Source organism: Mesorhizobium sp. M7A.F.Ca.MR.245.00.0.0, from assembly GCF_003997415.1.
Lineage (GTDB): Bacteria > Pseudomonadota > Alphaproteobacteria > Rhizobiales > Rhizobiaceae > Mesorhizobium.
The window spans coordinates 1-57,671 of record NZ_RZTE01000003.1; the positions used below are offsets into that span (position 1 = coordinate 1).

43 protein-coding genes and 1 pseudogene (1 of these 44 running past the window's edge) are annotated in these 57,671 nt (G+C 60.7%); 16 read left to right on the plus strand and 28 right to left on the minus strand.

What is annotated here, in order from left to right:
* Positions 1-289 precede the first annotated feature (289 nt).
* Positions 290-1,342, plus strand: a complete 1,053-nt coding sequence (locus EOB80_RS05070) for a RelA/SpoT domain-containing protein (protein WP_206516792.1) — start codon at positions 290-292, stop codon at positions 1,340-1,342.
* Here the strand turns inward: EOB80_RS05070 and EOB80_RS35030 are convergent.
* Positions 1,326-1,555 (minus strand): annotated as a pseudogene (locus EOB80_RS35030) (hypothetical protein); the annotation flags it as partial. The gene EOB80_RS05070 and the pseudogene EOB80_RS35030 overlap by 17 nt on opposite strands.
* 157 nt (positions 1,556-1,712) lie before the next feature.
* Entirely contained in the window at positions 1,713-4,619 is a 2,907-nt protein-coding gene (locus EOB80_RS05080) for a trifunctional glycosyltransferase/class I SAM-dependent methyltransferase/polysaccharide deacetylase (protein ID WP_127326873.1), read from the minus strand.
* Positions 4,620-5,522: 903 nt separating this feature from the next.
* Between EOB80_RS05080 and EOB80_RS05085 the strand changes: the two genes are divergently transcribed.
* Genes EOB80_RS05085 through EOB80_RS05100 form a run of 4 tightly spaced genes read left to right on the plus strand, consistent with a single transcriptional unit; the run spans position 5,523 to position 10,873 of the window.
* Positions 5,523-6,197, plus strand: a complete 675-nt coding sequence (locus tag EOB80_RS05085) for a hypothetical protein (protein ID WP_031212622.1) — start codon at positions 5,523-5,525, stop codon at positions 6,195-6,197.
* A 7-nt stretch (positions 6,198-6,204) separates the two neighbouring features.
* Complete coding sequence (locus tag EOB80_RS05090) at positions 6,205-9,291, plus strand: OmpA family protein (RefSeq protein ID WP_127326874.1); 3,087 nt, start codon at positions 6,205-6,207, stop codon at positions 9,289-9,291.
* Positions 9,292-9,304: 13 nt separating this feature from the next.
* Positions 9,305-9,799, plus strand: coding sequence for a Rab family GTPase (locus EOB80_RS05095; protein ID WP_023809564.1), 495 nt, complete (start codon positions 9,305-9,307; stop codon positions 9,797-9,799).
* Between the two features lie 3 nt (positions 9,800-9,802).
* A complete protein-coding gene (locus EOB80_RS05100; RefSeq protein WP_127319614.1) occupies positions 9,803-10,873 on the plus strand; it encodes an adenylate/guanylate cyclase domain-containing protein in 1,071 nt (356 codons plus the stop codon).
* A gap of 65 nt (positions 10,874-10,938) precedes the next feature.
* Here the strand turns inward: EOB80_RS05100 and EOB80_RS05105 are convergent, their stop codons facing one another.
* Positions 10,939-11,631 (minus strand): redoxin domain-containing protein, encoded by a 693-nt coding sequence (locus EOB80_RS05105; protein ID WP_127319629.1) that lies wholly within the window; start codon positions 11,629-11,631, stop codon positions 10,939-10,941.
* Between the two features lie 19 nt (positions 11,632-11,650).
* A complete protein-coding gene (locus EOB80_RS05110; protein ID WP_127326875.1) occupies positions 11,651-14,947 on the minus strand; it encodes an adenylate/guanylate cyclase domain-containing protein in 3,297 nt (1,098 codons plus the stop codon).
* Between the two features lie 535 nt (positions 14,948-15,482).
* On the opposite strand from EOB80_RS05110, the gene EOB80_RS35820 reads away from it, so the two are divergent.
* Positions 15,483-15,611, plus strand: coding sequence for a hypothetical protein (locus tag EOB80_RS35820; protein ID WP_281035284.1), 129 nt, complete (start codon positions 15,483-15,485; stop codon positions 15,609-15,611).
* A gap of 22 nt (positions 15,612-15,633) precedes the next feature.
* Here EOB80_RS35820 and EOB80_RS05115 read toward each other — a convergent pair whose 3' ends face one another.
* From EOB80_RS05115 to EOB80_RS05125, 3 genes are all read right to left on the minus strand, one after another.
* Positions 15,634-17,013, minus strand: a complete 1,380-nt coding sequence (locus EOB80_RS05115; RefSeq protein WP_127326876.1) for a hypothetical protein — start codon at positions 17,011-17,013, stop codon at positions 15,634-15,636.
* Entirely contained in the window at positions 17,013-17,537 is a 525-nt protein-coding gene (locus EOB80_RS05120; protein WP_127326877.1) for a GNAT family N-acetyltransferase, read from the minus strand. Before EOB80_RS05120 ends, EOB80_RS05115 begins: the two co-directional genes overlap by 1 nt.
* A 74-nt stretch (positions 17,538-17,611) precedes the next feature.
* Positions 17,612-18,451 (minus strand): hypothetical protein, encoded by an 840-nt coding sequence (locus EOB80_RS05125; protein WP_245466246.1) that lies wholly within the window; start codon positions 18,449-18,451, stop codon positions 17,612-17,614.
* Between the two features lie 187 nt (positions 18,452-18,638).
* Here EOB80_RS05125 and EOB80_RS05130 point away from each other — a divergent pair, with 187 nt between their 5' ends.
* Positions 18,639-20,054: an adenylate/guanylate cyclase domain-containing protein gene (locus EOB80_RS05130; protein WP_127326879.1), complete on the plus strand. Its 1,416-nt coding sequence runs from the start codon at positions 18,639-18,641 to the stop codon at positions 20,052-20,054.
* Between the two features lie 127 nt (positions 20,055-20,181).
* Here EOB80_RS05130 and EOB80_RS05135 read toward each other — a convergent pair whose 3' ends face one another.
* The 7 genes from EOB80_RS05135 to EOB80_RS05170 all read right to left on the minus strand — a co-directional run bounded on the left by EOB80_RS05135 (position 20,182) and on the right by EOB80_RS05170 (position 30,018).
* The gene (locus tag EOB80_RS05135; RefSeq protein ID WP_023809557.1) at positions 20,182-20,661 is read right to left on the minus strand and encodes a class I SAM-dependent methyltransferase; all 480 of its coding nucleotides are present in this window, start codon (positions 20,659-20,661) and stop codon (positions 20,182-20,184) included.
* A gap of 207 nt (positions 20,662-20,868) precedes the next feature.
* Positions 20,869-22,050, minus strand: coding sequence for an ABC transporter permease (locus tag EOB80_RS05140; RefSeq protein WP_127319624.1), 1,182 nt, complete (start codon positions 22,048-22,050; stop codon positions 20,869-20,871).
* Positions 22,047-23,045, minus strand: a complete 999-nt coding sequence (locus tag EOB80_RS05145; RefSeq protein WP_127326880.1) for an ABC transporter permease — start codon at positions 23,043-23,045, stop codon at positions 22,047-22,049. Before EOB80_RS05145 ends, EOB80_RS05140 begins: the two co-directional genes overlap by 4 nt.
* A 2-nt stretch (positions 23,046-23,047) precedes the next feature.
* Positions 23,048-24,946, minus strand: a complete 1,899-nt coding sequence (locus tag EOB80_RS05150) for an ABC transporter substrate-binding protein (protein WP_127326881.1) — start codon at positions 24,944-24,946, stop codon at positions 23,048-23,050.
* Complete coding sequence (locus tag EOB80_RS05155; RefSeq protein ID WP_127320273.1) at positions 24,943-26,838, minus strand: ABC transporter ATP-binding protein; 1,896 nt, start codon at positions 26,836-26,838, stop codon at positions 24,943-24,945. The genes EOB80_RS05150 and EOB80_RS05155 overlap by 4 nt, the downstream gene beginning before the upstream one ends.
* A 157-nt stretch (positions 26,839-26,995) precedes the next feature.
* Positions 26,996-28,330: an adenylate/guanylate cyclase domain-containing protein gene (locus tag EOB80_RS05160; protein ID WP_127320275.1), complete on the minus strand. Its 1,335-nt coding sequence runs from the start codon at positions 28,328-28,330 to the stop codon at positions 26,996-26,998.
* A 524-nt stretch (positions 28,331-28,854) separates the two neighbouring features.
* A complete protein-coding gene (locus EOB80_RS05170; RefSeq protein WP_245463554.1) occupies positions 28,855-30,018 on the minus strand; it encodes a DUF3095 domain-containing protein in 1,164 nt (387 codons plus the stop codon).
* Positions 30,019-30,110: 92 nt separating this feature from the next.
* Here EOB80_RS05170 and EOB80_RS05175 point away from each other — a divergent pair, with 92 nt between their 5' ends.
* Both EOB80_RS05175 and EOB80_RS05180 read left to right on the plus strand, forming a co-directional pair.
* Positions 30,111-31,199 carry a glycosyltransferase family 4 protein gene (locus EOB80_RS05175; RefSeq protein WP_127326882.1) on the plus strand — a complete coding sequence of 363 codons (1,089 nt, stop codon included), beginning with the start codon at positions 30,111-30,113 and terminating at the stop codon, positions 31,197-31,199.
* On the plus strand, positions 31,196-31,957 hold the full coding sequence (locus EOB80_RS05180) for a polysaccharide deacetylase family protein (protein WP_127326883.1): 762 nt from the start codon (positions 31,196-31,198) through the stop codon (positions 31,955-31,957). The genes EOB80_RS05175 and EOB80_RS05180 overlap by 4 nt, the downstream gene beginning before the upstream one ends.
* A 1-nt stretch (position 31,958) precedes the next feature.
* On the opposite strand, the gene EOB80_RS05185 is transcribed toward EOB80_RS05180, so the two are convergent.
* From EOB80_RS05185 to EOB80_RS05195, 3 genes are read right to left on the minus strand one after another with little or no spacing between them, the layout of a single operon-like run.
* Complete coding sequence (locus EOB80_RS05185; RefSeq protein ID WP_127320283.1) at positions 31,959-32,813, minus strand: MBL fold metallo-hydrolase; 855 nt, start codon at positions 32,811-32,813, stop codon at positions 31,959-31,961.
* 23 nt (positions 32,814-32,836) lie between these two features.
* On the minus strand, positions 32,837-33,283 hold the full coding sequence (locus EOB80_RS05190) for a cyclic nucleotide-binding domain-containing protein (RefSeq protein WP_127292062.1): 447 nt from the start codon (positions 33,281-33,283) through the stop codon (positions 32,837-32,839).
* 34 nt (positions 33,284-33,317) lie between these two features.
* Positions 33,318-36,032 carry an ABC transporter ATP-binding protein gene (locus EOB80_RS05195; RefSeq protein WP_127326884.1) on the minus strand — a complete coding sequence of 905 codons (2,715 nt, stop codon included), beginning with the start codon at positions 36,030-36,032 and terminating at the stop codon, positions 33,318-33,320.
* 230 nt (positions 36,033-36,262) lie between these two features.
* Here EOB80_RS05195 and EOB80_RS05200 point away from each other — a divergent pair, with 230 nt between their 5' ends.
* Entirely contained in the window at positions 36,263-36,937 is a 675-nt protein-coding gene (locus tag EOB80_RS05200; protein ID WP_164762521.1) for a class I SAM-dependent methyltransferase, read from the plus strand.
* 37 nt (positions 36,938-36,974) lie between these two features.
* Here the strand turns inward: EOB80_RS05200 and EOB80_RS05205 are convergent, their stop codons facing one another.
* The 11 genes from EOB80_RS05205 to EOB80_RS05255 all read right to left on the minus strand — a co-directional run bounded on the left by EOB80_RS05205 (position 36,975) and on the right by EOB80_RS05255 (position 50,734).
* Positions 36,975-38,126, minus strand: coding sequence for a glycosyltransferase family protein (locus EOB80_RS05205; RefSeq protein ID WP_127326886.1), 1,152 nt, complete (start codon positions 38,124-38,126; stop codon positions 36,975-36,977).
* Positions 38,123-39,367: a glycosyltransferase gene (locus EOB80_RS05210; RefSeq protein WP_127326887.1), complete on the minus strand. Its 1,245-nt coding sequence runs from the start codon at positions 39,365-39,367 to the stop codon at positions 38,123-38,125. The genes EOB80_RS05205 and EOB80_RS05210 overlap by 4 nt, the downstream gene beginning before the upstream one ends.
* Position 39,368: 1 nt before the next feature.
* The gene (locus EOB80_RS05215; protein ID WP_127321995.1) at positions 39,369-40,583 is read right to left on the minus strand and encodes a glycosyltransferase family protein; all 1,215 of its coding nucleotides are present in this window, start codon (positions 40,581-40,583) and stop codon (positions 39,369-39,371) included.
* Between the two features lie 1,055 nt (positions 40,584-41,638).
* A complete protein-coding gene (locus EOB80_RS05220; protein WP_127326888.1) occupies positions 41,639-42,739 on the minus strand; it encodes a class II histone deacetylase in 1,101 nt (366 codons plus the stop codon).
* A gap of 9 nt (positions 42,740-42,748) precedes the next feature.
* Positions 42,749-44,332 (minus strand): GMC family oxidoreductase N-terminal domain-containing protein, encoded by a 1,584-nt coding sequence (locus EOB80_RS05225; RefSeq protein WP_127326889.1) that lies wholly within the window; start codon positions 44,330-44,332, stop codon positions 42,749-42,751.
* A gap of 10 nt (positions 44,333-44,342) precedes the next feature.
* On the minus strand, positions 44,343-45,410 hold the full coding sequence (locus EOB80_RS05230) for a branched-chain amino acid ABC transporter permease (protein WP_245466247.1): 1,068 nt from the start codon (positions 45,408-45,410) through the stop codon (positions 44,343-44,345).
* Between the two features lie 25 nt (positions 45,411-45,435).
* Positions 45,436-46,323, minus strand: coding sequence for a branched-chain amino acid ABC transporter permease (locus EOB80_RS05235; protein WP_127326891.1), 888 nt, complete (start codon positions 46,321-46,323; stop codon positions 45,436-45,438).
* A gap of 4 nt (positions 46,324-46,327) precedes the next feature.
* Positions 46,328-47,056, minus strand: a complete 729-nt coding sequence (locus EOB80_RS05240; RefSeq protein ID WP_127326892.1) for an ABC transporter ATP-binding protein — start codon at positions 47,054-47,056, stop codon at positions 46,328-46,330.
* Positions 47,053-47,877, minus strand: a complete 825-nt coding sequence (locus EOB80_RS05245) for an ABC transporter ATP-binding protein (RefSeq protein ID WP_127326893.1) — start codon at positions 47,875-47,877, stop codon at positions 47,053-47,055. Before EOB80_RS05245 ends, EOB80_RS05240 begins: the two co-directional genes overlap by 4 nt.
* 70 nt (positions 47,878-47,947) lie before the next feature.
* Positions 47,948-49,246: an ABC transporter substrate-binding protein gene (locus tag EOB80_RS05250; RefSeq protein WP_127326894.1), complete on the minus strand. Its 1,299-nt coding sequence runs from the start codon at positions 49,244-49,246 to the stop codon at positions 47,948-47,950.
* 54 nt (positions 49,247-49,300) lie between these two features.
* Entirely contained in the window at positions 49,301-50,734 is a 1,434-nt protein-coding gene (locus EOB80_RS05255) for an amidase (RefSeq protein WP_127326895.1), read from the minus strand.
* A 131-nt stretch (positions 50,735-50,865) separates the two neighbouring features.
* On the opposite strand from EOB80_RS05255, the gene EOB80_RS05260 reads away from it, so the two are divergent.
* The 6 genes from EOB80_RS05260 to EOB80_RS05285 all read left to right on the plus strand — a co-directional run.
* Entirely contained in the window at positions 50,866-51,834 is a 969-nt protein-coding gene (locus EOB80_RS05260) for a LysR family transcriptional regulator (protein ID WP_127326896.1), read from the plus strand.
* Positions 51,835-52,328: 494 nt separating this feature from the next.
* The gene (gene coxB, locus EOB80_RS05265) at positions 52,329-53,306 is read left to right on the plus strand and encodes a cytochrome c oxidase subunit II (RefSeq protein WP_245466248.1); all 978 of its coding nucleotides are present in this window, start codon (positions 52,329-52,331) and stop codon (positions 53,304-53,306) included.
* Positions 53,303-55,831: a cytochrome c oxidase subunit I gene (gene ctaD, locus EOB80_RS05270; protein ID WP_127326898.1), complete on the plus strand. Its 2,529-nt coding sequence runs from the start codon at positions 53,303-53,305 to the stop codon at positions 55,829-55,831. The genes coxB and ctaD overlap by 4 nt, the downstream gene beginning before the upstream one ends.
* A gap of 7 nt (positions 55,832-55,838) precedes the next feature.
* Positions 55,839-56,213, plus strand: a complete 375-nt coding sequence (locus EOB80_RS05275; protein ID WP_127326899.1) for a hypothetical protein — start codon at positions 55,839-55,841, stop codon at positions 56,211-56,213.
* The gene (locus tag EOB80_RS05280) at positions 56,210-56,830 is read left to right on the plus strand and encodes a cytochrome c oxidase assembly protein (RefSeq protein ID WP_245466249.1); all 621 of its coding nucleotides are present in this window, start codon (positions 56,210-56,212) and stop codon (positions 56,828-56,830) included. Before EOB80_RS05275 ends, EOB80_RS05280 begins: the two co-directional genes overlap by 4 nt.
* A gap of 32 nt (positions 56,831-56,862) precedes the next feature.
* Positions 56,863-57,671 carry the 5' portion of a c-type cytochrome gene (locus tag EOB80_RS05285; protein ID WP_245466250.1) on the plus strand. 241 nt of this gene lie beyond the right edge of the window, so the window shows 809 of its 1,050 coding nt (coding positions 1-809); the start codon lies at positions 56,863-56,865; the stop codon falls past the right edge of the window.

A 57,671-nucleotide genomic window follows, 5' to 3' on the forward strand; every position in this document is an offset into this window, starting at 1 on the left:
CGGTGGCGATGGTTCGGTGTCGGCGGCGGCGATGGCTGTAGTGGAAAGCCGCCTGAGCGTGGCGGCATGTACGTCCGCGTCATGTCCAGGGGCGCGATCTAGGCAGATACGGCCGAGACGGTATCTCGCTCGCGGAGATCCGATGTCGCGCGCTATGGTACTTCGCTTACCCAAACGGATATGACTCTTGGGATCTGATTCCCCTGCGATAGTCCCGCCAGTCCAGAATGAGGCGGGCTACCATGACTTCTTGGCTCCAATGACTGAGTACCCGCGCCTTGCCTACAGCATGAAAGCCGTTCGCAAGGCAGGCGACCGGCTGGCACAACCTATTCAGTTCGGACGAGACATCACTGTCGGCCAGTATGTGGACGCACTCGAAATCTTCTCAATCGCCAATAGCTGGCGCGACTCGCACTTTCTGCCGATGCGCAGCGTTCGGTTCTCTGTCCGTCATCACATAAGAGCCCTGCGACTGGAGGGCGACATGGCATCCCGGCCAAAGCGCATGGCATCCATTCGTCGGAAGCTTCGAGAGTCCACCACCAATTTGGACACCATGAACGACATCGGCGGTTGCCGGGCGATCATGGCCGATATCAAAGGTGTTCGCTCGCTTCTCGCATCGATGCGAGACAAGTTCCCCCATGAGATCCACTCTAGGGAGTTTAACTATATCGATGAGCCGAAGCCGGACGGGTATCGAAGTCACCATGTTGTTTTCAAATACCGATCCCGAGATGCCGACACCGAGGCTTTCGACGGACGACGCATCGAGTTGCAAGTTCGTACCAAGCTTCAGCACTCATGGGCAACTGCGGTTGAGGCTGTCGGGCTATTCCGGGGCCAGGATTTGAAGCACGGAGAGGGCGACCAAGATTGGCTTCGCCTTTTCCAGCTTATGTCGGCGGAATTCGCGCACGTTGAGCAGTGCCCCGTTCATGTAAGTGTTCCGGATCACAATGACCGGGTTCGAGAATTGCGGGATCTCAACAAGCGTATAGATGCGATCGGCATACTAAAAAAAATCAAGAACACTACCCGATTCCCAGAAAATTTTATACGGCAAGCGGAAAAAACGCGATACTATTTGCTTCAATATGGGAAAGATAATAAACTGACTGTCGATCATTTCAGGGTAATTACATCAGGCGCGCGAAAATTGAAAGAGATCGAGCAAAAAATCGAGCTAAGGGGCAGTGAGGTGAAGGCTGTCTTGGTCGAGGTGGATAAGAAAGAAAAGCTTGCTGAAATGTATCCGAACTACTTCGGAGACGTTTACTTATTCGCTCGTAATCTGAAATCCATCTGCTCGGGAAAAGCGGCTACCGAATACAGTTAGCTGCACTGGGTCGGCTTAAGCGGCGTCGCTTCCGTATGAAGTAACCCGAGCGTTTGCCGACGATACCATCAAGGCTGCGACCGGCCCACGCATCGTCGTTCATGCCAGGGGCTGCGCGTGAATTATGGCGGAAGCCATATTCGGAGAGGTAGCGGTGCAGATGCTTTCTGCGCAGGGCTGATAGGTGCCACGCATGCCACGCTTGAATATGCTGATGCGCCGGGTATTTTGGCAGTGTTTACTCAGCCGCCGGGGCAGGTCATTCCGATCTCGGGGTGACATCGAGCGATCGCGGCAGTCTGGCGAGTGCGGAGCGTTTCGTCGATCTTGCGTACGTGAGCGGGACCGATGACCGTGACAAATTCACCGTTTAATCGAGCATGGCCTCGACGGTGGCGACAAAGTCGTCGAGCGAGCGATCCCCGCGAATCTCGATGCGTGGAAGGTCGATGGGATCGCAATTAAGGTCCGCCGGCCCGTGTCTGCTGCCGAAGCCGATCCGATAGCCGGACTCCTTGGCCAGTCTGCCGAGCCGTCGGTCGGTGACAGAGAAGGGTGCCGCGAACGCCGAGGTTGGCCGACCGGTCCAATGTTCGATGAACATACGAGAGCGCAGCAGTTCGGCGGCCAAGTCAGAACTCGACAGACCATCGATCGCGCGATGCGTCGCGAGATGGCTTCCGAAGAGCGCACCTTCGGCGGCGAGCCGCCGCACCGTCCTGGCATCCATAAGCTGCGTCGGCGGACCGTTTTCGGAATCCCACTGCGCGCTTTCACCCACCAGGTCAGTCACCAGGAACACTTCCGCGGTCAGGTCGTTCGCGCGCAAGGTTGGCCAGGCATGGTCGGCAAAATTCTGGAAGCCGTCATCGAAGGTGATGAGCACTGGGCGGCCAGCGAAAGGCTGACGGTTGGCGATGGACCGTTCCAGTTGCTCGGACGTGGTCGCGTGAAAGCCATTGGCGCGCAGCCATGCCATCTGGCTGGCGAATGCGGCGGGCGTTAGCCGAAAACGGGCGAGGGCGGCCGGACCTTCTTCGGCGACGCTGTGGTACATGAGGACAGGGATACGTGGCCGCCGCTCGCTGCGCGCGACGTCGCGGCGCAAGGCCCGCGCCCCGCCCCAGACGATATTTCGGGCGACCCCGAGTCCGATAGGCGCGCGGATCGGCGCATGATCAATCCTCGGTTCCGTCACCACATCGTCCGGTGACAGGCGGCGGAATCGGTCTATGCGATAGAGCTCGGTCTGGATCGACTGCTCGAGGACGAGACCTTCGGTCGCTGCGAGCGCCTCTGAGATCGCTTGTGCCCCGAATGTGTTCCAGTCGAAGCCCGTCCTTTCAACATTGTCACGCAGCACGAATGCGTGGGCGCTGATGAAACTGCCGCCAGGCGCCAACGCCTCTGCGAATTTTTTGGCAATGCGCCGCAACTCGGCGAGATCATCCAGATAGTAGAGCACTTCCGAACAGAAGATCAGATCCATCTCACCCGGCAGCGTGTCGGCGGAGAAATCCAGTACGCCGAATTCAATATTCGGCTGATCGCTGCATCGCGCGCGGGCCCGTCCGACGGCTATGGCGGAGATGTCGGTTGCGGTCAGATGGCCCACTCGCGGCGCCAGCTGCCGCGTGAAGTGGCCCTCCGCGCAGGCCAGCTCAAGCGCCCGTCCGATGGGACCGGCAGGCAGAATCTCGAGCTGCCGCTCATATTTTTCCTGCTCATAGGACGAACCGTAGTTCCAGGGATCCTCGGTCGCGAAATAGCCATTCCAGAACGACGTGCGATCCTTGTCGTGCCTGTGCCGTGCGCGGCGCGGCGCCGCGGGAGGCTCCGCTGGTTCGGCGCTCGACCGGACCAATTCCCGCGCTTGCGCAGCCAATCGCGCGAGTTTGCCGAAGTGGCTGTCCGGATCAGGCCCGCGTTCGGCTGTGCCTGACAATGCCCCGGCTGGAAGCGTGTTCGGAGTGTTGGCGCCAGCCTCCTTTTGCGGTGCGAAATACCGGATCAGTTCAATCCAATGATCCCTTGTCACTGTCCCGAGCACGCCGAATTGTACGACGGCCTCGATGTGGCCATCCATCATCAGGTAGGCATAGATTTGGTCGATTCCTTCCGGCAGTTCGGTCGAGGTCGGATTTCGAGCGTCGACGCGGATTCCAAGTGTTCGCGCCAGCCTGCGCGGCGCGCCAAGATCGTCGGCGTCGAGAAGCATTTGCTCAAGCTGATACTGGATGCGGCGAGCCGCCGCGGGATTGGCCCAGACCTTGCCAAGTTCGGTAATCAACTCGGTGATGGCGCCGCCGAACCTTCCCCACCTGGCAGCCAGTTGCGCCGGCACAGACAGGCTTCCCACCGCAAGGCCGTTGACGGCTACCTTGGCGATCTCACTCGCCCACTTGCGTCCGGCCGGAAGCGCGCGCAGGGACTGCGGGTTGATCGAGCCCGACCCGCCGCCGCAATCCGACGCGGCGTTCCAAAATGCGAACCACGCGAGTGCTTCGGAAGCGGTGCGGCCATCCGTCGAGTTCGCTCCGTTGGCGTGGATAGTCAACGGGTGTTTGACTCTGGAGTCGGCAGAGAAGCCACGGGCGATCACGATTTCCGCGTCGGCCAGCATCTGAGATGAATTGCGGGTGAGCGAGTTGGAGCTAGCCCGGTAAAAGGCGAGCGGCTCGTCGACCATTACCCAATTCCTGCCGAGACGGGCGAGGCGCTGCCACAGATCCCAGTCGTCGCATGTGCGCAGCGACACATCGAAACCGCCTAACTCGACGATTGTCTCCCGGTCGACCAGCAGCGCGTGAGTGGCGATGGCACACCGGCGGGCAAATGTTTCAAAGGGCTGGATCGCAACCTCTGACGAGATGCTCAACGGAATAAGTTCGCCATCGGGCATCACGCACTGAGAGCCGCAATAGGCGGCCACTGAACCGGGCGCGGCCTCCAGTGCGGCTAGCATTTTCGCGAGGAAGCTGGCGTCTACCCAATCGTGTGCATCCAGAAACATGAGCCAGTGGCCGCGCGCCGCCGAAATCCCGCTATTGCGCGCGCCGGCGGGGCCATGCGCGCAAGAACTCAACGTCCGAAATCGGGCATCTTGCTCCACATAACCGGCAATGATCGCGGGGGTGCGGTCCGTGGAGGCGTCGTCGACGATGATTGCCTCCCAATCCACGATTTCCTGATCGAGGAGGCAATCGAGTGCGCGCGCCAGCGTTACCTCTGCGTTGTGCGCAGGAACCACGATTGAAACCAATGGATTATGCGCCATGCCGTCTTACCCACGCCTGGTTCGAAGGTACAAGAGTCCCAAGACATAGCCGGCGATTTCCCGCCAAAGGAAACGGTCATCGATGATGCTGCGTCCAAACAGTCTCCCGTGAACTCTTCCGAGCCGTCGCGCCGCCATTTGGCTGCAGGGCGAGCTTGCTCCTGTCCTGCTAGCGACGTTAGAAGCCTGGCGCAGCATTTCATCCGTGCCGCCGAGATCGGGCGCCGGCTGTCGCAGATGCACGTCAAAACCAAGCATGCCGCATACTCATGTCGATCCCTGAAATCGGCACCATGACCACAAGCTGCGGTCCCTGGCACTTGGCTATGGCAAACTGGCGTCCTTTGCAATCGACGACGCAACAATGCAAGCCCACTGAAGCTTTGGTTGAATGACTGCCAGCTATTGGGGCCTATTGCTCTCTCCTATCGACCGAAACACCGCGATTCCGGGCTGCATTCTCGATCGGCGATTCCTCGTGTGAAAAGAAGATGCTCCTTCTACTGTTGAGCTCGCGCCGGAAGCTGATGGTGGCAGTATATAGCGGAGCGAGAGGCAATATGCTGCCCGCTGGAATAGCTATTTTAGCAATTTCTAATAAAAACTTGTTACTTAAATCTGCCTAAATAGATATACATAATACCATTGTATCACTCAGCTTCATAGTAGATTTCGCCCGATAGCCAATTAGGTTAAATGGCTATGGTTGCTATCACAGAGAGGGGTGAGAGCAACACCTAGCGGTACTGGTGCTTTTTCTGCCAGTGCAAGAGGTGTAAAAAGAGCACCCAAATTGGCTTGCGCCAAGAAGATTCCGGCTTGCGGGTCGCGGATTTTGCTGGCATCTTCATCTGTTTATGGGTCTCTGCACTGTGGCAGGTGTTCAAATAGAGGGGTATAAGGATGGCCAAGGAATCTTCGAGTACTTCGAGTGCCGTTTCCTCCGCAAACAAGGCGGACGCAAATTTGATTGGTAATGCAGACGGAAGCGGGCTGAACTTCATGGCGGCCCAGGTTCGCGAAAACGGGGGCGCCGGCGACGCCGTAGGTGTCGACAAGATACGCGATCTGCTGTTCGGCAACCAGATGCAGGACTATGACCGCCGTTTTTCCAAGCTTGAAGAACGGGTGTTGCAACGCTTCAAGGATGTCGAATCCGAAGCCAAGCGCAATCTTGAGATGTACGAGTCAAATGCAAAGAAGCAGATCGATTCGCTCGCGGCGCAATTGCGGAACGAAAAAGACTCACGAGCCGATGCCGACAAGGAGATTGACCGGAATCTTCGCGAGCAAAACCAGGCACTTGAAAAGCAGGTGCGTGCGTTGTCGGATCAATTGAGCGCGCTTGAGCGGGACGTTTCGGACCGGATAAATCGAAACGATCATTTGCTGCGTGAGGAAATCAAGCAGAAGAATGAAGGCGTTCAGATGCTGATTGAGAAAATGTTTGCCGATCTCAGCAACGTTAAGACCGACCGAAATCTTTTGGCTGGCCTGTTTGTAGAGGTTGCGAAATGTCTGAATCAGGATCCCGTCGGCAGCAAGGGCAACTCGGATCGTAGCTGGAAAGTGAGTTGATGGGACCTTGACGTCAACCGTCGACCCAATCAGTCTTCCACAAAGAACAGCCTCGAACGATACAGAAATTGATCGCGAGGCTCTGGCTCGTCTTTTGGTCGAAATTGCCCGGAACGTTGATCCGGACTATCGTGCGCGTTTCGACGGAGTCCCAACCGCCGATCCTCGCATGGAAACGCTGCGCCAGTTGCTGGTCAGCCGCGAAATTTCGGAGCTTTCACGAGTTACGCATCTGCTGGACGAACCCGAGCAGCTTGCGGCAGCAGTGGGCGACATTCTTCCCAGTGCGGCCGCGCGAGCGCCTCATGCGCAGCTCGGCGAGGCGCTTGCGCCAGCTGTCGAAAGGGCTGTGCAACGGTCAATCCAGAAGAGCCCGCGCACACTGACGGATATATTATACCCGGTGTTTCTGCCGGCAATTCGCAAGTCGATCGGGGAAAAGATCGACCAGACCTTTCAGTCGCTGAACGAAACTCTAAGACATATATTTACCTGGCATGGGCTCAAGTGGAGATTTGAATCTTGGAGGACAGGAGCAAGCTTTTCGGAAGTTGTTCTTAAGCACTCTCTTGTTTATCGTATAGAGCATGCCTTTCTCATTCACCGTAATTCCGGTCTTTTGATAGCGCATGTAACCGCCGATAATGCAACGAGCGAAGATCCTCAACTCATCTCTTCGATGCTTAGTGCAATTCAGGATTTTGTGAAGGACTCGTTTAACGAGAAAGAGCAGAGCGGCCTGGACACAATTCGTTTTGGCGACCTTCGTCTCTGGTCAGAAGTTGGACCGTTTGCGACCCTGGTTTCGGTGATCCGGGGAAATCCGCCAGAGGGATTGCATGAAATAGTTCGCGATGTATTGCTTCGCATCCATGAGGAATCCTCACAGGCTTTAGAGCAGTTTGACGGCGACGGTTCGCAGTTGGCCAGCGTAGAGGCGCAGTTGCAGACCTGCGTCGAGCTCAAGCAGGAGGAATCAAACGAGGGATTTCCGTGGCTGGTGGCGGTGGTTGCCCTGCTGCTTTTGAGCCTGGCAGGCGGTTGGTACTTTCTTTCCTGGCAATCAGCGCAGCGCTGGCAAGCTTATGTGTCGCGCTGGCAGGCCTACGTGTCGCGACTGGAGGCCCAGCCGGGCATCATCGTTGCCGAACAACAGGCGCGCGACGGCCAATTCTATATTGCCGGCCTGAGAGACCCGCTTGCCGCCGACCCGCAGTCCCTGTTGTCTGGAACTGAGGTCGATCCCGCCCAGGTTCATTCGCAGTGGCAATTCTATCAGAGCCTTGAACCGGAGTTCGTGCTGAAGCGGCTGAAGGCGTCGCTGGCTCCGCCGGATTCAGTACGACTATCAATCGACAATGAGCGCATCGTTGCCGAGGGTGAGGCCCCCGACACCTGGATAGATCGGGCGCGTGCAGCGGCCCGACAGCTTTCGGCAGGCGGACCGGAATTCGACATCTCCAAGGTTCGTGACGTAAGCCCCGAAGTACTCGAGGCGAAGCGCTGGCAGGCCTATGTGTCGCGACTGGAGGCCCAGCCGGGCATCATCGTTGCACAACAAAAGATACGCGACGGCCAATTCTATATTGCCGGCCTGAGAGACCCGCTTGCCGACGACCCTCAGTCGCTGTTGTCTGGAACGCAGGTCGATCCCGCCCGGGTTCATTCACAATGGCAATTCTATCAGAGCCTTGAGCCGGAGTTCGTGTTGAAACGGCTGACGGCGTCGCTGTATCCGCCAGATACAGTACGACTTTCGATCGTCAATGATCGCATCATTGCCGAGGGCGAGGCTCCCGACACCTGGATAGATCGGGCGCGCGCAGCGGCCCGACAGCTTTCGGCAGGCGGACCGGAATTCGACATCTCCAAGGTTCGTGACGTAAGCCCCGAAGTACTCGAGGCGAAGCGCTGGCAGGCCTATGTGTCGCGACTGGAGGCCCAGCCGGGCATCATCGTTGCACAACAAAAGATACGCGACGGCCAATTCTATATTGCCGGCCTGAGAGACCCGCTTGCCGACGACCCTCAGTCGCTGTTGTCTGGAACGCAGGTCGATCCCGCCCGGGTTCATTCACAATGGCAATTCTATCAGAGCCTTGAGCCGGAGTTCGTGTTGAAACGGCTGACGGCGTCGCTGTATCCGCCAGATACAGTACGACTTTCGATCGTCAATGATCGCATCATTGCCGAGGGCGAGGCTCCCGACACCTGGATAGATCGGGCGCGCGCAGCGGCCCGACAGCTTTCGGCAGGCGGACCGGAATTCGACATCTCCAAGGTTCGTGATGTGAGCCCCGAAGCACGCGCGGCGGAGCACTGGCAGTATTATGTGTCGCGACTTGAGGCCCAACCGGGAATTGTCGTCGCCCAACAATCGGCCAGGGGTGGACATTTCTATATTTCCGGCCTGCGAGACCCGCTTGCCGCCGACCCGCAAGCTCTGCTGTCCGGAACGGAGGTCGATCCTGCCCGCGTTCATTCACAGTGGCAATTCTACCAGAGCCTTGATCCGAAGTTTGTGGTGAAGCGGCTGACGGCGTCGCTGACGCCGCCGAAATCGGTCCGACTTTCGATCATCCAGGGTCGCATCGTTGTCGTGGGCGAGGCTCCTGCCGCCTGGATCAACCGGGCGCAGGCCGCCGCTGAACAACTTTCGGCGGACGGAGTGGTTCTGGATGTCTCGCAGCTGCGTGAACTGGACCTTGCAGAGCTCAATCATTTGAGAGAGGCCATCCAGACGACCGATATTTTCTTCTCTTCCGGCAAAGTTGTGCCGGGACCAGAGCAGACGCCGGTTCTCGACAGATTGGCGGATCAAATAAAGGAATTCGCCCAAAGTGCCCGCAAGTCAGGCGTAACTGCGCGGTTCATGTTGACCGGCCATTCGGACACCACGGGCCGTGAGACGGCCAACGCGTCGATCAGCGCCGCCCGTGCCGAGACAGTTCGTGCGCTTCTCAAAAAGCGCGGCGTCGCTCCGGAACTGCTGCTGGTTCGGGGTGCGGGTACCTTTGAACCGGCGGTGCCTGAAAATAGTCAGGCTGGTAGCTCCACCAATCGCCGGGTTTCGGTTACGGTAAACCTGGACTAGGGCGGAGCCCAAGATGTTGCAAAAAAAGATCTGTATGCTGGGCGGGTTCTCTGTCGGAAAGACGAGCCTGGTCCGCAGGTTTGTGAAAAGCATCTTTTCAGAAACCTACTTGACCACGGTGGGAGTGAAGATCGACAAAAAGAGTGTCGCACTCCCGGACAAAACAGTGGATCTGATTTTATGGGATTTGGCCGGCGAAGATGATATCGGCTCATTCCGCGTCAGCCATGTGCGAGGTGCGACAGGCCTCGTGCTTGTCGTCGATGGAACCCGCGCCGCTACCCTTACCGCCGCGCTCACGCTGCGCGAGCGGGTCGAGGCTGAATTCGGTGCTATGCCGTTCGTATTGCTTTTCAACAAATCAGATCTGGCCGATCGGTGGGTAATACCGGATAGAGAAATCGACGAACTGAGGCAACGTGGATGGCAGGTCTATCTGACAAGTGCGCTCTCGGGTGAGCATGTCGATGATGCGTTTCTTAAACTCGCTTCGATGGTCACCAAATAGACCATGCAAAGATTGCCAAGAGAGATCGGAAACTGGATTTACGATTTCTTCTACAACGAGCGTGCTATTGCGTATGTGAAAATTGACGCCCAGCTGCGGACAGCGGCGAAGGGCGGTAACGTTCAACATTACGGGCTCTCATCCCTTCGCATCGGTAAGCCTGTTGCCGATCAGCTTGAATTCATGGAAGGTTTGCTGCCTTGCCCGGAGCTTCCATTTCATATGCCTATGGTCGAACTGCCCAGCGGGCGTGTCGCGGACCTTCATCTTTTTGCTGATGATGACTGCGTGTGGCTGCTCTTTCTTGATGCCACTGCCGAACGCGACAACAAGCAGCGGCTTCAACAGAAGGCTTATGAAATGACTCTTCTGCAAGAGAGGGAGCGCCAACTCAACGAGAAGTTACATTCGGCCAATGAGGCGTTGAGGAAGAGTCAGGAGGGATTGTCGCGTGAATACCAGCGCGCCGAAGCCCTGCTCCTCAACATTCTTCCGGCATCGATCGCGGAGCGGTTGAAAGCGCACAAGAAAATTGCAGACAACCACGCAGAGGTGAGTGTGCTTTTTGCCGACATCGTCGGTTTTACGGAAAGAGCGCGCAGCGTCGGAGCGGTGACGACGCTCGCTATCTTGAATTACTTCTTCAAGGCGGCGGATCGACTCGCGGAACGACACGGCTGCGAAAAGATCAAGACAATCGGCGATTGTGTGATGGTGGTCGCGGGCCTGCCCACCGCGCGATCCGATCATGCACAAGCCCTCGCGCACTACGCAGTTGAACTGCGCAAGGCGGTCAAACGCGAGAGCTTCGCAGGAGAACCGATAAGACTGAGAATTGGAATTCACTCGGGACCGATCGTCGCTGGCGTCATAGGCAAAAGACGGTTCGCCTATGACTTGTGGGGCGAGACCGTTAATCTCGCCTCGCGTATTCAAACGTCCGCGGAGCCCAGTGAAATCCGTATTTCCGATGCAACGCGCCAACTGCTGGGACCAAAATTTGCTTGCGATCCACTTGAGGAAACGGAATTGCGTGGCGCAGGTCGTGTACGAATGTGGCGGCTCCCAGCCTGATTGTCGCTTGCCGACGCTGGAGCGCACTGCATCTCAAGCCGCAAATTATTAACGTGAAGATTTGATCAAACGGGACCTCGTTGGGCGACTTGCGACACAGCTGACATCAGTTCCTTCGGGTTGGGCGCCCCAAACATGTATCGCCCCCCCTCCGGAACCTCCGTGAAACTCCAGCGGACAATTCCCTGCCTGTCCAGCAGGAATTGACCGACCAATTGTCCGTGTCCTGTTGCGATCATCTGTTCGTCGGCTTCGGTCACTTCGTAAGGGTCCTTCCTATCGAGGATTTCGCTCGCTGCAAAAGGATCCATGGGACCGGGCAACTCGCCTGGTATGTCGACCCGCATATCCTTCGCTGCTGCCATCGAGACCTTGTACGGCCAGTTCGTCTCGTTTTGGGTGAATTCGAGATTGGGTAGTCCAAAAGCACGATGTGAAGCGCGTTCAGGGTCGGAGGCCGCAAGCAGGTTCGGCATCGGGTGGTAGCGGAAATAGAGACGCGCTCGTTCGATCGGCGTGTTGACCACCGTCAGGCTCTCCACGCCCCTTTCGCGCAGCTCCGGATCAAGCCGCGCCTGGGCGGCGATGTGGCGCCGGCAGAAGGCACAATGCAGACCTCGAAACAGGCCGACCAGCACTGGTTTTTGCCCGCGAAAGTCATCGAGGGCGATCTTGCCTTCCTGGGTAATGGCGTCAAGCACCAGGTTCGGCGCACGGTCGCCCGGTTGAAGCGGTACCAAGTCACTAGGCGCGGACATTTCCAACCCCTAACCCCGGCTAGTCGAGAAAAGGCAGCACCACAAGCGCTTCCGGGTCGAGCCCGTGCTGGGCGCATATACCCTGCGCCAGGGAAAAGTAGCGTTCGGCCTCGGCCAGATTGTCGAGGTCCAGATTAAGCGTTGCGAGACCATCATAGCACGGAAAGAGCAGTTGGGGCTCGCCCATTTCGCGGGCGACGTCCAGTGCTTCGTGGAACAGGCCAACCGCCAGTTCAGGACGGCCATTGCACTGGTGGATCTGCCCAAGCACGATCAACGGCACCGGCAGGTGCTCGCGCTGGTCGAGCGCCCGGTCGATCTCGATAGCCTTCTCGGCGGCAGGCACGCCCTCCGTTGGACAGCGATCCGTGAAAGTACAACAAGCGACCGCCAGATTGGCGAGGAGGCGGGCCTGGAAACCCAGATCACCAATATGGCGCGCCACGTCCAGACCGCGCCGACAGACCTCCATCGCCTTTGCCGGATCGATAGTCGTGTAGAGCACGCCGAGATTGGTGTAGCCGCGGCAGGCCGCACCCAGCAGACCTGCGGCTTCGGCCAATTCAATGCTGCGCTCGACCTGGCCAACGGCTTCACGGTTTCGTCCGAGGCGAGCCAGCGCAACAGCCTTGGTATTAAGTGCCTCGGCGGTCACAAGAGTGGCATCGCGTCCTACGTCGGAAACATGCTCCGTCGTCAAAGTGCGTACGCAATCCAGCGCCGCGTCCGCCCATTTTGCCGCGAGGGAGTGATCTCCGCTCCGGAACGCCTGTCGGCCACGTTCTTGCCAGAGATGCGCCTGCTCGATCGGGGCATCCGCTCCATCGAGGAGCGCTGCCGCTTCAGCATAGCGGGATTCTGCGTTGTCCCGCTTGCCGACGTCCCAGAGCAGCCGACCGACCTTACGCAAAACGCGCGCCGAAGCGACACGATCTGCCGACTGGCGGTATGCCAGCAACACCGCCTCGTAGTGGTGGTGCGCGACCTGGCGGCGGCCTGCCGGGCCGCTCAGATCGGCAATGCGCTCTGCAATTGCCAGTTTGAGCGGTGTTTGCCCGATCGCACCCAATGCGGTCAGTGCTCGCTCATAGAAACGAAGGGCGTCATCGTTGGCGTATATCATGCGAGCGCGATCACCCGCCGCCTGCAGGTAATGCGCGCCCCTCTCCCGCTCGGCGCTCTGTGCGAAATGATGACCGAGCACGGCCAAATCCTCGAGCCGTTCCGGCTTGTCGCCGCACAGTTGCTCCAAGGCAGCACCGACCCGTCCGTGGATGTCGGTCCGGCGTTGCAGGAGCAGATTCTGGTAGATCACGTCCTGCAGCAATGTTTGGGTAAAGCGGTAGCTTTGCGACGAGCCCGAGCCAGATCCGGCAACTTCCTCGATGATTTCCGCATCGCAAAGCAGTTCGCAGCCGGCTTCTAGCCGGCCGGGGTCGGATGTAACGGTTTTCAGAAGGGTGGCATCGAAGCGCGGGCCAATTACCGCGGCTTCCTGGGCCAACCGGCGCACCTCTTGGGGCAACCGGTCGACCCGAGCAAGCAACATTGCCTGGATCGTGGCGGGAATGCCGGTTGCGACTTCGCCTGCCACAGTCCGCCATCGCTGGCCCTCGCGCATCAATACACCGCGATCGATAAGACCGCGAACGATCTCCTCTAAAAAGAGCGGGTTGCCGCCCGCGCGCTCGAGGATCTGGCCGAGAAGCCCTCCTGCGGAGTTTACCCAGCTCTCGCCGAAAAGCGCCGCCAGCAGGCTGCGTCCGTCATCATTGTTGAGCGGCGAAAGCCTGAGCGCCGTGTGACTGACCCGACTTGAATCGAGCTGGTCGTTGTCCGGCGCCGGACGATGCGTGACCAGCAACATCAACCGCGTGCGTTCCAACCTGTCCATCACGAAACGCAGTGCCTCGAGCGACACGGCGTCGGCCCAGTGCAGATCTTCCACGACAATCAACAGCGGCGACAACGCAAGCCGCCGTTCGATGATTGTGCGGACTGCGTAAAGAATTTGCCGCCGCAGCTGCTCGGGCTCGACATGCTGCAAGGTGGCATCGGGGTCGCCAAGGCCAAGCACATGGTAAAGCAAAGGCATCAGTCGCTTTGCCTCTTCGCCCTGCAGGCCGAGATCGGTAAGCAAGGCTGCGAGCTTCCCCCGTATTTCATCCCCATTGTCGTTCTGCATCATCCCCGCAGCGCTGCGCACAACTGCGTCCAAGGCGCCAAATGATTGTTCGCCCAGCGGTGAGCACGCGGCCTGCCGCACGGCGACGTTGCGAAAACGATCCTCGTCGCCGACGCGGGCGACGAACTCCTTCACCAGCCGCGATTTCCCGATACCGGCTTCTCCGACGAGGCGGACAAGTTGGGCCGAGCCGCCGCACGCCTGGTCAAGGCTCGCCAACATTCTATGAAGCTCCGCACCGCGACCAATCATCGGCGCGCTGAGGCCGAGCGCCTCGAGCCCACGTGCTGCACGCGGGGCCGCAAGCGGTGCATCCAGTCGATGGACGAGCACGCTGCCGGCCTTGCCGCGAAGCACGACATCGCCCAGCGACTCGTAAGAGAAGGCATGCCGGGTCAGCCTGTGAGTGAGTTCGCCTACCAGCACCTCACCCGGTGCGGCCAGCGATTGCAGGCGCTGCGCCGTATTCACGGTGTCGCCGGTCACCGAATAGGATTTGGCGGTGCCGATGCCCAATCCGCCAGTAACAACCGGACCGGTGTTTATGCCGATGTGGAGTAACAGAGGCGAGCCGGAGTGGGGGGTGCCTTCACCGAGCCGCGCCGTCCGGGCGATCATGTCGAGAGCGGCGCAAAGCGCACGTTCCGGGTCGTCTTCATGCGCCACCGGCGCACCGAACAAAGCGAGCAGCGCATCGCCGATGAATTTGTCGACGAAACCGCCAAAGGTTCGCACGGCCGCCGTCAATTCCTTGAACAGCGCGTTCTGCAGAGCTTGCATCACCTCGGGGTCGAGCTGTTCGCTGAGTGCCGTGAAGCCGCAAAGGTCGGCGAACAGGACCGTTACCGTCCGGCGATCGGCGTCAGAGACGGGATGCAGCCCATAGCTTTCGATGTTCGGAGGCAGCGACAGGATTCGAGAAGGCGGCACGATGGTCCCGCTTGGTTTCGGAACAGGCCGTTCGGCGGCTTTTGCGGACGCACCAAGGCTTGCCCCACATTTCGGACAGAACTCGAAATCAGGTGCGCAGGGGTAGCCGCAGCTGGCGCATGGCACAGGCTGGCGCCTGCCACACTTCGGACAGAAGGCGTAACCGCCCTCAATCTCGAAACCGCAGCCCGAGCAGTCCATGGAAACCTCACCCGAGCATGATGCCGAAAAGTGTGAAGCGGTTTTCGGACCACATCCTGCTCTGTCTCTTTGACCTAGAGATGGATTCAGATTTCAGGTCGATTCGGCCTGCAATCATCCGCTCTTGGGGCCATGACTCGTGATCTCGCCACGCCCTTCACGGCCAGGGTATTCACAATGATGAACCGATAGCCGTCAACCGGCAAGCGGCAGCAAATGGGCATCCGTGGGTCCGGTGGCGGAGCGTTGCCGATTCGGACGGCTGCTTGGCCGTCGTTGCGAAGTTCTCTCTTAGCCCTCCATCTTCCTGCTATCATGGAGATGAGGAGACGGACCTTGAGCGAGAATCGCAGACTAGTCGCAATCCTGGCTCCAGATGTTGTTGGATACAGCCGGTCGCCGGCGCGGACGAAGATTCGCCTCGCGTCTGGAGGGCGCCGCGGCGCTCGGCGCCATCTGCCTGTCCGAGGACGCCATCGCCAGGTCAAGGCGAGTCTCGACCTCTCGGTCAGCGATCTCGGCACGCGTGGGCGGCATGGCAGGAACTGCTCGCGTCAATCCTGACTATTCGCTGGAATACCGTCGCAAAGTCTTGCCTTACAAGAACCATGCCGATTTCGAACTCATGATCGACGGGCTCCGCAAGGCCGGAATAGTGCAATGACAAATGAGGGCATGCGGTCGGATCAGACGCCAAAGGCTCGGCCGATCTTGCGCCATCGGGCGTTTTCACGAACCAGTTTCAGGTCGTCGGTCGTCTCGGCAAAGGTGTGCGAACGGTAGTGCCCGAGCAGGTCAGGAAACAGCCTCCCTGCCGGCAGGCCGGCGACCTGTTCGCGGACCGACATTTTTTCATCGATGACCCGGGTGCCCCAGGCATTTTCCCGAACCTGCAACTCGGCAGCCAGACCGCGCTCTTCCGGCGCGGTTTCATCCAGCGCGGCCAGCAGGATCGAGTGGAAAAGCGCTATATAACCGATCTGCCTCAGGCCGCCCACGACCCGCACGCGAGGCAATATGGCAAGAACGAGGAACGTCAGGAACAAGTTCGGCAGCAGCACGCCGTCCAGCAGCGCCTGCTTGAGATGCGCCCGCTCGAACGGGATGGAAAGACCATTCGGCCTTTCAGGCTCGATCAGGTGCCCGTTCTCGAGGACGAGCTTGCGCACGCGCTCCTCGCGAATGCCCCAGAAATAGGCCGTGGCATTGGGCAGGAATCTGCCAAATGGGCCCGATTCGGTCTCTTGCAGGGTACGTTCGAGACGCTGACGCCTTGCGGGCTCAAGGAGCAGCTTGGAAAGAAGGCTGCCGTCATGGTCCAGATGCCGCGCCACGACGGAAGCCGCGAGCCGGTCATCGATGAACACCGGCCGAGCCATGCCGGAACGATCCCAATCGGCGACCAGATCCTCGTTGAGTTCTGTCAGTGCATCGGCGGCGGTTCCAAACACCTTGTCCTGGCTGGCGAGCAGTGTGCCCAGCCAGCGGCTGGCATCCGTTTCGTCGCCCACCGCTTTGAGCGCCCGCTTGTTGAGGGTGACCGGGCCGGCCGCGCAGGCGCTTTTGCGGCATAGTTTGTGGCGCCCCATGCCAAACAAGTTGACCTTGTCGTCGCCGACATCGAGCCATCCCGGCCCCTCCCGGCCAATTGTCTCCATGGTCATCGTCGTTCCCATGAAGCCGACGAAGGCCGACAGCCCGTTTTCGACCGCGGCGAGCCAGGCAAACAGGAGGGCATCGAAGGTGATCCGGTCCATCAGCAGCAGGCAGTGTAGGCCGGACTGGATCACCGGTCTGTGGTCGAATTCTTCGAGGGCCTTGACGACCTCTTCAGGCTGCATGATCAAACTAAGGCGCTGGTGCAGTATATCGAGCAGGATCGAGCGGGCAGCGATCGCCGGACCCGAAGCAGGCCTTGCCACCGGCCGCCACAGATGGCGGGCGTATTCGGAAACCGGTGCATTCCAGTTCTGCTCGATATCACGCACGACTTCGGGGCAGAGCAGTGATAGCACTGCCAGAACATCCACCGGAGCCTTAAGGGTCGGATCAAAGTCCGTGGTCATCAGAACCGCAGCCGGGCCATGCTCAGAAGGTCGTGATACCGCCCTTCGGTAAAGCCGGCCTTCACATGCCGGCCTTCGATCTCGAAGCCGTGGCTTGTGTAGAGGCGGATGGCCGGTTCATTGTCGGCATAGACGGTCAATTCGACTCGCTTCAGGGCGCGCCAGTTGTCGGCCACGTCAAGCAGCGCGCCAAGTATGGCAGAGCCGATACCCTTGCCGACAAAGCCATCGTCAAGGCCGATATTGATCTCGCCGATGTGCGAACGGCGCGGCGAACCCTGCACGACCAGGCTGCCATGGCCGACGACCTTGCCGTCCAGCTCGGCAACGATCCAGGTGGTTTCCTGGCCGGACTTGGTGATGCGCCGTTCTACCTGCTCCACCATCTCGAATGGCATCCTGAGCGTGCCCCAGCGGAAGCCCGGCATGTTGAAGATGGCGCAAAGCGCCTCCGCATCGCTTGGCCGAATGGCCCGGAGTTGCGGCTGGATTTTCTTTGGGAATGGCGAGGTCGTGCTGGTCATGGCTTTCCCGGCAAAGGCAATAGGCCCGGCACGATGCACCGGACATCATCTGAAAATCCAGCCATCTCATCATCCTATGATGCCGATTGCGCGCTGAAGTACCGGGAGACGGCGTAGAGTTTGAAGATGCCGCTGATGCCGATCCAGCCGAAAAGGGCGAGCCAGCACAATGTTCCCGTCGCCGTCCAGTCCATCCGGTGCATTACGGCCTCGGTGATGACAAGGCCAAGGATGGCAAACAAGCCGACCAGAAACTGCGCCAGACCGAGCACCAGCAGCTCTTCGCGCGGCGCGCTTTTCCAGACGAGATATGTGCCGCCCGCTCCGGCGAGGAAGATGGCGCTGTAAACCTGAGCGTGGAAGGCGTCGATCGGCCACGGCCAAAAGCCGCCGAATGTCAGGGGAAACAGCAACAGACCGACGCCATAGAGCCCGAGGATCGCCATTTCCATCGACATATAGCCGCGCCATGCAGAGTTTAAGGTCACGCCCTTTGCGGAAGGACGGCCCCCGGCCCGTAACAGGAACAGCCCGGATACCGCGACCGAAGCAAGATAGACCAAGAACCAGAGCCAGGGCGCTATCCGCTCGAAGTTGAAATAGCCGAGATTGATGAACGAAGCCGCCGAAACGATGACGGTGAAGATGAAGGCCATGACAAGCACTAGCCTGCCTGGCGACCAGCGATTCCAGACCAGCAGCGCCGCCATCACGGCCATTTCGGCGGTGTAGAAGCCGCCGAGGAAGCGGGCGTTGAACGGCGTGACGGCCCAAGGCCAGCGCGGCCTGACCAGCGCAGGCGCGAAAAAAAGGCCGGCGCCGACAATCAGGACGATGATGACCCCCGCCGAGAAAAGCCGCAAGGCCGCGGGAAATGGCGGGTTGTCGGGTGTCGGCGCGGGAGAAAGTCCCAAAGATGAATACCCCATGGACCCACCATAGTACCGCTTGCGATCGGTGAAAATCCCGACGGAATTGACACGTCGGCGGGCTTTTCCATTCGAATGGCCGTACGATCCGTTTCGAAGTAAGATGGAGCGCACGGAACGAAGACCGGTTCCGGTCAACCACCTCGGGGGTGCATTTTCCGGAGCCTGCACGATGACCGAAATTCAGGATCTGTTCTCGCTTTTGCGGCAATCGACCGATGTCGATCCCCAGGCAATCGACGCGATCCGGCGGACCATCGCGGAAGGCAAGGATTATGAACTTTGCCGCATCAATGTGCCGGCTTTCGCCAGCAAGCATGGCCTCGACGAGGAACGCGCCATCAGCGCCTTCCTCCATGCGGCGCGGGTAGGCATCTTCGACATTTCATGGAATGTTCTGTGCCCCGGCTGTGGCGGCGTGCTCGACACCAACGCTACGCTGAAAACCCTGCAGAAGGACGAATACACCTGCGCGCTATGCTCCGAAGGCTATTCGCCGACCCTCGATGAGATGGTTGAGGTGACATTCACCGTCAGCCCTCGCGTGCGCAGGATTGCCGCCCACAATCCACACGAACTGCCGTTGGTGGAATATTTTCGCCAGATTTACTGGGGATCCGGCGTCGATCTGCCGGAAGAGGGTTTGGCGAAAAACATAGAAGCGTTCTCGCTGGAGGATATCGAGCTGGCGCCGGGTGAAAAGGCCGTTCTGCCCATACAGCTTCCGTCCGAATTCATCATCGTCTTCGAGCCGGTCACCCATTCAGCGCAGTTCATCGACGCGAAGGGCGAACCAACAAAAGAGCGGCGAAGCCTGTCGTTGGCTTTCGACCGCGACCATGTCCAGAACCAGACACTGGAAATGCAACCTGGTCCGCTGCGTATTTCGCTGGAAAACAGGACCGACACCCGCGTGCTGCCGGCAGTCTTCATCGCCGGCGAGGCATTGCATAATCTCCTGGGCAAACGCCGGCCTTTTCTGACCGCCAAGCGCCTGCTCACCAACCAGACGTTCCGCGACCTCTATCGTACGGATACGCTCGACATCAACCAGCGCCTGAAGATCACCAGCCTCACCTTCCTGTTCACCGACCTGCGCGGATCGACCGCGCTTTACGAGCGGGTGGGCGACCTTTCAGCCTTCGATCTCGTGCGCGTGCATTTCCAGGTTCTGCACGAGATCGTCGCGGCGGAGGCAGGCGCGGTGGTGAAGACCATCGGTGATGCGGTGATGGCGACATTCGCGACGCCTGATCGCGCGATGGCTGCGGCCCTCAGGATGCGTGATGCCATGCGTGCGCTCAATGACAGAAGCGGGCGCGAGGATCTACTGCTCAAGATCGGTGTCCATGCCGGCCCCTGCATCGCCGTGTCCATGAACGAGCGACAGGACTATTTCGGCCAGACGGTCAACATTGCTTCACGGGTCCAGAACCTGGCCAACGCACAGGCTATCTTCGCAACCCGCGCGGTGGTCGACGACAATCTCACCGCCGATCTGTTGCGTAGGAACGCTCTGACGCCCGTGCCTCACGAAGTCTCGCTGCGTGGCATCGAGCGGGAGATCGCGGTGTATACAATCCCCTGAGCAATTGGGCCGTCCAGAGCAATCCCAGGGAAAGTGTAAACGGTTTTTCGGGAAAAACGCGTAGCACTTTCCCTTGGAATTGCAGTAGAGCAGCGTTTGCGTGAAAAGATGAGGCGCTCTCGGCCGCTCACACGCGCTTGCAGAGGAAATAACGATCGGCGGGCTCTGAAGTCGGCGCCGGGAGGCGTTGCAGCAGCGGGTGATCGAGCGGCGTGCCACTGACCGCGAAGCCGCCGACCCGAAGCAGGCTCGCAATCAGATCGGGAAGCCAGGTAGCAGTCACTGCATCCCGATCGTCATAGCCGGTGCCGATGTCGGCATGAACAAGGGCGGCTTCGATGCCAATGAACTTGCGGGCCGTCTCGCGTATTTCGCCGAGCACGAGGTTTTCGGCTTCGGGAATTGAGCTGGCATGTGCGCCGACTTCGCGATCGAACACCACGATCCGGCGCCCGGGCAGGCGCTCGCGCAGATGGTGGAACGTCCGACCGTTGCCGAGGCCGAGCTCGAGTACAAGCCCCTCCATCTTCGCCACCTCGACGCAGACTTGGTCGAGAATGTCGCGCTGTGCGGTCATCCTGCTGATGAAATTCTCGAGGCGACTCATATGCTTTTGTGTGTCCTGAACCAGCAAGAGATCGTCAATGCCGCCGACAAGAACTGTTCACGGGTGAATCCCGAAGGCGTAGTGCCAAACTCGATCACGTGTCGGCACATATAGAGGCGGACCATGAACACTGCAACAACCGTACAGGCAGCCGGCAGGATCATACCGGGTGGAATAGGCGGCACGGCGCGCGGCAAAATAACAACCTCACTTGTAGGGATCTGCGGCGTCCCGCAAGCCGTCACCGAGGAAGTTAAACGCCATGATGACGAGAATGACGGGAAGCATCGGCAAAAGCAGCCATGGATAGAATGCGATCACGCTGACGCTGCGCGCCTCGGTGAGCAGGATGCCCCAGCTGGTTATCGGCGCTCTCAGGCCGAGCCCGAGGAAGCTCAGCGCCGTTTCGCCCAGGATCATGCCGGGAATGGAGAGCGTCGCCGTCGCGATCAGATGCGACATGAAGCCGGGAATGAGATGCCGGCCGATGATGCGGCTGCTCCCGGCGCCCATCAACTGCGCGGCCAGAACGTAATCCTCCTCGCGCAAGGCCAGAAGCTTTGAACGCACGGCCCGCGCCAGTCCGGTCCAGTCGAGCACTCCGAGGATCACGGTGATGCCGAAATAGATCAGGATCGGACTCCAGGTTATCGGCATGATCGCCGCCAGGGCCAGCCATAGCGGAATGCTGGGAATCGATTGCAGAACTTCGATTATCCGTTGAACGATCAGGTCGAAGATACCGCCGTGATAACCGGCCAGTCCGCCGATGACGATGCCGAGCAGGAAGCTGAAACTGATGCCGACGAGGCCGATTGTCAGTGAAATGCGTGCGCCATAGATCATGCGCGAGAGCACGTCGCGCCCCAGCCTGTCGGTGCCGGCCAGAAAGAGCTGACCGTTTTCGGCAGCGCAGACAAAATGCCTGTCACCTTCGATCAGGCCCCAGAACCGGTAACTGTCGCCCTTGCAGAAGAAACGGAGCCGCTGAACATCGCCCTGGTCGTCGATGTAGTTCCGCTTGAGCGTGTCCATGTCCAGCGTCATCTGGCGGCCATAGACGAACGGCCCGACGAACTCGCCGTTGTGGAACAGGTGCACCTGCTGCGGCGGCGAATAGATATAGTCCATGTTGCGCGTGTGCAGATTGTACGGCGCCAGAAACTCGCAGATCAATATCCCGAAATAAAGCACTATCAGGAATATGCCGGATACAAGGGCAAGCCGGTGCATGCGGAATTTCCACCACATCAACCGCAACTGCGACGCCTGAAAGACCTTCGACTGCTCCGCCGTCATCGCCTCGACCGACTGCAGGTCAAAGGGCGCGCTGGAAACGTAGTGTTCTAGTGGAGCACCCGGAGCGGGGAGCGGCGAATCCGTCTTCATTTGGTGCTGCCGCCCTGCAAACGAATTCGTGGATCAAGCACCGCCAGCGCCAGGTCGGAAATCAGGACACCGATGACTGTCAGGAAGGCTAGGAACATCAGGAACGACCCCGCCAGATACATGTCCTGGCTTTGCAAGGCCTTGATCAGCATCGGCCCGGTCGTTTCCAAAGACAGCACGATCGCCGTGATTTCGGCGCCGGAGATGATGGCCGGCAGGATAGAGCCGATGTCGGAAATGAAGAAATTGAGCGCCATGCGCAGCGGATATTTGACCAGCGCCTTGAATGGATGAAGGCCTTTGGCGCGCGCGGTCACCACATATTGCTTGTGTAGCTCATCGAGCAGATTGGCGCGCAGCCGCCGGATCATGCTTGCCGTGCCCCCGGTGCCGATGATCAAGACCGGGATCCAGAGATGGGCGAGTATCGACTTCGCCTTGGCCCAGCTCATCGGCTCGCTGAGATATTGCGGGTCCATGAGATGGCCGAGGGACGTGCCGAACCAGATGTTGGCGAAATACATCAGGATCAGCGCCAGCATGAAGTTCGGAATGGCAAGGCCCAGGAGGCCGAAAAAGGTCAGGCCGTAATCGCCCCAACTGTATTGATGCGTCGCGGAGTACATGCCGATCGGAAAGGCGATGAGCCAGGTGAAGATGATCGTCACGAAGGAAACCAGCACGGTCAGCCACATTCGGTCCCCGACGACGTCGCGAACCGGCAGCTCATATTCGAAGGAATAGCCGAAATCGCCGTGCAGCATCCCGCCGACCCAGTAGAAGTAGCGAATGATCGGCGGCTTGTCGAAACCATATTCCTTGCGCATCATCTCGATGCGATCGGAATCCACCCCTTCGCCCTGCGCCCGAAGCTCGGCGACATAGCTGTCGAAATAGTCGCCGGGGGGAAGTTCGATGATCGTGAACACCAGCGCTGATATCACCAGCAGCGTTGGAACCATCACAGTAATGCGCCAGACAATATATCGAAGCACGCTCAGGACTCTCCAAGCCAGAATGTATCCGGCATGTAGACACCGAAATAGGCGGTCGGATCGTAGCCGAAGAGCGCCTTGTCAGGCAGATTGCGCAGCCGTGAGGACACCAGAATCGGCTGATGCGTTCCGTTCACGGTCCCGATCGAAAACACCTGATCGGTGTAGATCGACAGCATCGAATTCCAGATTTCGGCGCGCTCTGTCGCTTCGGTCGATGCGTTCCAGCGCTTGAGCAAAGCCATCAACTCGATCACTTCAGGAAGATCGGGCGCCTCGCCCATCTTGCCGTGAGACAAGTAGTGAGCACCCCAGAGCGGCCATTGCAGTTGATCGTCGATGGTGGGGGCCAGCTGGCTCGGGTTCATGTCGGCGGTCGGCACGCCATTGTCGATGCCCGACCACATCGACATCATGATCTGGCCGCCAAGCGCGCGGCTGCGGAAGATGTCGCGCTGCGAAGTCCGGATGAACAGGGCGATGCCGATCTTTCGCCAGTGATCGGTGATGAGTTCGAGCGCGTCGGTTTCCAGTGTGCTTTCGCCGGCGGTTTCCACGATTATCTGGGCAGAGCGTCCATCGGGAAGTATCCGCAGGCCGTCATCGTCACGTGCCAGAAGCCCGACCTCGTCGAGCAGTGCATTGGCCTGCTCGGGATCATGGGCAACCCAAGCTTTAGCGAATTCCGGCCGGTAGAGCGGGCTCTCGGACAAGACGGTATCGGCGCTTTCCTGCGCCAATCCATAGAACACGGCCATATTGATCTCGCGCCTGTCCACGGCGAGCGAAAGTGCGCGGCGCACGCGCACGTCACGCAGAAGGCCACGCCACACCTGGTCGGCGCAATTCAGATTCGGCAGCAGCGCCAGCCGAGAACCCTGTGTACGTTTCCACAGGTGCATCTTCACCGGATAGCGCTTCTCCGCGTCTTTCAGGAAGGAGTAGTCGCTGAAGTCAATTCCCATGCATTGCAGGTCGCTCTCGCCCGCACCGGTCTTGGCGGAGATGATCGCCGATGAGCTGACATTCATGATGATCCGGTCAACGTAGGGCAGTTGCCGGCCGTTCTCGTCTATTCGATGAAAGAACGGGTTGCGCTCGAAGATGAATTGCTCGGCCGGCGGCTTGGTCCGGTTCTGCCAGGGGTCGAGCGTCGGCAGTTCCGGGTTCTCCGGGCGATACTGCCGCGACATGCGGATATGCAGGAGCGTCCATTTCTGGGTCCGGTTCTCCTTCATCAGGCCGGCGAGCCGGAATGAATCCTGATATTTCTTGTGGAACTGCTTGAGATAGGCGGCCGGCAGGACAAGCGATAGCGGCGAAGCGGCAGCGAGCTTGGGCAGGAAGTCTGGATTGGGCGCATCCCAGCTGTAGCGGACCGTCAACGGATCGACGATCTCGAAGCGTGGCGGCTTGCCGTCCGCCAGCAGGGCGGGGGCGAGCCCGCCTTGCGAAAGCTCGTCGTTCAGCCAGACATCTTCCCAACAATAGCGAAAATCCTCCGGCGTCAGCAGGCTGCCGTCAGACCATTTGTGCCCTTCCCGTATCTTGAAGGTGAAGACGCGATCATCCGCCACGTCGAAACGCTCGAGAATGTCGGGTTGCATGTTGAGCTTTTCGTCATAGCCGACCAGGCGAGAATACCCGTAGATCGTCATCATCCGGATATCTTTCTGGCTGCCGATGATTGTCCGCAGCGTGCCGCCATACTGGCCGGGCAGCCGGCCCATTGCAGCGAGATTCAGCGCGCGCGGACTCTTGGGCAGGCGCTCAGCGAGTGCCGGCAGCGCCTTGACCGTCAGTTGTTGCCGAAGAAATTCCGGCTCCAGATCGCCGGCGCGCGACGTCCCTGGCAGAAATGCCGAAGCCATGAGACCAAGGACGGTGCGCCGGCTGATCAATGGCGTAACTCACTGATATCGGCCGAATGTCTCGCCAGCACGAGGTGGCCACCGCCAAGATCGAGTGGTGACAGCCTATCTTCGTCGCCCTCGTCGCGGAATTGCGGTCCCCATGCGCTGGTGTCGGAAGCTCCGCTGAGCTTCAGCGTCTTGAAATCCATCGGCCTGTCGAGATCGGGGAAAGGTACCGCGGCGACCAGGGAGCGCGTGTAGGGGTGGATTGGTTTTCTGAGCAGAATTTCGCGCGGCGCAAGCTCGACGATACGCCCGCCGCACATCACCGCGATGCGGTCTGCCATGTAGTCCACCACCGCCAGATTGTGGGATATGAACAGGTAGGTCAGGCCCAGTTCTTTTTGCAGGTCCTTCAGAAGATTCAGGATCTGCGCCTGGACAGAGACATCGAGCGCCGAAACCGGCTCGTCGCAGATCAGGAGTTCGGGCCCTAGCGCCAACGCACGCGCGATGCCGATGCGCTGACGTTGCCCGCCGGAGAAACTGTGCGGATAGCGCTTTATGAAGCGCGGATCGAGCCCGATTGCCTGCATCAGGCTCTTGACCGTGGCGAGTCGGGACGCCGCATTGCCACGTTGATGGATCTCCAGCGGCTCGCTCAAGATGTTCTCCACCGTCATGCGAGGTGAAAGCGACGAAACCGGGTCCTGGAAGACCATCTGGATTTTCGCGCGCAATATGCGCAGGGCATCTCCCTCTGCGCCCAGGACGTCGGTCGGTCCATCGCGGCCGTTGAAGATCACAGAACCGCCGCTGGGGGTGATGGCCCGCATGAGGATCTTGCTGACGGTTGTTTTGCCACAGCCGCTTTCGCCGACCAGACCCAGACACTCACCCCGCCTGATGTCGAAGCTCACGCCGTCCACGGCGCGAACAGAGGTTTGATGACCCCCGCTGAACCATCCGGACTTGCGGGTGGTGAAGGTCTTTGTCAGATCCCTCACCGAAAGCAGAATGTCCTCCGGCCCCTTCGATGCCGGCGCAGTCTGCTTGCCGAGCAGGTTCCCAACATTCACCGGCACCTCGCGGAGCGCCTTTAGCCTTTCACCAGGCTTCAGGTCGAAATGCGGAACGGCTGCCATCAGGCCCTTCAGGTAAGGGTGGCCCGGCCGGCGGAATATCGCCTCGACAGGCCCCATTTCCATGATCTCGCCATGGTACATGACCACCACCTCGTCGGCGACATTGGCGACCACGCCAAGGTCGTGCGTGATCAGCAGCATCGCCATGTTCAGCTTGGTCTGAAGCCCGCGCAGCAAATGCAGGATTTGCGCCTGGATGGTGACGTCCAACGCCGTCGTCGGCTCGTCGGCGATCAACAAAGCAGGCCGGCAGATGAGCGCCATGGCGATCATGGCGCGTTGCCGCAATCCTCCCGAAAGTTCAAAGGGATACATGTCATAGGCGCGTTTGGGATTGGGGAAGCCGACAAGGCCGAGCATTTCCTCGGTCCGCGCCTTGCGCTCCGCCCGAGCCATAGGCGTATGAATCTGCAGGGATTCGCTGACCTGGTTGCCGATCGTGTGCAGCGGCGACAGCGATGTCATTGGCTCCTGAAAGATTTTGCCGATGCGGCTGCCTCTCAACGCCCGGATTTCGGTTCCGTCACGCTGCATCTGCAGGATATCCTGCGTCGTTCCGGGCTTTTCAGGATCGGAAAACAGGATACGGCCGCGAACATGGGCCGTATTCGGCAAAATGCCCATCACTGCCTGGCTGAGAACCGATTTTCCGGAACCGGACTCTCCCACCAGCGCGGTAACCTTGCCGGGCAGGACGCGGAGATTTGCGCGCCTGACGGCATGCAACGGTCCCCCGATTATGGCAAAAGAGATGCCAAGATCCTCGATCCGCAGCAGATCAATGCCCGAATTCATCCTCACACCAGCCCCACTCTGGCAGTCTGCCGGGCGGCAGACCCAAAAAACGAGACTAGCGTATTGCCAGCCTAGAGCAACTTGGATTCGAATCGAATTCAGCTACGGAACCGGCGACCGGGCTGCACACCAAGGCTTTCGGACCGGATCGTGTCGGTTACTGAAGCTTTCTCCGGTCGCTTGCCGACAACCGCGCGGCATCGCGATGAAGCAGCATGACCTGCTCGGCGTCCGATATCCGGTCGTGAATCGGCGCAGCGTCTTCATCGAGAGCGAGAGCACCCGACAAATCGGGTGAAAGCACCGTCAGCTTCTGCTTGCTACCCGCCAGTTCCTCCGTGCCGAGCGTCAGCCAACTGTTGTCGCCGCAATAGCTGGCGAAGTCCTTGCTGGCGAGAACGCTGTGCGGATATTTCTTGGTCAGGGTCTGGAGACGCTGGACCTCGTTTACAGCCGAGCCGAAGACAGAGAATGTCAGCCGGTCGGTAAGTCCGACGTTGCCGAACATCACATTGCCGACATGCAGGCCGATACCAAACTTAATGTCGCCCAATCCCTGCTCCTTTCTACGCAGATTGAGCTCCATCATGCGCGCGCTGGCCTTGTGCGCTGCCGCAAGAGCAGCCTGGCAGGCGATCTCGGACTGCGAGCGATGCCTTTCGCAGGGGTAGACGGCGATGAAGCCATCACCCAGAAAACTCATGATCTGCCCGCCTTTGCGATTGAAAGGCGCAGCGATGGCATCGAAAAACTGGTTCAGCGTATCGATGTAGATTTCGCGACCGGAGGTTTCGGCAAGCCTTGTCGACCCGCGCATATCGCCCATGACGAGTGCGGCCCGGATTGTGTCACCTTCGCCGCGCTTGATCTGGCCATCCAGCACACGCCTGCCGGCGTCGCCGCCAAGATAGGTGGTCATCATGTTGTCGGCGAGCTTGGTGAGCACCGCCATCTTAGTGGCGATAGCGAGATAGTTCTGGATCCGCAATAGCGCCGAAATCATGCCGTCGCTGAAGCCTGAAGCACTGTCGGTCGACCAAGACCCCATCATGCCCTGACTGGTATCGCCGTTGAAGGGATGCACGAAAGCCATGTAGTCGGTGACGCCCATACGCCCGAGGTCATCGAAAACAGGAAACTCCGACCGCACCGACGGGTCGAGCCGGCGCCGCAGGTGGTCGAGCTTGTTGCTGAGCAGATGGTAGTATGGGCTGGTCAGGAATCTGTCGGAATGAACGCCGTTCTCACTGCGGAAGCCTTCCACTTCCAGACCCTGGCCGCGAAGCCAGGTAAAGCCAAGCGCGTCATAAAGCGGATGAAGCATCGAAAAGCTCAAATGCACCCGCTTCAGCGGCAGGCCGGCAGCAGCCAGCCGTTCACAAAAGCCCTTTACCAATGTTTCCAGGTCGTTGCCCGCCAGCGCCGATTGGCTCAGCCAGTCGGCAACTTTATCCATGAGAATGGTGGAAATTTCTGCTTGCGCTGTGCTCATGCCATCTCAAACCCGTCGAAGACGAGCCATCTCCTTTGATCCGCCACACAATCGAAGTCAGTGAAGCCGGCTTCGGCGACGAAAGCCGGCGAAGAATTTCCTAAATAACTCCTTGCAGGAAGGAAGCAGGCGTAAAACAGCATCTATCACCTGGAACCCTATGTGGCGAGGCTTCCGGCGGAGTGCAATCTCGATCCTGACATCGGGCAAAGAATTCGCCGTCTCAGACACCGTCGGGCCTTCACCACTGTCTCTTGGGCCACCCCGAGACGGCCAAAAACATTGCGTGTGTCGACGATCAGAGGAGCGTGATCAGCGATCGCCTGATAGTCAATCGCGTCGTGGGCCGGTTTGCCACGACGACAGCATCGAATCCTTCGGGGGATCCTCTCCGGCTTCCGTGGGGCGTCCAAAAAATCTGCTTTCCCGTCAATTCGGACAGGTAACCCGCTCCCATGGCGAGGCTCACCGGTGCCAAGAACCATGAGTGAGGGCATATTGCGGAAATCGAATTCCGCAAGCAGTCAGCAGACCTGCGCCTTCGCCTTCAGGCTTGCGGCAGCCATCGCGTAGCCGCCGGCGGCGCCATCGATGAAGTGAACGTGATCGCGCTGCAGCGGCGAGATGACGAGGCAGGTCATCAAGGCGGACTTCTGGCGGTGCAGGCCATAATTGCAGATGCCCGCTTCTTCCGCCTGCTTCAGCCGGTCTTGGATCCGATGCAGCACATCCGCGTCAACGTCGATGGTCATCTTCAAGCCGTCGTCGAACTTTCGGAAATCCGAATTGCTGGCCACCTCGCGTTTGTAGACCTTCGGATCGAAACGGCCAATCGTCCAGCCAAATCGATCGGTTGCAGCCGTAAGCGTCATCAGGAACACGATCCACAGCTTCGACCGCCACCGCCATCCTGCCGGGGCCATCGCCCGCGCCTCGACATCCAGGCCGGCGGGCAGCAGACTGTAGCCTGGGCCGTCCACCGGCACCGGGTGGCCATCGCGCTCCTGCCTGCCGGCGAGGGCGATGATGTCGGAAGCCAGAAACTGAAACCCGCGCAAGTCGCGCGACGCCCCCGGTGTGGCTATGATCGAGACGATTTCGCCATGCCGGGCCTCGATCGGGTTCCAACGGCAGGAGAGGCCGGTCAGATCCGGCCGCGCGCCGGCCGGCGCGGGATCGATGCGGTAGCGCCCCGCTTTCATCTCAGCTTCCGCCCAACTGCCGCCACCGCCGGCGAACATGGCATAGAAGGCCGCTTCGGAAGCCCGGAACCTCGCCACGCGAACGTCGAGGCCATGCGCCCTTATGTCCCCTATCGGTACGATCGCGGCGCGCAAGGTAAGGCCCAGTTCGTCCGCCACCCACCTTTGGACGGCCGCCAGCGCGTTGCGGGCGATCTCCAGCGCCGAGCCGGGAAACGCCACGAGCGCGCCGTCGCCGCCGAAGACAAAGGGGAGGTCTTGCCGACCCAGCGCATTGAGCAGCGCCGAAATGACGCTTGCGCCGGCCATATTGACGGTTTTATAGCGCCCCGCCTCGATCGCCTTGGTCGAGCCGACAATGTCGGCAGTGGCCAGCGCCCAGCCATCGGGGAGGGGCCGATAGTTATCGATGTCGGCAACGCTTTCGAACTTTGCGAAGACCGGCAAAGAAGCGACAAACGGGTCGGACGCGACAGCTGTTTCCATGGCCATTAGATAGCATATTCCACGGCTTGAAGGTGAAGTCGATTACGCTTGGAAATTGACTTGCGCAGGCTTTCCGGTGATAGGGTCGCGCGATGCGAATTGCCTTCTACGCGCCGCTGAAGTCACCCAATCATCCCGTTGTTTCCGGCGACCGCCAGATGGCACGGATGCTTGTCAAAGCGCTGGAGCACGGAGGGCATAGCGTCGAACTGGCATCTGAGTTGCGCTTCTATCTACGCCAGCCGGAGTCGAAAAGTTTCGAGGCACTAAAGATCGAGGCCGCAGAGGAAGCCGTGCGGCTGACCAAGCTTTGGGATCGTGACGGCAAGCCCGATCTCTGGTTCACCTACCATCCTTATTACAAGGCGCCCGACTTGATCGGGCCGGAGCTGGCGTCGGCCTTTGCTGTCCCCTATGTGACAGCGGAAGCCTCCTATTCCAGGCGACGCGATGCCGGCTTGTGGGCCGATAGCCAAGCATTGGTGGCGCGAGCCATCGAACAGGCGGCGATGAACATCTGCTTCACCCAAAGGGATCGTCAGGGACTGGCGGATGCTATTCCCAAGGCCGCTTTCGGTATGCTTTCGCCCTTCATCGACACATCGGCATTCCGGGAAATCCCGGCACGGGGTTGTCCGACGCGCCTCATTACCGTCGCCATGATGCGCCCGGGCGACAAACTGGGCAGCTATCGCATGCTGGCGCAAGCGCTCGGCTTGATAGGTCATCTGCCCTGGACCATGTCGGTCGTCGGAGACGGCCCAGCCCGCGACGAGGTCGAAGCGCAATTCGCCGGCCTGCCCGCCGATCGTATCGAGTGGATTGGCTCGATCGAGCCAGCCGCCGTGCCGGATGTCCTTTACACCGGGGGAATCTATGTCTGGCCGGGTTATGGCGAGGCCTACGGCGTTGCCTATCTTGAAGCACAGGCCGCCGGTCTTCCGGTGGTGGCCCAGGACATCGCCGGCGTGCCGGAGGTCGTGCGGGATGGCCAGACCGGGTTTCTAACCCCGCCGGGCGATGTCGCGGCGTTCGCTTCCGCCATTGAAAGGCTTCTGGCCCGTGACGACGAAAGAACCATCATGGCCGCGGAAGCCAGGCGTTTCGTTCTCGAAGAACGTTCCCTCGGTGACGCAGCTGCGCGTCTGGCCGGACTTATTGCGAAGATCCCGGACTCATGATGTCCGATCCGATCTGGCAGCCCTTGGTGGAAGAGCTGGCGCGCCTGCAACGGGCGGGCCGCAAGGCGGAGTTCTGGCTGCGCGACGACGACGCCGTGGATCCGATGCCTGCGCTTAATCGGCTGCTCGACCTCACCGGTGAATTCGCGGTTCCGGTCACTCTGGCCGTCATTCCGGCCCTGACCGACGCGAAGCTTGTCGCCCGGCTTGACGAGGCCCCGCATGCCACGGTCGCGATCCATGGCTGGGCGCACCGAAATCATGCGCCCGAGGACCAGAAAAAGCAGGAGCTCGGCGCGCATCGGCCACGCGAGGCGGTGCTCGATGATCTGGCTCGCGGACTGTCGCGAGTAACCGGCCTGCACGGCGCACGTGCCGTTCCGATGCTGGTGCCGCCATGGAACAGGATCGACGCCGGCGTGGTATCCGACCTTGGATCGATAGGTTTTGCGGCCTTGTCAGTCTATGGGCCGCCGAAGCCGGCTTCATTGACGGTCATCAACAGCAATGTCGACATCATGGATTGGCATGGCACGCGCGGCTGCCTCGATCATGGTCTATTGGTCCAGGCTATCATCGCACACTTGCAGCATGCATCCGACGGCGAGCCGATCGGCCTGCTCACCCACCATCTTGTACATGATGAATCGGCCTGGCTTTTCCTCGAACGATTGTTGACAGTCACCGCACAGGCTGAACCCTGTGCATGGCTTCCGATCAGGACATTGATCGGGCGCCGCGGGGGTAAAGGAAAATAGCTCAGCGCTTTCTGTGCGATGAGACCGGGAATTTGAGCATCTGGCCATCCCGCGCGGCAAAAGCGCCGGCAAACCTGTCCTTGGCCAGCTTCTCCATCTCGTCCAGTTGCTCGTCGGTGCGTGTCGGATCGTGGTGAAACAGCGCAAGCGCCCGTGCACCAGCAGCCTCACAGAGCTTGACGCCCTGTTGCCATGTCGAGTGCCCGTTACCGCGGCGGCGTTCCATTTCCTTCTCGGTGTAGGTGCAATCGTAAATGACGAGGTCGGCATCTTCGATCAGGTCGAGCACCGACTGATCGAGTTTGTCCGGCTCGTGCTCGGTGTCGGTGATCACCGCCACGACGCGGCCGCCCCATTCGATCCGGTAGCCTATGCAGCCTCCCGGATGGGTGAGACTGCCGGTCCGAACCACCACCCCTTCGCGCGGCCGAAGCACGTCTCCGGATACAAAATCGCGGCAGTCGAGATTTGCCTTGCAGACGTTCATTTTCACCGGAAACCACGGCGGCCGTATGAACTCATCGATAATCTGCCGGGTCGTCATGCGTCCTGCAAGATGCCCGGACCAAAGCGTAAGCTTGACGCTCGGGTCGAAGATAGGCGCAAAAGCCGGCAGCCCGATGATGTGATCGTAATGGCAATGGGTGAAAAGCAGGTCGAAATCGGTCACATCCGACGCCTGAAGCGCCCTACCGGCAGGCCGCAGGCCAGAACCTGCGTCGAACAGAAGCGTATGCTTGCCGCATCGCATCTCAATGCAGATTGTGTTGCCGCCATAGCGAGCGAATTCTGGCCCGGATACAGCAATGCTGCCGCGCACGCCCCAAAATCTGACCAGGAAAAAATCGTCGTCCATGCTACCTTTCGCTCATCATAGCTCTAGGCGCTTCGTGCGTCGATCAGATCCGCGGTCGTATGGCTTAGCCGATCGGCAAGAACCCGCAATATCTCGATGGTCATTTCCGGGAACTCTTTCATAAGCCTCAGGAAATGGTCCTTGCGGATTCTCAAGGCCTCCAGATCACTTGCCGCGCTGACGGTGGCAGTGCGGGAGCTGTTGCACAATATGGCGATCTCGCCGACGATCGAATTTGGCAGCAGTTCGGCAACCTTTATCGGCCCGCTGTCGGAATCGACCAGAATATCCGCCCTGCCTGAAAGGATGACATAGGCAGCGTCTGCCTCGTCGCCCTGCCGGAAAAGAATCTGGCCGGCGCTGTAATTCACGCGATCGGATGTGAACGCGAGCAGCTTGAGCTTTGCCGGCTCAATGCCGGAGAACAAGGGAACGCGTTGCAGCATTCCAACTTCATCCTTGAGCAGCATTGTCGCAAACCTTCCTAAATTCGCGTCTGCCAGACTATGACAGAAGTTCCTTGAAGATACCGTTCTCTGCCAAAAGTGTCTCGTGTGTACCGTCTTCCACCAATTGCCCCGAGTCAAAGACGATAACGCGATCGAACATCATCGCCATTGCCGGACTCGTCACGACCCACACAATTGCCGGCGAATGGCCATCGCGTCTGGCTTCCTCGAGCACGTTTCGCAGCACCTTGTCCTGAACGCGCTGGTCGAGCGCCGACAGCGGCCGGTTGAGAATGAGAAAATCGGGACGCTTGAGCAGAGCCCGGGCAACATCGAGCTTCTGTCGCTGTCCGCTGGTCAGCCGCCTTCCACCGGCGCCGACGTTGAAGTCCAGGCCGACATCCAGAAGCTCGGCATAAAGCCCCAGCTCGTCAAGAATGTCATAGACGATGGAGCGTATGCGGTCCGGCGCGTCGGGATGGTTGTTTCCCACACGGCCGAATAGGACATTGTCCATGACGGTGGCCGCGGCAATGTATTTGGCAGGATCATACCGTTCGATCGCGTTGTGCAGCTCGGGCGGCAGGTTTTCATAGAACCGGTTGCGTGCGGCGACGATCTTGCTCATCAACTCGTCGGTCAGCAGGCCGAAGCGGTGCCGGGGCTCGATATAGGCAAAGCTCAAGGTGATGATCATGGCGCGGTCGGCCTCCGAAACCGCCTCGTAGGGGCGGTTCTTGAGCCGCTGCAGCAAGGTCTCGTAGGCGGGGATCTCCTCGGCGCTCATGAAGGCGAGCTGCTGGAAGAACTGGTGATCTGGCGGCAGGTCGGCAAACAGCTCGATCGCCTGTTCGGCGATCTCCATGCCCATCTCGTAGAGCGTGCTGTCGAGGCCGGCCTGCTTCAGCACGGAAGCAAAGTAGGGATTGGCCGCCAGAGCCTTGTCGGCCAGTTCGGGGCCGGCGGCGGCGCCGAAAAGCAGGTTCTGGCCGATCGTCGCTTCCGTGTTGTAAGCGCCCGGCTCGAAAGGAACCACCAGTTCGCGCAGCCCTTCCTGTTCGAGCCGGGTTCGCAGCGCTGCACGCAGTTCGACGATCCGCCCGGCGAGCTTCGTGTGACGCGTGAGGTCGGCCGAAGAGCGCAAGCCAAGATCCAGAATGTCGCGCGACAGAAGAACCGCGTCGAGCACCCGGCGCACCGCTTCAAAGAGGTCGTGCGGGCCGGTAGCACCGGCGGAAGCATAGTCGATCCAGTCGCTGTGGACGTCGAAATCCGGATTGCCCGACCGGCGCGCCTCGTCCATGTTCCAGCGCTGCTGGTCTGCCGCGGTGCCGTCATAAGTCACCGATGTCAGCGGTGCATGCTTCAACCCGTAGAGCAAGTTATCGCGCAGGCTTGCTTGGAACAGGAAAACATCCGACGAGGCGTAGGACATGCGCCGGCCGGTCACGGCTTCGGGGAGTTCAAGCAGGTCATCGGCGCCCGAAGCGACCTTTCCACTCTCTGGCCAGTTCAGACGCGCGAAGGCTTCTGCTAGCGCCTCTGCTCCGCCTGTCGGGGTGCTGACCAGCGCTACCGTCTCAGCCGGCTTGACCTGCATGGAGACACGGTTGAGGAGCATTGCACCGCCATCGTCTGCCATGGACAGACCGACCGCCGACAGCGGGTTTGTCATCGGACCGGGATCGTCGATCGCCAGTGCCGCGATTCCCGGCGCAATGATATCCTCGACGGTGAACTGTTCAACGACCTGCTGATATTTGACCTGGACATCCTGCCGATCCTGATCCCAGTCGATCAGTTCCTTCATCGGTCCGGGCAGGTCCTTGTAGGCTCCGATCACCGCCACGAGCTGACCGACGTCCAGCCGGCCCCCTATGACCAGATACCCGCCGATCATGTAGAACAGAAAGGGCGTGAGCTGTGCGAGAAAATTGTTGAGGAACTTTACCATGAATTTCCATTGGTAAAGATCGAAGCGGATCTTGAAGATGAGCCCTAGCCTAGCAGCTATGTCGGCGCGCTCGTAGTTCGACGTGTCGTGGACGTGAACCGCGCCGATACCGTCGACGATTTCGCCAACCCGGCCGGAAAGCGCGCGCGCCGTCAACTGCCGTTGGCGCCCAAGCACGAGCAGCCGCCGCCGCATCCGCGGGATGAGTACGATCTGGATGATCACGATCACCATCGCTATCATTCCGAGCCAGACGTTCTGGACCATGATGAACAGCATGGCCGTTAGCGCCTGGCCGCCGAGCAGCACCGGCTGCAGGAAGGCATCGCCGATAAAGCCGCCCAGCGGCTCCACCTCATCCTTCACCATGGTCGCCACTTCGGCGGATTTCACCCGCTTGAAGTAAATCGGCGGAAACCGCAGCACACGATCGATCAGATCGAAGCGAATACGCCGCAGCATGCGTTCGCCGAGGCGGCCCTTGTAGGTGTTGATGTATAGTTTGAACAGGCCGTTGATGACGACCAGCAAGAGGAACACAAGGCTCAGGGCAAGCAGCGTCTCCTTGCGGTCCAGCTGAAAACCGGAGAAGAACTGGACCTCGCCAATGAACGGCAGGTTATAGTGCAATTTCATGAAGGGCAGGGTCGCGCCGGGTTGCTCGAACCCCTTCCCCTGGATCGGGCCGTTGACGATCAGCTTCGGCAGGTCGAAGGACATGAAATATGGGATCATCGAAAGCAGGACGATCATCAATATCCAGATCTGCTGCTTCCGGGTGTGCGTCCAGATATAGCGGGCTAGGCTGGGTTCCATATGCGGCTGTCAGTTTGGAGGAAGCAGGCGGTGAAAGCACCTGCTGGCAAACGATGTATCGGCAATGTCTTCGCGGATGGACGCCGCTGGTCCGGACAGACGCAACCGGCCCCCTTCGTGACCGTGCAACGGCGAAACGGCTGGTGGCATAGTCTTATCCGCAAGTCGAACAGCCTTGGGTGAGGCAATATTGCGTTGTGTAGCCCGAAATCCCAACATAGAAGACGAATATGATGGATGTCACGCAAGCACGCAATGCCGGCATTGACGGGCACGAACAAGCCTTGGACCTCGCCCGGGGAATTGCCGCCTATGTCGACCACCCTCTTGTCGCCGGGCTGGCGCGGGTCATCGCCAAGCATCCGACGGCCGATATCGCCAACGCCTTCAACCACAAGCAGGTCGCCTGCAAAATGTGGGCGCTCGACAAGCTGTTCGAAAACGACGGCGGCCGGTTCGGGCGCATATGGGTTCTGGGCGGATGGTACGGCGTATTGCCGGCAATGCTTTTCAACGACGCCCGTTTCGACATTGCGGCGATCGACAGCATCGACATCGATCCTGAAGTCGGGCCGGTCGCCCGGACCCTCAACCGGGAAGCCGGCGACCGCTTCCGGGCGCTGACGGAAGATATGTACGCACTCGACTATGCGGCCGGTCGGCCCGACCTGGTGGTCAATACGAGCTGCGAACACATAGCCGACCTGGGTGCCTGGCTTGCCCTGCTTCCGCGGGGCACGAAGGTGCTACTGCAATCGAACGATTACTTCAGCGAGCCGACGCACATCAACTGCGTGGCTTCGCTTGCAGCCTTCGAAGCAATGGTGGCGCTACGGGAGATCAGGTTCTCCGGCGAACTGCCGACAAAAAAATATACCCGCTTCATGCTGATTGGAACTGTTTGAAGCGCGTTGCGCGAATCCAACCGAGATATGACCTGCGCTAGGATTTCGAGGACCAGGTTCGATGCCGCTCGCGCAGGATTTGCGCCGAGCGACGGGCGCCTTCCAGATCGAGACGATGCGCGGCTGGCGTCGGTCCCGCAAGCGCCTGTTCGATCGCTTGCGCCAGACACTCAGGCGTCAGGTCCTTTTCCATCCGCACGGTTGCAAGACCGAGCTCTTCGAGCATCAGGGCTCGAACCGTCTGTTCCGTTTCCCCGCCGGCTGCAAAGGGAACGAGCAGCGAGCGACAGCGCGCGCGCAGGACATCGCAGACAGTGTTGTAACCCGCCTGCGAGACCGACAGGCGGGCGCCGGTCAGCAAGCTGGCGAAATCCTCGCGAAACCGAAAGATGGACAGGCCCGGCGTGGCATCGCGTGTAATCGCGTCAAACTCGTCCTTCGGCAGGTTTGGGCCGGTGATCAGACACCATTTCCAGGCGTTGTCGGCATTCCGCGCTGATGCGATGGTGGACCGGACAAGGCTCTTTCCGGCGGCCCCGCCGCCAACCGACACCACAACGTCGAAACGCTCGGAGGCCGCGGGCGCTGGTGGCGCGGCAACGAGCCCCGTGTACGCAACCTCGGCCCTGATCGCTCCCGCCAGTGGAAATGTCTTGTCTAGGGTTGCGAAAGCCGGATCGCCATGGACCATGACAAGGTCAAAATGCCTGTTAACGAGATCGACCGTTTCCTCGTTTCGGCCCGGCTTGACGCGCTCCTGAAGGATATCACGGACGGACGTTACCAGAAGCGGTCTGGGCGACGCCGCGTCGATGGCCTCGATCAGCGGCAAGAGTTCGAAACGCATCTGCCGGCGCCCAAATGGAAACGCCTCGACAATGACGATATCAGGCCTGCAATCCCGGAATGCCTGCAGCAGCATCTCTGAACGCCGTTTCTTGAAATCATCGTCGATGGGCTTGCCCTGCAGGTCGACAAGACCGGAAAATCCTTCATCACCGGAGGTGACAGATGGCAGGGTTACAGATATTGCCCCCAATCCCGGAAACCCCGCGACCGGCGCTCCGCCAGTGACGATGGTTACGTCAAACCCGTCATCGACCAGAGCCGCCGCGACGCGGCTGGAGCGCGCGAGATGGCCGATGCCGAGCAGGTGCTGGACATAGAAGAAAGCGCGCAGCCGCTTCATTCGGCGGCCCGCCACTCCCGTTCGAACAGCTCCTTGAGCTGTCCAATGCTTGCCATGTGATCGAAATTGCCGCGCACGCGCGCCTCCGCGGTGTCGCCGAGGCGGGCACGCAGCACGGGATCACGGATCAGTCGCTCCAGCGCCTGTGCCAGGGCAATTGGGTTTTCCGTCGGAACCAGTAGCCCGGTTTCATTCGGCGATAAAAGCTCCGGCACGCCGGAAATATCGGTCGACACGCAGGCAAGCCGCTGGCTGGCCGCCTCCACCAGAACATTCGGCAGACCATCGCGGTCACCATTTACGGTGATCCTGCAGGCCAGGGCGAAGATATCGGCGCGGCGGTAGTGCTCAAGCACCTCTTCCTGCGCGAGCGCGCCTTTCCAAGAGATGCGACCATCCAGTCCGAGTTTTTGCGCCAACGCCTTGAGCCGTTCCAATTCCTCGCCGCCGCCAATATGCTCGAAACGCCACGCTAAATCACCGGGCAAGAGAGCAAGGGCCTCCAGCAAGATGTCGTAACCTTTCTTTGCAACGGCGCGCCCGACACTCAGAACGATAACCGGTTCGTCCGGCGCCGAGCCGTCATGCTGTTTTCGTGCTTCGCCGAAAATGCCGAAGCGATCAAGGTCGAGCCCATGATAGCTCAAATGCACGGACGAGTTGACGTCGGCGAGTTTTTTCAGACGGTCGAAGCCGGTTTTCGTGCAAGTTACCGTCCAGCGTGCCGAGGAAAGCTTGCTGGCCAGATCCCAATCCGCCGAAGTCCAAATGTCCTTGGCATGGGCCGAGCAACTCCAGGGCAGACCAAGAAGCTGGCTGGCATAGCGCGTCACCGATGCCGGCGTGTGCGCGAAATGCGCATGCAGCCATACCGCGTCTTCGGGCCATTCGGCCGCTAGCACGAGCGCTTGCCCGAAACGGCGCGCGCGATTGCGCGTAAAGTCGCGCGGTATATCGACGGCCAGCGATCCCAGTGCACGCCAGAAGCCCGGCCGCAGCAAACAAGCAGAAAGCGAGCGAACCACGCGCAGCGGCTCTTCATGCAGATATTCCGGCAGATAATGGACGGGCGCTTTGATCTCGTCATGCACGGGGTGGCGTTTTGCGTCGGTCGGCCGCCTGAGCGCAACGAGTATCAGATCGAACCCCGCACGCTCCAGTCCGAGCAGTTCCTGCGCGATGAAGGTTTCCGACAGCCGCGGATAACCCTTCAGAACCACGACGATCTTGCGATGTTGCAACTCAGTTCATGCCTTCAATAACCGAAAGGTGAGGGCCAGCCTGCCGGTTGAGCAGTTCCGCGACGATTTCGGAAATATGAGGGAGCCCTTCCAGGGTCAGATGTGGATTACTCTGGGATGGACGAGGCCGATTCGGCAGCGCCACCAGTGCATCGGCAAACCGCTGGGAGTCCTTGGCTTCCTCCGGCAAAAGCATTTCGATGAGGCCCAGTTCGGCCGCGCGCCGCGCGCGGATCAGTTGTTCCTGGCGGGGTTCGATGCGCGGCACGATGAGCGCCGGCTTGTCGAAAGATAGTATCTCGCAATAAGTATTGTAACCGCCCATCGCCACTACCGCCTTGGCGCCGGCAATCAGGTCTTCCATGCGGTTGTCGAACTCGATAATCTTGATGTAGGGGATCGTGGCCCCCTTCTTCAGCAACTTGTTGCGCTTGCGAGCCGGCATGTAAGGCCCAAGCACGATCAGCGCCTTGTGCTGCAATTTCGGATCCTGCTGATAAGCGTCGATGACGTCGTGAATCAATTCGGCCCCGTCGCCGCCGCCACCGGTGGTAACCAGGATATAGTCGCCCTCTGGCCGGTGGCCGGGCAACTGGTTCCGCTGCAAGCTCCGTTGCAGGAAACCGACGAATCTCATTTTTGCCCTGACAGCCGGCGGCACATCCAAGCCGGTCAATGGGTCGTAGAAATCCGGCGGGCCATAGGCCCAGACCTTGTCGTAGAACAGGCCTATCTTGCGCATCACATCCCTGCGCGCCCACTCTGCTTCGAGCAGATGCGGTGCATCCATCACCTCGCGCAGGCCAAGCACCAGCGTGGTGCCCCGCGTCTTGAGGTAGGACAGCGTGTCCTCAATCTCACCGCGCAGGCCGAGCGGTTCCTTGTCGACGATGAAGATATCCGGCCGGAAGGTCTCGGCTGTGTGGCGGATGATCGACTGACGCATCCTTAGCGTCTCATGCAGATCGATGTCCTTTTCCAACGAGGTGTATTCGCCGTTGCGCAACTTGATGACGCTGGGGATCTTCACGAAGTCGACACGGGCGCGGTAGTCGAAGGCGCCGGCGATAGTCGCACCCGAAATGATAAGCACCTGAAGCCCGCGGAAATCCTCGACCAGCGAATGCGCAATAGTCCGGCAGCGCTGCAAGTGGCCGAGCCCGAACGTGTCGTGGCTGTACATGAGAATTCGAGCGTTTTCTGCGTGCTGGGTCATTCTTGAACGTCTCTTAAAATTCTCGCCTTGAGACCGTGAGCCCCCCGGCTTCGAAACCATCCCGGGTGTGAAACACATGGCCGCAATTTCAATTTATATCGCTTCTATGGAATGCCGTTCAGATATGCTTTCTGATCGCCAGTCCGGAACTAGGTGGGTTGGCGAATATCGCCGCGAGGAGTGAGCAGAGACTTCCTGTTGTATTGTGGGATGGATCGAGGAGGAAAACGATGTCAAAAAAATCGGCAGAAGTCATCCCTCTTGATTCCAATCCGGACTGCTAAAAACGATTTCCCCTATCTTGCCCATATAGCCAATTGCTTGATCGGTATACGAAAGGACAAGGTCGCTGGGCGTCGCACGGCGCATTGTTGTAGAGCTCATTCGTGCGCCATTGCACTCGCCTTAGACCAAAGGTGCTGCCCATTATTCTCTTGACGGGCGGTCTGATTGTGATTCACCGACCAGAAATTGAGCCATCTGTCGCCAAGCTAGCCGGAATTTTAGCAATAATCGAGTGGATGCCAGCGCGGTCGCGCCACACCGCCCGCAGCAGGGTGTGTGCGACACCGGTTGCTTGTCGATCGTTATGACCCATGCCAATGCCTTATTGGAGCGGTGACGGTACTTTTTTTAAACGGCTTGGGCAGGCGGTCGAACGTCTTGAGGTACAAAAATCGCCCAATTGGTCCCCGATAGTTGGTGAACCCTCGAAAAATTCTTGCGGCGATTTCCCTTTAGAACCAAGGTGTAATTTTTGACGGCTCTGGTGTCGGTCTCTTATGGGGCAATAGAACATTCTAGTGTAATTTCAATTAGTTATAGGCTGTTTGAACAATCGAGTGGGAGTAGGGGTTAGCGTAGTCTGGAGTGCTCCGGCGTAGTTTCTCGCAAAAAACGACGCGCTTTAAGTCTTTGTTTTCGTGCATGTCGTTGTCCCAAACCGGAACTTTTGGGCGACATGCATTAGCCTACCGTCAGCGCATGCCCGCATTTGCGAGATTGGCCGCCGGTGTGTCTTGAGATCGCCTCATCGGCTGACCGCAATCAGAATTCTAGGCGATGCCGCCCAAAAGTTCCTCCGCCCTGGAAACAGCGGCCGCCTGATGTGGCTGCAAGGGTTGGCCGGCATAGCTTTCGAAGACCGGCAGGAACGGGTCGTCGATATGCGTCCTGATGCCGGACAACTGCTCCATCACCGCCAGGCCACAGTAGGGAACGTAGGAGGCGGAATAGCCGCCTTCGTGCGACATCATCAGGCGCCCGCCGCAGAGGTCGTCCGCCGCCTGCATCAGCATCCGCGTCATGTCGCGGTAGCTGCCGCTATGCAGCATCATGCGCCCCAGCGGATCGGCCGCCGAGGCGTCGAAGCCCGACGGCACGACGATAAGATCAGGCTTGTAGCGATTGAGCGCCGGCAGCACGACGCGTTCGAAGACGGACATGTAAACGCCGTGGCCGCAGCCGGCTGGCAGCGGTACATTGATGTTGTAGCCTTCGCCCTTGCCCTCGCCGCGTTCCTTGTGAAGACCGCTGTCATGTGGATAAAGCCCGTCCTGATGGATCGAAATGGTCAGTACCGACGGGTCCGAATAGAAGGCCGACTGGGTGCCGTTGCCGTGATGAACATCCCAGTCGACGCAGGCGACCCGCTCGAAGCCATGTTTGGCCCGGTTCTTCAGGATAGCGACCGGAACGTTGCCGAACAGGCAAAAGCCCATGCCTTGCCCGCGCTCGGCATGATGGCCGGGCGGTCGTACCAGCGCATAGCCATTGTCGACATCGCCGCTCAACACCGCATCCATCACCGCTGCCGTGCCGCCGGCGGCCAGACAGGCGATCTCGTAGCTGCCATGGCCGAAGGGGGTGAGATAGCTCGCATCGCCGCCGCGCCCATCACTAAGCAGCTTGATGCGGCTGATGTAGTCGCGGTCGTGAAACAGGGCGAGGTCATCCTCGCTCACCGCGATGGAGGCGATCTTGGACAGTTTCTCGGTCAGGCCCGAAACCTCCATCAGATTGCGGAATCGGCGTTTCGTGTCGGCATTCTCCGCATGCTCGCCCGGCTCGATGGTCAGGCTCGGCTGAAAGAACTGCGCGGCATTGCCGGTCTCGTGCCAGAGATAGAGTTCGTGGAAATTCCAGCCTGTCGTCATGTTTTGCTCCTAGCCCGCCAGGATTATTGACGCGGCTCGTTCGGCGATCATGATCGTCGGCGCGTTGGTGTTGCCCGACACCATTCTCGGAAAGACCGAGGCGTCGGCGATGCAAAGCCCGTCCAGCCCATGAACCTTCATCGACGTCGGATCGACGACGGCCATCGCATCTGAGCCCATGCGGCAGGTGCTGGTCGGGTGATAGAGCGTCGTGCAGTGGCCGCGTATATAGTCGGCGATCTCGGCGTCGCTCTCGCATTCGGCGCTCGGCGTGATTTCGCCGGCGAGCATTTCGGCAAGCGGCGACTGCGCCGCGATGCGCCGGCTGATGCGGATGCCTTCGACCAGCGTGGCGATGTCCGAGCCATCCTCGTCGCTGATGAAGTAACGTGGGTCGATCGCCGGATATTCGATCGGATTGGCCGAGCGCAGGCGAATCTCGCCGCGGCTGTCTGGCCGCTGCAGCGTGGTGTGCAGCGTGATGCCGGGTCTGGACGAAAGGAACCGAACATAGTCTCGATGCGGGCTGATGGCGCCGTAAAGCTGCAGGTCCGGCTCGATATCGGGCCGGCTCTTGACGAAGCCGCCCGCCGCAACCCAGGGTGAGGAACGCGGGCCGCTGCGCGATGTCTGCCATTCGGCGAAGTCGCGCTGCAGCGTCTCGTCGGTCCAGGCGCCGACGCCGATCTTGTCCTTGGTATAGAAGGTGATCGGAATGTTGATGTGGTCCTGCAGATCCTTGCCCACGCCCGGCAGGTCGTGCACGGGAGCAACGCCGACCTGGGCGAGTTCGTCGGCCGGCCCGATGCCCGAAAGCAGCATCAGCTGGCAACTGCCGATCGAGCCCGAGGACAGCACCACCTCGCTGTCGGCGAAAGCGGTCTCAGGTTCGCCATTGACGAGATAGCGGATGCCCTTGACCCGGCCCTTCTCGACGATCAGGCCCGTCGCCAGCACACCGGTTTTCACGGTCAGGTTAGGTCGTTCCCGCGCCGGGCGCAGATAGGCCTTGCCGGTGCCCCAGCGTTCGCCATTCTTGATGGTGAACTGGAACAGGCCGACGCCTTCCTGCTCGACGCCGTTGAAATCGCGGTTCTGCTTGTAGCCTGCGGCCTTGCAGGCCTCGATCCAGGCAAGCTCGTTGGGATCGACATGTCCGACATTGCCGATATGCAGCGGCCCGTCGGCGCCGTGCAGCGGGTCGTTGCCGAGTTCGGCATTGCTTTCACTGGCCTTGAACACCGGCAGCACGTCAGCCCACGCCCAGCCGGGGCAGCCCATCGCCGCCCAGCCATCATAGTCGGACGGCAGCCCGCGAATATAGATCATGGCGTTCAGCGCGCCGGAGCCGCCGATCATCTTGCCGCGCGGCCAGAACACCCGCCTGCCGCGGCAGCCGGCCTGCGGCTCGGTGTAGTAGCCCCAGTCGACTTCCGTGTTGAACATGGTCGGCCAGTCCGACGGCACGTCCGAGGCGAGCGGCGCCTCGCGCCCGGCCTCCAGCAGCAGCACCTTGCGGGCAGGATCGGCGCTGAGCCGGTTTGCCAGCACGCAGCCGGCCGAGCCGGCGCCCACTATGATCGTATCGAACATCGTCAGTCTCTCACTTTCCGGCCGGGGTCGGGCTTTGCACAATGGTGCTTGCTGCTGGCTTGCTGTCGGGGCTGGCGCGACGGCGCCCGAGCCAGTCGATGACATCGCCAAAACGGCCGACCAGGCCCTTGGGCATCAACACCACCGACAGGGCGATGATCAGGCCGAGCCCGAGCGTGCGGAACTCGCCGCTCTCGCGCATTAATTCGTCAGCCAGCACCAGCACCACCGTCCCGACCAGCGGTCCCCAGAACGTGCCGACGCCGCCGACCACGACGATGGCAATGATGAACATAAGTTGCGACATCGACAGCACACCGGGGCCGATCGCCTGGAAATGCGCGGCATAGAAACCGCCGGCCAGCCCGGTGAAGAAGGCGGAGATGCCGAACACCAGAAGCTGCGCCTGGAAGCGGTTGACGCCGCGGGCCACCGCATAGCCCGGATTGTCCTTCAGCGCCCGGAAGGCAAGGCCGATCGGGCTTTTGACGATCGCGTAGGTGAAGACCATGGTGAGAGCGAACAGCACCGCGATGATGGCGTAATTGCCGACCAGCCACTGCGCTCGGAGCAAGGCCCTGGTGCCGAGGTCGCCGAAGCGGGCAAAGCCGACGGCGCCGCCGGTGAACTGGCGGCAGACGGAGCCCACCATGACGAAACATTCGGTGTCGGTGACGATCAGCAGATACATTGTCTGGGCGATCGCCAGCGTCAGCAGCGCCACATAGACGCCGGTCAGGCGAAGGCAGGCGAGGCCGACGACCAGCGAGAACAGCACGGCACCCAGCGCGCCAGGCACAAGTGCTGCCCAGACGTTCCAGCCGAAATAGAAGCAGAGCATCGCCGTCGCATAGCCGCCGAAGGCAAAGATCGCCATTTGCGCCAGCGAGAAGATGCCCGAGAAGCCGAACAGGAGGTTCCACTGCGAGGCGATCGTCGCATAGAACAGCGCCAGCACGATCTGGCCAAGGATGTAGCGGCTGTCGACCAGGAACGGCAGCGCGATCGCAGCCGCGATCAGCATCAGGCTGATGGCAAGATCAGTCCTGGCCGAGCGGGACATGGAGGAACGGGACATGGGACGTGTCTCTGTCATGATGCCCTCACATGCGCCGGATTTCGGCGTGGCCGAAAAGGCCGGACGGCCGCCAGATCAGCACGCCAATGACGACGAACAGCAGCGATGGAAAGCCCCACCTGGCGCCCAAGGCGTACTGGACGAAGGATTCGAGCAACGCCAGCCCAAGTGCTGCTGCGATGGCGCCCGGCAGATTGCCGAGACCGGCGACCACGCACATGATGAAGGCCTTCAGCATCGGGTCGTTGCCGAGTGGCGGCGACAATTGCGTCATCGACGAGACCATGACGCCGCAGATGCCGGCGAGCGCGCCCGACAGCATCAGCACCTGCAGGTAGACGCGGTTGACGGCGACGCCCATGAGTTGCGCCGCGTCGCGGTTCTGCGCCGTCGCCCGGATCGCACGGCCCATCCGCGTGCGGCCGAGCGCCGCCGAGACGACCACCATCATCACGACCACCACAGCGATGATCAGAAGGTTCTGCCAGGGCAGCGTCAGCGGCCCCAGGCGTAAGGCACCGGCGATCGAGACCGGCTGCTTCAGCGGCTGCCCGCCATAGGTCAGGAGGATGGCATTCTCGAGGGCGATGCCGATGCCGACCGTGGCGATCATGACGTTGGCTTCGAATGTCGATTTGTCGTTCTGCAGGAGATTGCGAACGATCGCGAAATAGAGGATGGCGCCGGCCAAAGCACCCGCGACGATGGCACCGGCGAAACCGATTGCGACCGGCAGGCCGAGCGAGGTGATCACCGTGAAGGCGACGTAGCCGCCAAGCGTCAGCATCGCCGCGTGGGCCATGTTGAGCATGCCCATCGAACCCCAGACCAGCGACAGCCCGACCGTCGCCAGCGCATAGAGCGCGCCCGAGGTGAAGCCGGCGACGAGAATGGCCATGAGAATGTCGGTCATGGCGTCAGCCTCCGAGATAGGTTGCGAGGAGTTCGTCGCGCGCCATCAGTTCGGCGGGCTTGCCTGACCAGACGATGGCGCCGTCGTCGAGCAGATGCAGGCGGTCGGCGAGGTCCTCGACCCGGGCCGGGTTCTCCTCCACCAGCAGGATCGTGCGCCCAGCCTTGCTCAGTTGCGAAATGACGTCGTAGACCTGATCGATGATCAGTGGCGCGAGGCCAAGCGACGGCTCGTCGATCAAAAGGATGCGCCCGCCCATCATCAGGCCGCGGCCTATGCCGACCATGCGCCGTTCGCCGCCCGACAGGCTCGAGGCGATTTGGTTGCGACGGTCGGCAAGCTTCGGCAGAAGCGCGTAGACCTCGTCCAGCCGACGCGCGATCTCGGCCTTGTCCGGCGCGAGATAGCCGCCCATTAAAAGGTTTTCGAGCACGCTCATCTGCGCGAACAGCATATCGCCCTGCGGCACGTGGGCGACGCCCAGCATCGCCGTCTCATGCGGCTTGCCGGACAGGCGCCGGCCGTCGATGCTGATCTGACCGCCGCGCAGCGGCACCAGGCCGGAAATGGTCTTGAGCAATGTCGACTTGCCATGGCCGTTCGGGCCGACGACGGTGACGAATTCACCGGCATGAACGGTCAGCGAAATGCCCTTGAGCACGTCGAGTCCGTCATAGCCGCAGACGATGCCGTCGAGTTGCAGGACAGGTGGTTTTGCGGCTGCGCCCGTCATGGCGTTCCCCCCACCGCCTGATTCGTCGCGGCAGCTTGCTCATCGAAGAATTTCTTCAGCCGTTTCTGCGTGCCCTGGCCGAGATAGGTTTCGACAACGGTCTGGTCCTCGGCGACCTTGTCCGGCCGGCCTTCGAATATCACCTTGCCATGGTGCATGATGATCACGCGGCTGGAGAGCGCCAGGAGAAAGCGCATGACGTGCTCGATCAGGACGATGGTCAGTCCCTGGTCGCGCAGTTTCAGCACCATCGCCATGATCTGGTCGATCTCGGCGACGTTGAGCCCGCCCACCGGCTCGTCGAGGAAGAGCATTTTCGGCCGGGTGGCGATGGCGCCGGCAATCATCAGCAGCTTGCGGTCGAGCACCGGCAGCCGCGCCACGGTCTCGTCGGCCTTGGCCGCAAGCCCGACGAAGTCCAGCGCTTCGATCGTTGCCTGCCGGACATCCTCGCCGAGGCGGAAGCCGGCCAGCCTTCGCCGCTGCCGGCCGAAATACGCGGCGATCTCGATGTTTTCGCGAACGGTCAAGCTGTCGAAGGCGGCATTGAGCTGGAAGGTGCGGGCGATGCCGAGTTGGCAGATGCGGTCGGCCGGAAGCGCCGAAATGTCGGTGTCGCCGAAATGCACCCGGCCGCCACTGGCCGGCGTGATCCCGGTCACCACGTCGAAGAAAGTTGTCTTGCCGGCGCCGTTTGGCCCACCAATGCCAACGATCTCGCCCGCATTGACCACCATCGACACGCCGTCGACGGCGGCCAGCGAGCCGAACCGTTTGACCACACTGTCACAAACCAGCATCGGACCGGCGGCCTCAGTCATATTTCTCACCCAATGGAGCCGGTCGGGCAAACGGCCCGGCCGGTGTCGTTGGTTTCATTTCCGCGTCCGGTCACTTGATCCATGGCGGCAGGATGAAGCTGTCCGTGGCATAGAGCACCGGCGCGATCAGCTTCGGATCGGTTTTGTAATCCTGATGCTGCAGGAACTGGTGCGGCATGCCAAGCGACGGATCGGCCACCTGCGTAGGATAGCAGAAGGCCGATTGGCCGGCCGGATCGGCCCGGTAGGTGCCGTTGACCCCGCGATAGACCAGGCGCTTCATCGCATTGGCCACCTTGGTGGTCTGCGCCTTGTCCATCGGTTCGCCTGGACCACCGGCGATTGCCGCGGCAAGCGCCCACATCCACAGGCCGTCATAGGTCTGCGATCCCGTGATGTAGGCCGAGTTCGGACCGAATTTGGCCCGGTAGCTCTCGCGGAACGGCTTGGAGAAATCGTCCGGCAGGCAGCCGATCACCGTCGAATAGACGACGCCGTTGACCGCCTCGCCGCCGATCTCGCGGAAAGCCGGCAGCGATGGTCCGTACTGCATGTAGATCAGGCTGTTGATCGGCTCGGCGAGGAACTGGACCATGAACTGCGCCAGGTCCTGCGGCAGGAAGTGCGTGACCAGGATCGCCGCCGGCGGGTCCTGGCGGAGTTTCGCCAGCGTCGGTCCCCATTGGTTGGTCGGGAACGGAACGGTCTCGAACAGACTAACCTCGAAGCCGTATCCGGCGGCCTTGTCGCGGATCGCGTTGGCGATGACGATCGAATATTCGTTGGCAGACGGGATGATGGCGATCTTCTTGTTGGGCGCCTTCCATTTGCCGTCCGCGGCAAGCGTCTTGAGGAAGTTCAGGCAGCCCGGTCCATACCAGAACTCCGGCGGATCGCCCTGGAAGGAGCTGTAATAGCGGGCAGGGTCGGTCTTGAACTTCTCATTGTGCGAAATCAGCGTGTTGTAGTGCATCATGATGACGTCGTTGTCGGCGGCGACGTCCATCTCGATCATGTTGGTGCCGAGATTGTAGCCATTGATGATGACCGGCGCCTCGAAGCGGTCGATCAGGCGCTGCATCGACTGGCTGACGAGGTCGGCGCCCATTTCCTTGGTGTCTTCGATGTGGATCTCGACAGGCCGGCCGAGAATGCCGCCCGCCGCATTGATCTCCTCGGCGGCAAGTTCGAGACCGTTCTTGAACTCGATGCCGTCGGCGGCGGCGATGCCGGACATCGGCAGGGCCGAGCCGACCGGAATGGGCTTGGTGTCCTGGGCGATCGCCGCAGTGTTCATATCGGCAAGAAGCGCGGCACCGGCCGCACCCGCGCCGACCACGCCCTGCAGCATTGCACGTCTGTTCATCATGGCAAAGTTCCCCTTTTTGGCGTTGGTTAGAGTCTTTTCTTCATGCGAAATCTTTCACACCAGATCTTTCTGGCGAAACGCGTGGGTCATGGGCACGAAAGCGGCTTCCAGGTCGGCTGCCGCCGAAAGCACGCGGGCATCGTCGCCGCGCGCGCCGATGATCTGGAAGCCGACGGGCAGGCCCACCTCGGTCATGCCGCAAGGGATGACGCAGGCGGGTTGCTGGCTGAGATTGATCGGGTAGCTGAACGCCGCCCATTCGATCCATCGCGAGAGGCCGCTGCCCAGAGGCACTTCAAGGCCAACGTCGAAGGCTGGAATCGACGTCCCCGGCGAAACGATGAAATCATAGTCGTCTAGCAGCCGGTCCATGGCGGCGCCGAATTCGGCGCGCTCCAACTGTGCGGCGACGAGCGTATGGACGTCGAACGCCGCCCCAGCCTGCGCGACCTCCAGGAAGCCCGGATCGATGCCCGCCCGTTCGCTCGGCGGAACCAGCGCCAGCCGCGCCGCGGCGCCGGTGAACCAGTGATGCTGGAACAGGTCGAGGAGATCGCCACCGGGAAGATCAATCGGCTCGACCGTCGCGCCGAAGGCGTCGAAACACGTCAAGGCGTGGGAGACGACGGCGGCGATCCCGGAATCCAGCGCTCCTGAAGGCGGCTTCGACCAGTAGCCGATCCGAGCGCCCCGCAAAACTTCTTCGATCCGGCCAAGCGGCGCCAGCGTTCCCACGCCTTGCTGCCAGTCGCTGATATCGCGGCCGGACATGGCGCCGGCCATGACGGAAAGATCGAGTGCTGTCCGCGCCATCGGTCCGATATGGGCGACGGTTCCGAACGCGCTGGACGGATAGGCGGGCACGCGGCCGAAGGTCGGCTTCAACCCGGCGATGCCGGTGAACGAGGCCGGAATGCGGATCGAGCCGCCGCCATCGGTACCGAGATGGAAGACGCCGGCGCCGGTGGCGGCGGCCACCGCCGCTCCGCCGGAGGAACCGCCGGGGGTCTTTTGCGCATTCCAGGGATTGCGCGTGATGCCGCAGAGGCCGCTGTCGGTAATCGCCTTCCAGCCGAATTCGGGCGTCGTCGTCTGTCCGATGAAGACGGCGCCGGCTCTGCGCAGCAGGGCAACGGCGGGGGCATCCTTGTCATAGGCGGCGGAAGTCGTCGTCCTGCTGCCGTAACGCACGCTCCAGCCCTCGACCCAGACGATGTCCTTCAGCGTCGTCGGTATGCCGTCGGCCGCCGACAGCGGCTGGCCTGCCCGCCAGCGTTTCTCGGAAGCACCTGCGGCCTCGATCGCACCCTTGCGGTCGATCATGGTGAAGGCGTTGAAAAGCGGATTGATCGCTTCGGCGCGATCCAGCGCCGCCAGCGTCACCTCGACGGGCGACAGCGATCCAGCGCGGTAGGCGGCGCTAAGCTCCGCAGCAGCCAGGCGGCACAGATCATCGGCGTCGGCAATGGGAGACAGCCCATTCGGCATGCAGTTCGAACCCCTCACTTCATGGCCGCTCTTCCGGCAGCCTTGTCAGCCCAGGCAATCTGGCGGGTTTTTTCATCACCATAAAATGTATTGTTGTGGGGAATATTCGCTATTTAATGTAACAAAGAGCCATGAATCTGACCATTCGGCAGTTGCGCTATGTCTGCGAAGTCGCCCGCCTTGGCAGCGTGCTGGCGGCCTCCAGATCGCTCTACATCTCGCAATCCTCCATCCTCGCGGCGATCACTCTGGCCGAGGCCGGGATGGGGGCGCGCATTTTCGACAGGCGGCCGGCGCGCGGCGTCTCCATCACGCCGGCCGGCCAACGCTTCGTCTCCGCCGCCCGCATCATGCTGGCGGCGGAGACGGAGTTCAACCGGTCGATCGGAGACCTCAACGGGCGCGTGCCGAAGGTCCTGCGCATCGGCTGCTTCGAGCCGTTCGGCGCGCTGTTCATGCCGGAGATGCTGCGCAGCTACCTCGACAGCGTCGGCGATGTCGAGATCGACCTTGTCGAGGCAGACCAGGTCCAATTGCAGGAACGGCTTGTCGCCGGCCAGATCGATCTGGCCATTCTCTACGACATCGGTCCAATCGGTATCGACAGCGTCACCCGCATCTGCAAGGTACCGGCGCATGCCGTGCTCAATGCGGACGATCCCCTTGCCGCGCGCGACGGCATCTGGCTGGCGGAACTGGCGGCACGGCCGCTGGTGCTGCTCGACCTGCCGCACACGGCGACCTATCTCCTGACCCTGTTCGACGTGCTGGCGAAACGGCCGGAGGTGCGCTTTCGCACGCGCTCCTACGAAACGGTGCGCTCGGCCGTTGCATCCGGCTTCGGCATGGCCGTCCTAAACATGCGGCCGATCGGTCGCGCCACCGCCGATGGCGAGGAAATCGTTCGAAGACCAATCCTCGATGAACTGCCGCCACCGACGCTGATCGTCGCCGACATGTACGGTTCGGCAAAGCCACTCTTCGTGCGTGTCTTCATCGACATGTTCCATCGCTTTTTCAGCGCGGTGGGCCCTTCGGGCTTTTCGGTGACGACGCCGGAGCGCGAACCTTTTCTACTGGTCGCCAGGGACGATGGCTGAGCCGCCCCCCTGGCGTTGCGGACATTTACAGGACCGGCGTTGCAACCGCGCCGGAGGCGCGGGTTCCTGATCGAGATGTTCGAGATCGACGGGCGGCTCGGCGACAACTCTTCGGTGCGCGCCCTTCACCAACACCAATGCTCGGTCGCCTGCTCGCAGGTTGGAGCGGAGACGGTACTTTTCGAGACGGCTTGGGCACGCCGTCGAACGCCGCAAAGTGCAAGAAATCGCTCGATTGGTCCCGATAGTTGGTGAACCTTAAAACAGGTGGCTGTCTGCTGAGACGTACAAAGGATCGCCGGTATCGAAGCCTACCGGCGCGACAAATGACGAAACCGGCGCACAGATTGCATGAGCACTGGCCATTGCCGTTAAACTGAAGTTTTGGCGCAACCACTCGGTTGCGGGCGCGTTTGTGAGCAAGGGCATCGATTGGAGGGATAGATTCGTCAACAGTTCCAAGCACAAGCGCCCGGATTACGAAACTCGCTGCGGTGCGCTGGCTCGCGCTGTGGTTATGCTTGGGAACCTGTTCCAGCTGCTCGGGAGCCCAGTCGGCGCTTGATCCGGCCGGAGAGGAAGCGCGCCAGATCGCTGACCTTTTCTGGCTCATGGCCATTGCTGGCGGTCTTATCTGGCTGACGGTCATCGGTCTTCTGGTCCACGCGATACGTCATGAGCGCACTCCCATAGACGAGCATATTGCAAGTCGGCTGATTTTCTGGGGCGGGGCAGCCATTCCTTCGCTACTCCTCTTTCTCTTGCTAGGCTATGCGCTTTGGTTGATGCCTGGACTGAGACCTTTCGCACGAGCCGTCGAAGCCGATGGTCTCAGGATCGAAGTGACCGGTGAGCAATTCTGGTGGCGGGTCGCCTACCACCCGGCTGACGGCGGAGTTCCTATTCTTTCCGCCAACGAGATCAGGCTGCCGGTTGGCGAGCGCGTCGAGTTCTTGCTGAAAAGCACCGACGTCATCCATTCCTTCTGGATTCCCGCGCTCGGTGGCAAGATGGACATGATCCCGGGTCGCGTGAATCGGCTCTCGTTGCTGGCGACCAAACCTGGCACCTACCGCGGCCCTTGCGCAGAATATTGCGGGACCTCGCACGCGCTGATGACCTTCACGGCCGTCGCCATGCAGCCCGCTGCCTTCCGGGAATGGCTGGCTGTGCGGGCGAACCCTTCGCCCGGCGCATCCTTGCCCGGACGCGACATATTCCTTCGCAACGGCTGCGGCGCGTGCCACCGCGTTGCGGGCACACAAGCTGAGGGTGGTGTCGGCCCGGATCTCTCGCATATGGGTTCGCGGGTAACGATTGGTGCCGGCGTATTGCCCACCGACGATGAGGCCGTTCGTAGCTTCATCGCCCATCCGCATTTGATCAAGCCGGGTTCGAAGATGCCCGATTTCAACATGCTGCCCCAACAGGACATCGCCGAAATCGCCGCCTGGCTGAAGGGGCTCGAATGACAACCCTCAAAGCCCGCATCAAACGAAACGCCTTACCCTCCGCAGAGAAGATCGAGGAAGAACAGCTGCGCCTCGTCTGGAAGACGCCGATCGGCTGGCGTTACTGGACTTCGGTCAACAATACGCAGGTTGGCCTCTGGTACGGGGGTGCGGCCTTTGCCTTCATGCTGTTTGGCGGCGTTCTGGCGCTTCTTGTGCGCACGCAACTCGCGGTTCCGGGAAACAATTTCCTCTCTGCCGACTTCTATAACCAGGCCTTTACGCTGCATGGCACCGTGATGATGTTCCTGTTTGCCGTGCCTATCTTCGAGGCCGTCGCGATCTTTCTGCTGCCGCCAATGCTCGGTGCGCGTGAACTGCCATTTCCCCGTCTCGGCGCCTTCGGCTTCTGGAGCTTTCTGATCGGGGGTGTCTTCGTTTGCGGTTCGATCTTCTTCGACGCCGCTCCCTCTTCAGGCTGGTTCATGTATCCGCCTCTTGCCACTGACAAGGCATATTCCGGCATTGGTGCCGACATCTGGCTGCTGGGCCTCTCCTTTATCGAAGTCGCCTCCATTGCTGCGGCGGTCGAACTGATCGTCGGCATCATGAAGTGCCGTGCGCCGGGCATGCGCATCAACCTAATGCCACTGTTCGCCTGGTACCTGCTGATCGTCGCGGGCATGATACTATTCGCTTTTCCGCCGCTGATCGCCGGCGACATCCTGTTTGAGATGCAGCGCATGTTCGACTGGCCGTTCTTCGACCCGACGCGGGGCGGCGACCCACTGCTGTGGCAACACCTGTTCTGGATCTTCGGGCACCCCGAGGTCTACATCATCTTCTTGCCCGCCATCGCGCTGATGGCGATGATCGTGCCAACCTTTTCGCAACGTCCGATCGTCGGCTATTCCTGGATCGTGCTTGCCGCTGTCGGCACCGGCTTCCTATCGTTCGGCCTCTGGGTCCATCACATGTTCGCGACCGGCCTGCCGCAGATCTCGCTGGCATTCTTCTCGGCCGCCTCGGAAGCGGTCGCGATTCCAACCGGCGTGCAGATCTTCGTCTTCATCGCCACCATGCTGGCCGGACGTGTCATCTTCTCGGTGCCGATGCTGTTCGGCGCCGGCGGGCTCGCTATCTTCGTCATCGGCGGGCTGACCGGCGTGATGGTCGCGCTCGTTCCGTTCGACTGGCAGGCGCACGATACCTATTTTATCGTCGCACATCTGCATTACGTGCTGATCGGTGGAATGCTGTTCCCGCTGGTCGCCGGCGTTTACTATTATTACCCGCTGATCAATGCGCGGATGCTCTCGCCCCGTCTCGGGCGCACCGCCTTCTGGCTGATGTTTGCCGGCTTCAACGTCGCGTTCTTTCCGATGCATCTCAGCGGCCTGCGCGGGATGCCGCGCCGCGTCTTCACCTACCCCGAGGGGATCGGTTGGGACTGGCTGAATCTCATCTCCACGATCGGCGCCTATGTTTTCGCGGCAGGGGTGCTGGTGGTTGTCTTCGATGTTGTACGGCCGAAGCATCGCGAACCCCGCAGCGAGCAGAATCCGTGGAAGGCGGGCACGCTCGAATGGCTGAACGAGCCCGAGGAGAACTGGGGCGTTCGATCCATTCCGATCATCGAGAGCCGGTATCCGCTTTGGGACCAGGCGGATCTGATGCAAAAGGTCAATGAGGGCGCCTATTATCTTCGCAGTGCCAAGGAGAATCGCCGCGAGACGCTCATCACCTCGGTGCTCGACGCCCATCCGCTACAGTGCCAGCGCGTGGCGACATCAACCACGATCACAATAATCTCGGCCGCATTGCTCGGCGGGGTCTTCGTCGCGCTCACCTTCGAACTCTGGATCCTCGCCCTATTGTCGGGCATCGGCACGCTCTCTGCCGTTCTGTGGTGGCTCTGGACCGGCACCGGCGAAACCCCGGAAAAGAAGACCAAGGATGTCGGCCTTGGATTGCGCTTGCCGCTCTATGCCTCCGGTCCGGATTCTGTTGGCTGGTGGGCGATGTTCATTACAATGGTTGGCGACGGAACTGCCTTCGCCAGCCTCATCTTCGGCTATTTTTTCTACTGGACCATCCATCCCGACTTCACTCTGGGGCAGCCGGGTCCCGGTATGCGGTGGCCGATGATCGCGCTGTCTCTCTTCGTCGCCGCATGGGTCGCGATGCTTGGTGCGCGCCGACTGAACGCAAGCGGGTGGATCGACGGCGCACGCGTTGCGCTTGTTGCTGCGTTTCTGCTGACGCTTGCTGCCTCTGCAGCCGGTTTTGCCGGACCCTGGCAGCATGACATGCAGCCGACCGCGCATGTCTATCCGGCGATCGTCTGGATTCTCGTCATCTGGGCGCTTGCTCATGCCGCGGTCGGATCCGTCATGCAGCTCTATTGCCTTGCGCGCAGCCTCGCCGGTCGCCTGACGCGGGAGCACGACATGGAACTGCACAACGTCGCGCTCTACTGGCATTTTATGGCGATCACCGCTGTCATCACCTTCGCCGTCATCGGTCTTTTCCCGGAAGCGATGTGAGACGGTGATGCGCATCATTCCCAAAGAGGTCGAAACGCTCTGGACGCTCTTCACCGCGCCCGTGATCTGGGCCGGACATTTCCTCGCCTGTTACGCACTGGCCGCAATCTGGTGTGCCAAGCGCGGTGACCTCGGTTTCGTTGTCGTCCAGGCTGGCATAGTGGCTATGACGCTGGCGGCACTCGCGATGATCGTCTTGTCCGGGTGGCTCGCCTGGAGGCAGTGGGGCTTCGGCACGAACGACCCGCCGCACGACGATCCCACAGCGACGGACCGCAACCTCTTCCAGGGGTTTGCCACGCTACTGCTTTGCGGCCTGAGCTTCGTCGCCGTGCTTTACGTGGCGCTGCCGCTGCTCTTCATCGACGGATGCTCCTCATGAGGACGGCAAGCCTGTTGCTGGGCTTCGTCACCCTCGCGCTGGTCTGGGTGGGACCGCTGCTCGATGCGTGGCGTGGCTCGTTCGCGGCCCACATGCTTGCCCACATGGGCGTCGTCGCGATCGCGGCGCCGCTGATCGCAATCGGTATTGCCAGGCCGATACGCTCCGTGGCCACCGCCGCTCCCCTTATCGCCTCTCTCGTCGAACTGATTGTCGTCTGGGGCTGGCATGCGCCGGCTGCGCGCCAGTGGGCCGAGACATCGACCATCGCCACCATGATCGAGCAGGTGTCCTTCCTTGCCGCCGGGCTGTTCCTGTGGCTGACGTGCATGGCGCCGCGCAATGCCGATGCGCCGGCTAGGGACGCTGCCGGCGCCTTCGCGTTGCTCCTGACCTCCATCCACATGACGTTGCTTGGCGCGCTGCTCTCGCTCGCCTCGCGACCGCTCTATGGCCTCGGCGAAGTGACGTGCTTCGGCCTCGTGCTCGGGGCGGGGCAGGACCAGGCGCTCGGCGGCATCATCATGTTGATGATCGGCGCTGCCGTTTACCTCGCTGGAGGCGTCTTCCTGCTTGCCAGGCTCCTAGGCGGCAAAACCGAGAGGCTGGCTGGCTGATGCACGTGAACTGGAAACACTTGGCGATAGGCTTGGCGATCTTGCCGGCCGCGGTGCTTTTCGCAACCTGGATCGGCTTCTTCAACGTTGGTGCCTCGACCGGCCACTGGAAGGTGACCGAATGGTTCCTGCACTTCGCGATGCGCTCGGCCGTGCGGACATACGCACTCACGGTCAAGGTGCCGGACGAACTGCCGCGCTACGCTATTCAGCCGGCTGCCGGCCATTTCGCGCGCGGCTGCGCCATCTGCCACGGTGCGCCCGGCGAACCGCGGTCGCCCGCCGTCCTTGCGATGCTGCCGCAGCCGCCGGACCTTGCCGGCAAGGTCGGCGAATGGACGGACGCCGAACTCTTCCGCATCGTCCAGCACGGCGTGCGCTTCACCGGCATGCCGGCCTGGCCGACGCAGCAGCGCGACGATGAAGTCTGGGCGATGGTCGCCTTCCTGCGCGAACTGCCGACGATGGACGAGGCGCGGTGGCGCGACCTTGCTTATGGCAGTAGCGAACCGTCGACTGGCCAAACACAAGGCCTCGAACGCGCACTCGCCGACTGTACCCGCTGCCACGGCACGGACGGGCTCGGCCGGAGCCCCGCAACGCCCGTCTTGGCCTCTCAGCGCGAAACCTATCTTCTTGAGAGTTTGAGAGCCTACGCTACCGGCCACCGCCAGAGCGGTGTCATGGGAATTTCTGTCACCGCTGTCGACCCTGCACTCCTCGCCGATCTCGCGCGGCATTTTTCCGCGCTGCCTGCGCCTGCAACGTCGACGCAACCGGACCGTGCCCGGATCGCGCGTGCCGATGAGATCGCGCGACGCGGCATCCCGGAGCGCGACGT

Excerpts from the sequence above, each read along its gene's own strand:
- EOB80_RS05070 (WP_206516792.1), top strand. The coding sequence starts at position 290 with ATGAAAGCCGTTCGCAAGGCAGGCGACCGGCTGGCACAACCTATTCAG.
- EOB80_RS05080 (WP_127326873.1), bottom strand. The coding sequence starts at position 4,619 with ATGGCGCATAATCCATTGGTTTCAATCGTGGTTCCTGCGCACAACGCA.
- EOB80_RS05085 (WP_031212622.1), top strand. The coding sequence starts at position 5,523 with ATGGCCAAGGAATCTTCGAGTACTTCGAGTGCCGTTTCCTCCGCAAAC.
- EOB80_RS05095 (WP_023809564.1), top strand. The coding sequence starts at position 9,305 with ATGTTGCAAAAAAAGATCTGTATGCTGGGCGGGTTCTCTGTCGGAAAG.
- EOB80_RS05100 (WP_127319614.1), top strand. The coding sequence starts at position 9,803 with ATGCAAAGATTGCCAAGAGAGATCGGAAACTGGATTTACGATTTCTTC.
- EOB80_RS05105 (WP_127319629.1), bottom strand. The coding sequence starts at position 11,631 with ATGTCCGCGCCTAGTGACTTGGTACCGCTTCAACCGGGCGACCGTGCG.
- EOB80_RS05110 (WP_127326875.1), bottom strand. The coding sequence starts at position 14,947 with ATGGACTGCTCGGGCTGCGGTTTCGAGATTGAGGGCGGTTACGCCTTC.
- EOB80_RS35820 (WP_281035284.1), top strand. The coding sequence starts at position 15,483 with ATGGCAGGAACTGCTCGCGTCAATCCTGACTATTCGCTGGAATACCGT.
- EOB80_RS05115 (WP_127326876.1), bottom strand. The coding sequence starts at position 17,013 with ATGACCACGGACTTTGATCCGACCCTTAAGGCTCCGGTGGATGTTCTG.
- EOB80_RS05120 (WP_127326877.1), bottom strand. The coding sequence starts at position 17,537 with ATGACCAGCACGACCTCGCCATTCCCAAAGAAAATCCAGCCGCAACTC.
- EOB80_RS05130 (WP_127326879.1), top strand. The coding sequence starts at position 18,639 with ATGACCGAAATTCAGGATCTGTTCTCGCTTTTGCGGCAATCGACCGAT.
- EOB80_RS05135 (WP_023809557.1), bottom strand. The coding sequence starts at position 20,661 with ATGAGTCGCCTCGAGAATTTCATCAGCAGGATGACCGCACAGCGCGAC.
- EOB80_RS05140 (WP_127319624.1), bottom strand. The coding sequence starts at position 22,050 with ATGAAGACGGATTCGCCGCTCCCCGCTCCGGGTGCTCCACTAGAACAC.
- EOB80_RS05155 (WP_127320273.1), bottom strand. The coding sequence starts at position 26,838 with ATGAATTCGGGCATTGATCTGCTGCGGATCGAGGATCTTGGCATCTCT.
- EOB80_RS05160 (WP_127320275.1), bottom strand. The coding sequence starts at position 28,330 with ATGAGCACAGCGCAAGCAGAAATTTCCACCATTCTCATGGATAAAGTT.
- EOB80_RS05170 (WP_245463554.1), bottom strand. The coding sequence starts at position 30,018 with ATGGAAACAGCTGTCGCGTCCGACCCGTTTGTCGCTTCTTTGCCGGTC.
- EOB80_RS05175 (WP_127326882.1), top strand. The coding sequence starts at position 30,111 with ATGCGAATTGCCTTCTACGCGCCGCTGAAGTCACCCAATCATCCCGTT.
- EOB80_RS05180 (WP_127326883.1), top strand. The coding sequence starts at position 31,196 with ATGATGTCCGATCCGATCTGGCAGCCCTTGGTGGAAGAGCTGGCGCGC.
- EOB80_RS05185 (WP_127320283.1), bottom strand. The coding sequence starts at position 32,813 with ATGGACGACGATTTTTTCCTGGTCAGATTTTGGGGCGTGCGCGGCAGC.
- EOB80_RS05190 (WP_127292062.1), bottom strand. The coding sequence starts at position 33,283 with ATGCTGCTCAAGGATGAAGTTGGAATGCTGCAACGCGTTCCCTTGTTC.
- EOB80_RS05195 (WP_127326884.1), bottom strand. The coding sequence starts at position 36,032 with ATGGAACCCAGCCTAGCCCGCTATATCTGGACGCACACCCGGAAGCAG.
- EOB80_RS05200 (WP_164762521.1), top strand. The coding sequence starts at position 36,263 with ATGATGGATGTCACGCAAGCACGCAATGCCGGCATTGACGGGCACGAA.
- EOB80_RS05205 (WP_127326886.1), bottom strand. The coding sequence starts at position 38,126 with ATGAAGCGGCTGCGCGCTTTCTTCTATGTCCAGCACCTGCTCGGCATC.
- EOB80_RS05215 (WP_127321995.1), bottom strand. The coding sequence starts at position 40,583 with ATGACCCAGCACGCAGAAAACGCTCGAATTCTCATGTACAGCCACGAC.
- EOB80_RS05220 (WP_127326888.1), bottom strand. The coding sequence starts at position 42,739 with ATGACGACAGGCTGGAATTTCCACGAACTCTATCTCTGGCACGAGACC.
- EOB80_RS05225 (WP_127326889.1), bottom strand. The coding sequence starts at position 44,332 with ATGTTCGATACGATCATAGTGGGCGCCGGCTCGGCCGGCTGCGTGCTG.
- EOB80_RS05230 (WP_245466247.1), bottom strand. The coding sequence starts at position 45,410 with ATGTCCCGTTCCTCCATGTCCCGCTCGGCCAGGACTGATCTTGCCATC.
- EOB80_RS05235 (WP_127326891.1), bottom strand. The coding sequence starts at position 46,323 with ATGACCGACATTCTCATGGCCATTCTCGTCGCCGGCTTCACCTCGGGC.
- EOB80_RS05240 (WP_127326892.1), bottom strand. The coding sequence starts at position 47,056 with ATGACGGGCGCAGCCGCAAAACCACCTGTCCTGCAACTCGACGGCATC.
- EOB80_RS05245 (WP_127326893.1), bottom strand. The coding sequence starts at position 47,877 with ATGACTGAGGCCGCCGGTCCGATGCTGGTTTGTGACAGTGTGGTCAAA.
- EOB80_RS05250 (WP_127326894.1), bottom strand. The coding sequence starts at position 49,246 with ATGATGAACAGACGTGCAATGCTGCAGGGCGTGGTCGGCGCGGGTGCG.
- EOB80_RS05255 (WP_127326895.1), bottom strand. The coding sequence starts at position 50,734 with ATGCCGAATGGGCTGTCTCCCATTGCCGACGCCGATGATCTGTGCCGC.
- EOB80_RS05260 (WP_127326896.1), top strand. The coding sequence starts at position 50,866 with ATGAATCTGACCATTCGGCAGTTGCGCTATGTCTGCGAAGTCGCCCGC.
- ctaD (WP_127326898.1), top strand. The coding sequence starts at position 53,303 with ATGACAACCCTCAAAGCCCGCATCAAACGAAACGCCTTACCCTCCGCA.
- EOB80_RS05275 (WP_127326899.1), top strand. The coding sequence starts at position 55,839 with ATGCGCATCATTCCCAAAGAGGTCGAAACGCTCTGGACGCTCTTCACC.
- EOB80_RS05280 (WP_245466249.1), top strand. The coding sequence starts at position 56,210 with ATGAGGACGGCAAGCCTGTTGCTGGGCTTCGTCACCCTCGCGCTGGTC.